The 57099-nt window shown below is 70.9% G+C and carries 46 protein-coding genes and 9 pseudogenes (2 of these 55 running past the window's edge); 32 read left to right on the top strand and 23 right to left on the bottom strand.

Annotated elements, in window-relative coordinates; all coding sequences use genetic code 11:
• The 3 genes and pseudogenes from F1D61_RS07725 to F1D61_RS07715 all read right to left on the bottom strand — a co-directional run.
• Positions 1-189, bottom strand: partial view of an aldo/keto reductase gene (locus F1D61_RS07725; RefSeq protein ID WP_203157341.1) — the 5' portion only. 732 nt of this gene lie to the left of the window's left edge; 189 of the gene's 921 nt are visible here — the first part of the coding sequence; the start codon lies at positions 187-189; its stop codon lies off the left edge, out of view.
• Positions 190-795: 606 nt separating this feature from the next.
• The gene (locus tag F1D61_RS07720; RefSeq protein ID WP_203157339.1) at positions 796-2025 is read right to left on the bottom strand and encodes a cytochrome P450; all 1230 of its coding nucleotides are present in this window, start codon (positions 2023-2025) and stop codon (positions 796-798) included.
• Positions 2026-2031: 6 nt separating this feature from the next.
• Positions 2032-3254, bottom strand: a pseudogene (locus tag F1D61_RS07715) (ABC transporter substrate-binding protein).
• Between the two features lie 355 nt (positions 3255-3609).
• On the opposite strand from F1D61_RS07715, the gene F1D61_RS07710 reads away from it, so the two are divergent.
• A complete protein-coding gene (locus F1D61_RS07710; protein WP_203157337.1) occupies positions 3610-6018 on the top strand; it encodes an EAL domain-containing protein in 2409 nt (802 codons plus the stop codon).
• 50 nt (positions 6019-6068) lie between these two features.
• Positions 6069-7262, top strand: a complete 1194-nt coding sequence (locus F1D61_RS07705) for a DSD1 family PLP-dependent enzyme (RefSeq protein ID WP_203157336.1) — start codon at positions 6069-6071, stop codon at positions 7260-7262.
• Between the two features lie 281 nt (positions 7263-7543).
• Here the strand turns inward: F1D61_RS07705 and F1D61_RS07700 are convergent, their stop codons facing one another.
• Both F1D61_RS07700 and F1D61_RS07695 read right to left on the bottom strand, forming a co-directional pair.
• Positions 7544-8209, bottom strand: coding sequence for a ribonuclease T2 family protein (locus F1D61_RS07700; RefSeq protein WP_203157335.1), 666 nt, complete (start codon positions 8207-8209; stop codon positions 7544-7546).
• Positions 8206-8691 (bottom strand): hypothetical protein, encoded by a 486-nt coding sequence (locus F1D61_RS07695; RefSeq protein WP_203157334.1) that lies wholly within the window; start codon positions 8689-8691, stop codon positions 8206-8208. The genes F1D61_RS07700 and F1D61_RS07695 overlap by 4 nt, the downstream gene beginning before the upstream one ends.
• Positions 8692-8986: 295 nt before the next feature.
• Here F1D61_RS07695 and polA point away from each other — a divergent pair, with 295 nt between their 5' ends.
• On the top strand, positions 8987-12046 hold the full coding sequence (gene polA / locus F1D61_RS07690; RefSeq protein WP_203157333.1) for a DNA polymerase I: 3060 nt from the start codon (positions 8987-8989) through the stop codon (positions 12044-12046).
• Between the two features lie 57 nt (positions 12047-12103).
• Here the strand turns inward: polA and F1D61_RS07685 are convergent, their stop codons facing one another.
• From F1D61_RS07685 to F1D61_RS07670, 4 genes and pseudogenes are all read right to left on the bottom strand, one after another.
• Positions 12104-13312: a glycosyltransferase family 87 protein gene (locus tag F1D61_RS07685; RefSeq protein ID WP_203157332.1), complete on the bottom strand. Its 1209-nt coding sequence runs from the start codon at positions 13310-13312 to the stop codon at positions 12104-12106.
• Positions 13313-13419: 107 nt separating this feature from the next.
• Positions 13420-14789 (bottom strand): annotated as a pseudogene (locus F1D61_RS07680) (ATP-binding protein).
• Positions 14790-14793: 4 nt separating this feature from the next.
• Positions 14794-15526: pseudogene (locus tag F1D61_RS07675) on the bottom strand (response regulator).
• Between the two features lie 58 nt (positions 15527-15584).
• Positions 15585-16163: pseudogene (locus F1D61_RS07670) on the bottom strand (MarR family winged helix-turn-helix transcriptional regulator); the annotation flags it as partial.
• A gap of 282 nt (positions 16164-16445) precedes the next feature.
• Here F1D61_RS07670 and F1D61_RS07665 point away from each other — a divergent pair.
• The 3 genes and pseudogenes from F1D61_RS07665 to F1D61_RS07655 all read left to right on the top strand — a co-directional run bounded on the left by F1D61_RS07665 (position 16446) and on the right by F1D61_RS07655 (position 18134).
• Positions 16446-17332: pseudogene (locus F1D61_RS07665) on the top strand (branched-chain amino acid aminotransferase).
• Between the two features lie 173 nt (positions 17333-17505).
• The gene (locus F1D61_RS07660) at positions 17506-17766 is read left to right on the top strand and encodes a DUF3072 domain-containing protein (RefSeq protein ID WP_203157331.1); all 261 of its coding nucleotides are present in this window, start codon (positions 17506-17508) and stop codon (positions 17764-17766) included.
• 173 nt (positions 17767-17939) lie between these two features.
• A complete protein-coding gene (locus F1D61_RS07655) occupies positions 17940-18134 on the top strand; it encodes a Flp family type IVb pilin (RefSeq protein ID WP_246775770.1) in 195 nt (64 codons plus the stop codon).
• A gap of 16 nt (positions 18135-18150) precedes the next feature.
• Here the strand turns inward: F1D61_RS07655 and F1D61_RS07650 are convergent, their stop codons facing one another.
• The gene (locus F1D61_RS07650) at positions 18151-19023 is read right to left on the bottom strand and encodes a LysR substrate-binding domain-containing protein (protein WP_203157328.1); all 873 of its coding nucleotides are present in this window, start codon (positions 19021-19023) and stop codon (positions 18151-18153) included.
• A gap of 137 nt (positions 19024-19160) precedes the next feature.
• On the opposite strand from F1D61_RS07650, the gene F1D61_RS07645 reads away from it, so the two are divergent.
• Positions 19161-19511, top strand: a complete 351-nt coding sequence (locus F1D61_RS07645; RefSeq protein ID WP_246775769.1) for a DUF1127 domain-containing protein — start codon at positions 19161-19163, stop codon at positions 19509-19511.
• 300 nt (positions 19512-19811) lie between these two features.
• A pseudogene (locus tag F1D61_RS07640) lies at positions 19812-21055 on the top strand (NAD(P)/FAD-dependent oxidoreductase).
• 52 nt (positions 21056-21107) lie between these two features.
• Here F1D61_RS07640 and F1D61_RS07635 read toward each other — a convergent pair.
• On the bottom strand, positions 21108-21653 hold the full coding sequence (locus F1D61_RS07635; RefSeq protein ID WP_203157326.1) for a MarR family winged helix-turn-helix transcriptional regulator: 546 nt from the start codon (positions 21651-21653) through the stop codon (positions 21108-21110).
• 146 nt (positions 21654-21799) lie between these two features.
• Here F1D61_RS07635 and F1D61_RS07630 point away from each other — a divergent pair, with 146 nt between their 5' ends.
• From F1D61_RS07630 to F1D61_RS07620, 3 genes are read left to right on the top strand one after another with little or no spacing between them, the layout of a single operon-like run.
• The gene (locus tag F1D61_RS07630) at positions 21800-23026 is read left to right on the top strand and encodes a cytochrome P450 (RefSeq protein ID WP_203157324.1); all 1227 of its coding nucleotides are present in this window, start codon (positions 21800-21802) and stop codon (positions 23024-23026) included.
• A gap of 13 nt (positions 23027-23039) precedes the next feature.
• On the top strand, positions 23040-23363 hold the full coding sequence (locus F1D61_RS07625; protein ID WP_203157322.1) for a 2Fe-2S iron-sulfur cluster-binding protein: 324 nt from the start codon (positions 23040-23042) through the stop codon (positions 23361-23363).
• Between the two features lie 41 nt (positions 23364-23404).
• Positions 23405-24619 (top strand): ABC transporter substrate-binding protein, encoded by a 1215-nt coding sequence (locus tag F1D61_RS07620; RefSeq protein ID WP_203157320.1) that lies wholly within the window; start codon positions 23405-23407, stop codon positions 24617-24619.
• Positions 24620-24860: 241 nt separating this feature from the next.
• Here F1D61_RS07620 and F1D61_RS07615 read toward each other — a convergent pair whose 3' ends face one another.
• Together F1D61_RS07615 and F1D61_RS07610 are read right to left on the bottom strand one after the other, a co-directional pair.
• Positions 24861-26393, bottom strand: a complete 1533-nt coding sequence (locus tag F1D61_RS07615; RefSeq protein ID WP_432443224.1) for an MATE family efflux transporter — start codon at positions 26391-26393, stop codon at positions 24861-24863.
• A complete protein-coding gene (locus tag F1D61_RS07610; RefSeq protein ID WP_203157318.1) occupies positions 26386-28245 on the bottom strand; it encodes a monovalent cation:proton antiporter-2 (CPA2) family protein in 1860 nt (619 codons plus the stop codon). Before F1D61_RS07610 ends, F1D61_RS07615 begins: the two co-directional genes overlap by 8 nt.
• 206 nt (positions 28246-28451) lie before the next feature.
• On the opposite strand from F1D61_RS07610, the pseudogene ispH reads away from it, so the two are divergent.
• Both ispH and F1D61_RS07600 read left to right on the top strand, forming a co-directional pair.
• A pseudogene (gene ispH / locus F1D61_RS07605) lies at positions 28452-29452 on the top strand (4-hydroxy-3-methylbut-2-enyl diphosphate reductase).
• 268 nt (positions 29453-29720) lie between these two features.
• A pseudogene (locus F1D61_RS07600) lies at positions 29721-30697 on the top strand (homoserine kinase).
• A 30-nt stretch (positions 30698-30727) separates the two neighbouring features.
• On the opposite strand, the gene F1D61_RS07595 reads toward F1D61_RS07600, so the two are convergent.
• The 7 genes from F1D61_RS07595 to F1D61_RS07565 all read right to left on the bottom strand — a co-directional run bounded on the left by F1D61_RS07595 (position 30728) and on the right by F1D61_RS07565 (position 36091).
• Complete coding sequence (locus F1D61_RS07595; protein ID WP_203157316.1) at positions 30728-31057, bottom strand: helix-turn-helix domain-containing protein; 330 nt, start codon at positions 31055-31057, stop codon at positions 30728-30730.
• Entirely contained in the window at positions 31044-31403 is a 360-nt protein-coding gene (locus F1D61_RS07590) for a type II toxin-antitoxin system RelE/ParE family toxin (protein WP_203157313.1), read from the bottom strand. Before F1D61_RS07590 ends, F1D61_RS07595 begins: the two co-directional genes overlap by 14 nt.
• A gap of 53 nt (positions 31404-31456) precedes the next feature.
• Positions 31457-32248, bottom strand: coding sequence for an SHOCT domain-containing protein (locus tag F1D61_RS07585; protein ID WP_203157311.1), 792 nt, complete (start codon positions 32246-32248; stop codon positions 31457-31459).
• Between the two features lie 67 nt (positions 32249-32315).
• Positions 32316-33473, bottom strand: coding sequence for a glycosyltransferase family 61 protein (locus F1D61_RS07580; protein WP_203157309.1), 1158 nt, complete (start codon positions 33471-33473; stop codon positions 32316-32318).
• A gap of 36 nt (positions 33474-33509) precedes the next feature.
• Entirely contained in the window at positions 33510-35003 is a 1494-nt protein-coding gene (locus F1D61_RS07575; RefSeq protein ID WP_203157307.1) for a sensor histidine kinase, read from the bottom strand.
• Positions 35000-35677, bottom strand: coding sequence for a response regulator transcription factor (locus F1D61_RS07570; protein WP_203157306.1), 678 nt, complete (start codon positions 35675-35677; stop codon positions 35000-35002). The genes F1D61_RS07575 and F1D61_RS07570 overlap by 4 nt, the downstream gene beginning before the upstream one ends.
• Before the next feature lie 36 nt (positions 35678-35713).
• Entirely contained in the window at positions 35714-36091 is a 378-nt protein-coding gene (locus tag F1D61_RS07565; RefSeq protein WP_203157304.1) for a PepSY domain-containing protein, read from the bottom strand.
• A 236-nt stretch (positions 36092-36327) separates the two neighbouring features.
• On the opposite strand from F1D61_RS07565, the gene F1D61_RS07560 reads away from it, so the two are divergent.
• The 16 genes and pseudogenes from F1D61_RS07560 to F1D61_RS07485 all read left to right on the top strand — a co-directional run bounded on the left by F1D61_RS07560 (position 36328) and on the right by F1D61_RS07485 (position 51617).
• Positions 36328-36741, top strand: coding sequence for a hypothetical protein (locus F1D61_RS07560; RefSeq protein WP_203157302.1), 414 nt, complete (start codon positions 36328-36330; stop codon positions 36739-36741).
• A gap of 103 nt (positions 36742-36844) precedes the next feature.
• Positions 36845-37492 (top strand): HAD family hydrolase, encoded by a 648-nt coding sequence (locus F1D61_RS07555; RefSeq protein WP_246775768.1) that lies wholly within the window; start codon positions 36845-36847, stop codon positions 37490-37492.
• 608 nt (positions 37493-38100) lie between these two features.
• Positions 38101-39081 carry an IS110 family transposase gene (locus tag F1D61_RS07550; protein ID WP_203153548.1) on the top strand — a complete coding sequence of 327 codons (981 nt, stop codon included), beginning with the start codon at positions 38101-38103 and terminating at the stop codon, positions 39079-39081.
• 223 nt (positions 39082-39304) lie between these two features.
• Positions 39305-40045, top strand: coding sequence for a S1 family peptidase (locus tag F1D61_RS07545; RefSeq protein WP_246775767.1), 741 nt, complete (start codon positions 39305-39307; stop codon positions 40043-40045).
• Positions 40046-40168: 123 nt separating this feature from the next.
• Positions 40169-41104 (top strand): S1 family peptidase, encoded by a 936-nt coding sequence (locus F1D61_RS07540; protein ID WP_203157296.1) that lies wholly within the window; start codon positions 40169-40171, stop codon positions 41102-41104.
• Entirely contained in the window at positions 41101-41490 is a 390-nt protein-coding gene (locus tag F1D61_RS07535; RefSeq protein WP_203157294.1) for a DoxX family protein, read from the top strand. Before F1D61_RS07540 ends, F1D61_RS07535 begins: the two co-directional genes overlap by 4 nt.
• A gap of 103 nt (positions 41491-41593) precedes the next feature.
• On the top strand, positions 41594-42598 hold the full coding sequence (locus F1D61_RS07530; protein WP_203157292.1) for a sensor histidine kinase: 1005 nt from the start codon (positions 41594-41596) through the stop codon (positions 42596-42598).
• 98 nt (positions 42599-42696) lie between these two features.
• Entirely contained in the window at positions 42697-43125 is a 429-nt protein-coding gene (locus F1D61_RS07525; protein ID WP_203157290.1) for a SufE family protein, read from the top strand.
• A 73-nt stretch (positions 43126-43198) separates the two neighbouring features.
• Positions 43199-45348: pseudogene (locus F1D61_RS07520) on the top strand (S9 family peptidase).
• Between the two features lie 309 nt (positions 45349-45657).
• Complete coding sequence (locus tag F1D61_RS07515) at positions 45658-46335, top strand: DUF1045 domain-containing protein (RefSeq protein WP_203157288.1); 678 nt, start codon at positions 45658-45660, stop codon at positions 46333-46335.
• A gap of 4 nt (positions 46336-46339) precedes the next feature.
• Entirely contained in the window at positions 46340-46957 is a 618-nt protein-coding gene (locus tag F1D61_RS07510; protein WP_203157286.1) for a chloramphenicol acetyltransferase, read from the top strand.
• Positions 46958-47031: 74 nt separating this feature from the next.
• Entirely contained in the window at positions 47032-47853 is an 822-nt protein-coding gene (gene phnC / locus F1D61_RS07505) for a phosphonate ABC transporter ATP-binding protein (protein ID WP_203157284.1), read from the top strand.
• Between the two features lie 30 nt (positions 47854-47883).
• Positions 47884-48807 (top strand): phosphonate ABC transporter substrate-binding protein, encoded by a 924-nt coding sequence (gene phnD, locus F1D61_RS07500; protein WP_203157282.1) that lies wholly within the window; start codon positions 47884-47886, stop codon positions 48805-48807.
• Between the two features lie 117 nt (positions 48808-48924).
• Positions 48925-49809 carry a phosphonate ABC transporter, permease protein PhnE gene (gene phnE / locus F1D61_RS07495; protein ID WP_246775766.1) on the top strand — a complete coding sequence of 295 codons (885 nt, stop codon included), beginning with the start codon at positions 48925-48927 and terminating at the stop codon, positions 49807-49809.
• Positions 49806-50675, top strand: a complete 870-nt coding sequence (phnE, locus tag F1D61_RS07490; protein ID WP_203157276.1) for a phosphonate ABC transporter, permease protein PhnE — start codon at positions 49806-49808, stop codon at positions 50673-50675. The genes phnE (F1D61_RS07495) and phnE (F1D61_RS07490) overlap by 4 nt, the downstream gene beginning before the upstream one ends.
• Positions 50676-50870: 195 nt before the next feature.
• Positions 50871-51617, top strand: coding sequence for a YebC/PmpR family DNA-binding transcriptional regulator (locus F1D61_RS07485; protein ID WP_203157273.1), 747 nt, complete (start codon positions 50871-50873; stop codon positions 51615-51617).
• Between the two features lie 269 nt (positions 51618-51886).
• On the opposite strand, the gene F1D61_RS07480 is transcribed toward F1D61_RS07485, so the two are convergent.
• Together F1D61_RS07480 and F1D61_RS07475 are read right to left on the bottom strand one after the other, a co-directional pair.
• A complete protein-coding gene (locus F1D61_RS07480; protein ID WP_246775765.1) occupies positions 51887-53209 on the bottom strand; it encodes a sensor histidine kinase in 1323 nt (440 codons plus the stop codon).
• A complete protein-coding gene (locus tag F1D61_RS07475; RefSeq protein WP_203157272.1) occupies positions 53206-53874 on the bottom strand; it encodes a response regulator in 669 nt (222 codons plus the stop codon). The genes F1D61_RS07480 and F1D61_RS07475 overlap by 4 nt, the downstream gene beginning before the upstream one ends.
• 278 nt (positions 53875-54152) lie before the next feature.
• Between F1D61_RS07475 and F1D61_RS07470 the strand changes: the two genes are divergently transcribed.
• Positions 54153-54707 carry a DNA-binding protein gene (locus F1D61_RS07470; RefSeq protein ID WP_246775764.1) on the top strand — a complete coding sequence of 185 codons (555 nt, stop codon included), beginning with the start codon at positions 54153-54155 and terminating at the stop codon, positions 54705-54707.
• Positions 54708-54995: 288 nt separating this feature from the next.
• Here the strand turns inward: F1D61_RS07470 and F1D61_RS07465 are convergent, their stop codons facing one another.
• Entirely contained in the window at positions 54996-55763 is a 768-nt protein-coding gene (locus F1D61_RS07465; protein ID WP_203157270.1) for an SDR family oxidoreductase, read from the bottom strand.
• A gap of 163 nt (positions 55764-55926) precedes the next feature.
• On the opposite strand from F1D61_RS07465, the gene F1D61_RS07460 reads away from it, so the two are divergent.
• Positions 55927-56967 carry an L-idonate 5-dehydrogenase gene (locus F1D61_RS07460; RefSeq protein WP_203157268.1) on the top strand — a complete coding sequence of 347 codons (1041 nt, stop codon included), beginning with the start codon at positions 55927-55929 and terminating at the stop codon, positions 56965-56967.
• 47 nt (positions 56968-57014) lie between these two features.
• Positions 57015-57099: the start of a LacI family DNA-binding transcriptional regulator gene (locus F1D61_RS07455; RefSeq protein WP_203158964.1), read on the top strand. 917 nt of this gene lie beyond the right edge of the window; the window shows 85 of its 1002 coding nt (coding positions 1-85); the start codon lies at positions 57015-57017; the stop codon falls past the right edge of the window.

Below are 57099 nucleotides of genomic sequence, written 5' to 3'. Positions count from 1 at the left end.
GTCCGAATCCGGCGCCACGTCGTAGCGCCGCGAGGTGCCGATGCCGATCGCCGGCACCGTCTCGCCGCTGGACGGGATCGGTCGGCGGATCAAGCCGGATTCTTGCGCCAGGAGCCGGCCGGGGAAGAGGCCGGCCGCCAGGGTGCCCGCGGCGGAGCCGGCCAGCACGGCGCGGCGGTGGAGCTTCATGCGAAAGTCCCTTCGGCTCGTCGATCGCCGGCGGGAGAGTAGGGCGCGGCGGGTGGCCTGCCCACGCCGACGCTGCACACAAGCGCTTGAGGGAAAGCGGCGGGGAATGCCTCTCGGCGCAGGCGCGATCCGCGAGGATGCCGCGACGCTCCTTGTTCTCCCGATCGCGACCTCATCCTGAGGTGTCAGTCGATCTCCGATCGACTGACACCTCAGAGCCTGTTTGAGCAGGACTTCTACCCAAGACTTGAGGCGGGCGGGATCATCCTACCCTCTAACCTCATCCTGAGGTGCGAACGAAGTGAGCCTCGAAGGAGGGCTCCAGGGATCGCCGAGGCTTCTGGAGCCCTCCTTCGAGGTCAGCCGATCTGCGATCGGGTGCGATCTCTGATCGCCAACACCTCAGGATGAGGTTAGAGAGTAGGATATCTCCTGATTTTTCTCAGTTCTTGTCAAATCAAGATGCTCAAACAGGCTCTCGGGATGAGGTGAATGAGTAACATATCCCCCAGTTGCTCTCGATTTTTATTAGATGAATCCGCTTCGCCAGGCTCCCAGTATGAGGTCTCGGGTGGGAGGGAAGCTGCCGGCACATCGGAGCGATCCTCACCCCAGCCGTGCCGGCAGCCGCAAAAATCCCCGGAAGCGCACCCGTTGCGAGCGCTCCGGCACCCCGTCGAGCCGGTAATCCGGGAAGCGGGCGAGGAAGCGCGACAGGGCGATCCGGCCCTCCAGCCGGGCCACCGCCATGCCGACGCAGTGGTGGATGCCGCTCGCGAAGGCGAGGTGGCGGTTGGGGTCGCGGGCGACGTCGAAGGTGTCGGGATCGGGGAATTGCGCCGGATCGCGGTTGGCGGCGCCGATGCAGAGCGTGATCTGGGTGCCGGCGGGAAATTCCCGGCCGTCGATCGCGAAGGGCGTGGCGGCGACCCGGTTGCCGAGCTGGTTCGAGCTCTCGAACCGCAGCACCTCCTCCACGGCCTTTCGCATCAGGTCCGGCTCGGCGAGGAGCCGCGCCCGCGCGTCCCGCCGCTCGTCGAGCAGGTGCAGCCCGTTGCCGATCAGGTTGGTGGTGGTCTCGTGCCCGGCATTGAGGATGAAGATGCAGTTCTGCAGCAATTCCTCGGGCGTGAGCCGCTCGCCGCCGACCTCGCCCTGGATCAGCCGGGTGAGGATGTCCTTGTCCGGGTCGCCCGGATGCCGGCGGCGCTCCGCCACGAGGTCGTCGAGATAGGCGAGGAACGCCGTCACCGCGCGGTTGCCGGCCTCCTCGACCTCCGGCGACAGGACGGGTTCGAGGGCGCCGAGGATCGCCAGCGACCAGTCGCGGAGCGGCCCGCGCTCCTCCCGCGGCACGCCGAGCAGGTTGCCGATCACCTCGACGGGGATCGCGGCGGCGAAATCCTCGATCAGGTCGATGCTGCCCCGCGCCTGCGCCCGGTCGAGGAGGCCGTCCACCAGGGCGACGATGCCCGCCTCCATCGCGGTGACCGCCCGGGGCGTCAGCGCGCCCGCGATGATGCGCCGGACCCGGGTGTGGCGCGGCGGATCGTTGAAGACGAGGCTCGTCGTGTGGTGGCGGTAGAGCGGGGAGGCCCCCGCCTCCGACCCACGGAACTTCGCCCCGAACTCGACGGTCTTGTCCGAGCTGAAGGTCGCGGCGTCCTTGTAGACGCGCTCCAGGTCGGCGTAGCGCGTGAGCAGGATCTGCCCGTTGCCGAAGGCGTGGACCGGGGCGTGCGCGCGGAGCGCCGCGTAGACCGGGTAGGGGTTCGCGATGAACCCCTCCGGCAGGCGCCGCAGGTCGAAGCCCGCGGCGAGGGCTGCGTCACCCATCCTCGTCTACCCGCGCCCGTTGGGCGCGCAGGCCTGGTTCATCGGCAGGAACGCCTCCTCCTTCGGGATGGTGCGCAGCACCTCGTAGAGGTCCCACGGGCCCTTGGAGGCGGCGGGCTCCTTCGCCCGGTAGAGCACGGGGTCGTAGAGCAGCCGCCCGTCGGCCCGCAAGGATGCGGGGTGGTCGAAGAACGCCACCGGCAGGCTCCGCATGGCGGCGTTGGCCGCCACCGCCTCGTCGGTGCCGGCCTTGTCGACCGCCTTCAGGTAGTGGCTGACCGCCGTGTAGATCAGTGCCTGGTTCTTCGTCGGCATCGCGCCGGTGCGCTCCTGGAAGCGCTTGGCGAAGCTGCGGGCGGCGTCGTTCTGGTCCCAGTAGAAGGCCGAGGAGAAGGTCAGGCCCCGCGCCACCGGCAGGCCGAGGCCCTTGATGTCGGTGACGTAGACGAGGAAGCCCGTCAGCGTCTGGCGCCCCCGGTCAGGCCGAACTCGTCGGCCTGCTTGATCGCCTTGGTGAAGTCGTCGCCGACGCTGGCAAACGCCACCACGTCCGCGCCCGAGCTCTGGGCCTGGAGCAGGAAGGAGGAATAGTCGGCGGTGTTGATCGGGTGGCGCGAGGTGCCGACCACCTTGCCGCCGAGCGATTCGACGACGGTGGTGGCCTCCTTCTGCAGGGCGTGGCCGAAGGCGTGATCGACGGTGATGAAGTACCAGGATTTGCCGCCGCGCTCGAACACGGCGCGCGCCGTCCCGGCGGTGAGCGCGTGGGTGTCGTCGGTCCAGTGCGAGCTGACGGGGGAACAGGTCTTGGCGGTGAGGTCGGAGGTCGCCGCCGCGGTGATCATCACCGTGCGGTTCTTCTCCTTGGCGACCGCCTGGACGGCGAGCGCGATCGCCGTCACCGGCAGGTCGACGACGGCATCGACCTTGTCGACGTCGTACCAGCGCCGGGCGATTGCGGATGCCACGTCCGGCTTGTTCTGGTGGTCGGCCGAGACGATCTCGACCGGCTTGCCCCGCACCGTCCCGCCGAAATCCTTCGCCGCCATCTCGGCCGCCGCCACCGAGCCGCGCCCGCCGCTATCGGCATAGGGGCCAGAGAGGTCGGTGAGCACGCCGATCCGCACCACGTCGTCGGAGATCTGCGCCGCGGCCGGGCCGGCAAAGGGGCCCACGCAAGCCGCGAGCGTCAGCACGGCCCCGCACAGGCGGGTGGCGAAACGGGTCATCGTCTGTTCCTCCCGGCGCCCGCGTCGTTCCCGCGCGTGGTCGCCCTGTCGTCACTTCCTCCTTCACAGCCGATCCGCGCCGGCCTGGCAAGGGGCTCGCGGCGAGAGGCTCGTGACACGGGTCCGAGGCCGAGGCGATTCCGATCCCGGGACGGATCGCCGGGCCCGGACGTCCCGCGCCGACCTGCCGGGCGGCCGAGGCTCCGGGACGAGATCGATCTATTCGTGGGAGCGAGGTCGCGGCATCTTGGGCGGCGGCGGGAAGCAGGCTACGGTTGTCCCTTGCCGCAGCGTCCGATCCGTCCGGTCGTGTCGGCCGGTGTCGACGCTGACGAGAGCCATCGAGGTCGCCTGTATGCCGAAGCCCAAGCCGAGCCTCGGCCTCCTCGCCGACCTGCTCGACGGCCTCGATATCGGCCTGTGCGTGTTCGATGCCGAAGACCGGACTCTCGCCTGGAACCAGACCTTCCTGTATTTCTTCCCCGAACATGACGGCTTCGTCCATGTCGGCGAGCATTATCGCGAGAACCTGCGGCGGTTCTACCGCAACCGCCTGACCTCCGACGAATTCCGCTACGTCGAGGAGTACATCGCGAGCGGAATCGCCCGCCACCAGGCCCAGACCCGGCCGTTCGAGTTCGAGCATCGCGGCTCCTGGCTCCAGGTCTCGGCCCAGACCGTCCCGGGCCTCGGCCGCCTGCGGCTGTGGCGGCAGATCGCCCGGGAGGCCGGATCGTCCCCCCGGTCCCCCGCCGCCGAGGCCGGCAACGGGGCGCCGGACGGCATCGCGGCGGTGAATGCCGACGGGCGCATCGTCTCGGCCAACTGGCAGTTCGGCCAGCTCTACGGCCTGTCCCCGGGCGAGGCCGCGGGCCTGACCCTGGAGACCCTGGTGGCACGGGCCTGGCAGGAATCCGGCGAGGCGGCGCCGGCCCAGCTCCTGTCGCGCTTGCGCGAATCCCAGCATTTCGCCGGGGCGCCGTTCGAGGTGCCGCTGCCGGGCGAGCGCTGGATCCGGGTGATCGAGCGGGTGCGCGAGGGCGGGGCGCGCACCGGCTTCCACTTCGACATCAGCGCGCTCAAGCGCGAGCAGACGGCGCTCCGGGCCGCCGGGGAAGAGGCCCAGCGCAGCGCCAGCCATTTCCGCGGCATCATCGAGCACGCGCCCTCCGGGATGCTGGTGGTCGATGCCGCCGGCCGGCTGGTCGAGGCGAACCGCGCCTTCCGCTCCGCGCTGGGGGAGGGCGCCGACCCGGTCGGCCGGCCGCTCGCCGCCCTCGTCGAACCGGAGGATGCCGGCGTGCTGGCCGACGTGCTGGCGGCGGTCTCCGCAAAGGCGCCCGAGGATCGCGGGCCGGCGGTGCGCGAGATGCGCTTTTCCCGCCGGGACGGCTGCCCGATCTGGGCGCGGGTCTCGGCGGTGGCCCTGCACCTGCCGCAACACCCGGTCTCGACCCTGCTCCAGGTCGAGGACATCACCGCCCGGCGCGAGGCCGAGCGGCGCATCGCCCACATGGCGCGCCACGACGCGCTGACCGACCTGCCGAACCGCACCCTGTTCCGCGAGCGCCTCGACGCCCTGCTCCGGCAGGGGACCGGCGCGATCCTGTGGCTCGACCTCGACCGGTTCAAGGTGGTCAACGACACCCTCGGCCATGCCGCCGGCGACATGCTCCTGTGCGAGGTCGCCCGGCGGATGCAGGCGGTCCTGGCGCCCGACGACACCATCGCGCGGCTCGGCGGCGACGAATTCGCGGTGCTCCTCTGCGGCGACGATCCGCTGGCGGCGTCGCAGGCCGCGGGCCGCCTGATCGAGGCGATGCAGGCGCCGGTCGTCGTCGCCGGCCGGCCGATGCATGTCGGCGTCAGCATCGGCGTCGTGCTCGCCCCCTGCCACGGCCACGACGCCGACACCCTGATGGCCCGGGCCGACCGGGCGCTCTACAGCGCCAAGGCCGCCGGCCGCAGCACGTTCCGGCTCTACGACCCGGGCATGGATTCGGACGTCGCCGAGCAGCACGGCCTCGAACTCGATCTGCGCCTCGGCCTGGAGCGGGGCGAATTCGCGCTGCACTACCAGCCGATCGTCACGGTGGCCGAGCGCCGCGTCGTCTGCCGCGAGGCCCTGGTGCGCTGGCGCCACCCGACCCGCGGGCTGGTGCCGCCGGCCGCCTTCATCCCGCTCGCCGAGGAGACCGGCCTGATCGACCGCCTCGGCACCTGGATCCTGCACCGGGCCTGCCGCGACGCGGCGACCTGGGCCGACGGCACCCGGGTTGCCGTCAACGTCTCGGCCGCGCAGGTGAAGCACGGACCGCTGATCGCCGCCGTCCAGTCCGCCTTGCGCGAGTCCGGCCTGGAGGCGGACCGGCTCGAGATCGAGATCACCGAGAGCCTGCTGATCGAGGGCGACGCCGCCGACCTGCTCCTGGCGCTCCGCCGCCTCGGGGTGCGCATCGCGCTCGACGATTTCGGCACCGGGTACTCGTCCCTGAGCTACCTGCGCCGCTTCCCCTTCGACGCGATCAAGATCGACCGGTCCTTCATCGCCGACATCGCCGACCCCGACACCGCCGCGATCGTGCGTGCCGTGGTCGGCATCGCGGCCCAGCTCGGCGCCACCGTCACCGCCGAGGGCATCGAGACAGAGGATCAGTTCGCAGCCGTGCGGCAGGCGGGATGCACGGAGGTGCAGGGCTACCTGTTCGGGCGGCCGGTGCCGCTGGACGGGACGCGGGCGGAGGGGCATCACATGCCGGCGTGAGCGGTTCCCCGTCTCGCGGTCGCATCGCCTTTCTGCAGGTCCGCCTCCCGATGAGCACAGCACAGCCGAGCCCGGATCGCGACGGCGTCGCGGCGCCCCCTGCCTGGGAGCCGGGCTACGACATCCCGGCCCGGGTCGGCGATCCCGTCGCGGCGGTCGCGACGCCCGCCCTGATCGTCGATCTCGACGCGTTCGAGCGCAACCTCGACCGGATGCGCCGCCGCGCGGCCGAGCTCGGGGTCGCCCTGCGGGCGCATGCCAAGATGCACAAATCCGCCGATGTGGCGCAGGCCCAGATCGCGCGCGGCGGGGCCGTCGGCATCTGCTGCCAGAAGGTCTCGGAGGCCGAGGCGCTGATGCGGGCGGGCCTCGCCGACGTGCTGGTCTCCAACCAGGTCGTCGGCGAGGCCCGGGTGGCGCGCCTGGTGCGGCTGACCGAGCGCGGCGCGGTCGCCGTCTGCGCCGATCATCCCGACCAGGTCGCCGCCTTCTCCCGCGCCGTGACGGCGCGCCGGGCCGAGACGGGATCCGACCGTCTCACCCTCGACGTGCTGGTGGAGATGGATTGCGGATCGGGGCGCTGCGGGACCGGATCGATCGCCGGGAGCGTGGCCCTGGCCAGCGCGATCGATGCGAGCCCGGGCCTGCGTTTCGCCGGGCTGCAATCCTATTACGGACGTGCCCAGCACATCGTCGATCCCGCCGAGCGGCGCGCCGCGCTGGCGACCTCCCTCGCGCTGACGGCGGCGACCCGCGATGCGATCCGCGCCGCGGGCCTCCCGTGCGACCGGATCACCGGGGCGGGCACCGGCAGCTTCGAGATCGAGGGGGCGTCGGGGGTCTATACCGAGATCCAGGCCGGCAGCTACGCCTTCATGGACGCCGATTACGCCCGGGTGCGGGAGACCACGCCGGACGCCTTCGAGCACGCGCTCTTCGTCCTGGCGACGGTCATCAGCGTGCCGGGACGTGGCCGCGCCGTCTGCGATGCCGGCCTCAAGGCGGTGGCGGCGGATTCGGGCCTGCCCCTCGTCCACGGCCTCTCCGGCATCGCGGCGACCGGCCTTTCCGACGAGCATTGCACCCTGGCCGATCCCGAGGCGCAACTCACCCTCGGCGCGCAGGTCCACCTGATCCCGGGGCATTGCGACCCGACCTGCAACCTCCACGACTGGTATGTCGGGGTCCGTCACGGCCGCGTCGAATGCCTCTGGCCGGTCACGGCGCGCGGCAAGGTGTTTTGATCCGGGCCGGCGTCCCGCGAATGACGATGGAGGATGCCGGAGTGAGCCGAGACCCTGTTTGAGTTGCGAGGCCTGCATCGCAAGGGACTTTTGCATCCCACCCGCGCCCTCATCCTGAGGTGCCGGCGATCGAAGATCGCTGAGCCTCGAAGGAGGGCTCCAGAAGTCTCAGCGCTCTCTGGAGCCCTCCTTCGAGGCCGCTGCGCGGCACCTCAGGATGAGGGCGCGGGTGGGATGGAGCCTGTCGATCAGTCAAACAGGCCCCGACAGGGTGACGCGCGCTACCGCCCCGCGCCCACAATCATCTCCCCGGCGCGGCAGTTCTGGCGCGCCACCTCGGGGCAGGCGGTGAAGCCGCGCAGGTCCTTGGTGAAGCAGATCCGCACCTCCTCGAGCCGGCCCGCCCTGCAGGTGACCGACATCATGTCCGGGCGCAGGCCCGGATTGGCGGCGACGAACTGACGGGCGATGTCGATGGGGGCGGCGCGCAGGTCGTCCTTCGGGCTCGCCAGGGCGGCGGGAATCGTCACCGCCGCGCGGGCCTTGCCGGTCGCACGGAAATAGGCGGCGGGATCCAGCCCCGAGCAGGTGCCGTGCTGGCGCCATTCGTGCCGGGCCAGCCCCTCGCTCGGGAAGACGCCCTCGGCCTCCTGCATCGCCGGGCGGCTCGGGCTGCGGGGAAAGGCGCCGCACTCGCTCGGGAAGCCGCGGTCGTATTGCGGCCACAGGCCGTGGACCACGAAGCCCGGGTTGCGCCCCGTCTCGCATTGCCGGTCGTTCCGGCGCTCGCCGGTCAGCGCGCAATAGGTCGGCGACCAGGACAGGGCCAGGACGTAGAAGTCGAACGAACCCGGCTCGCCCCCGCGCCCCTGCGCGGCGGCGGGACCGGCGGCAAACGCCCCCGCGACGGTCGCGAGCGCGAGGAGGGAGGCGAGCCGGGTCTTCACGGACGGGCCTCGCGGCAGGACGAGGCCGAGGCGTAGGCATAGGCGAGGTTGCGGTCGAGGCCGTGGACGCAGAACTCGACGCCGTAGGTCATGCCGATCATGCCGAGGCTCTCGCGCACCGAGTAATCGACCCGCCGGCGGATCCCGTCCGAGGTGGTCGCCACCGCGGTGCAGAAACGACGGGGAATGAAGTCGAGGCCCCAGGGCCGCCAGGCGGTGCGCTCGATGCTGTCATAGGTCGCGATCGTCAGCGTCGAGTTCCAGAACTTCGCCTCCTTCTCGGCGAACTGGTAGGTGATCTTCTCCAGCACGCCGGCATCCTGGCAGCCGGGAATCTGGGCGTCGAACGGGAATTCGCGCTCCTCGGCCGGGGCGATCTCCTGGCGGGCCGAGCGGGCTTCCGCGTGCGACAGGCCGGCGGCGGTGAGCCCCAGCAGGAGGGCGGCGAGGAGGGGTGTCTTGCGAAGGGGGGTCTTGCGCATGGGCCGGTCCCTGGGCCCGGGCGGCGCCGGCCCGCGAAGGCGGCACCCCATCCCCGGGCGAATGACGGTTGCTCTCTCCCCTGACACCAGGCTTCCGCCCGCGCCAAGTCAAGCTTCCGGGCTAGGTCGACGGCGCTTTCGCGGGTTCCTGGTGTGCCGGGGGCACACCCGAAGCCCCTGCATCCGTGCCGGAGGCGCAGCCATTCCCGGGGAGCGCGCCTCGGCCGCGGTTTGCCTCGCCTACGCGACGCACTAAGACGGGTCTCGTCAGCCCGCCGAAAAGATGTCAGCCCGCATGAGCACCGAGACCGCCCCCGAGACGAAGCCCGTCGGCCCCGGCGATCAGGTGCTCCTGGTCGACGGCTCGTCGTTCATCTTCCGGGCCTATTTCCAGTCGATCAACCAGCCCGAGCGCTACAATTTCCGGCCCTCCGACGGCCTGCCGACCGGGGCGGTGCGGCTGTTCTGCGCCAAGCTCGCCCAGTTCGTGCAGGAGGGCGCGGCCGGCGTGATGCCGACCCATCTCGCCATCGTGTTCGACAAGTCCGAGGGCTCGTTCCGGAAAGAAATCTTCCCGGACTACAAGGGCCACCGGCCCGACGCGCCGGACGACCTCAAGCGCCAGATGCCGCTGATGCGCGACGCGGTCCGCGCCTTCGGCCTGCATCCGATCGAGTTGCAGCGCTACGAGGCCGACGACCTGATCGCGACCTATTCCCGCCAGGCCGAGGCACGGGGCGCCGGCGTCATCATCGTCTCGTCCGACAAGGACCTGATGCAGCTCGTCGGCGAGCTGGTGCGGTTCTACGATTTCGAATCGGGCCAGAAGGGCAAGCCGGGCTACCGGCCCGAGCGCAACCTCGACCGCGCCGCGATCATCGAGCGCTGGGAGGGCCTGAATCCGGAGCAGATCGGCGACGCCCTGGCGCTGATCGGCGACACTTCCGACAACGTGCCGGGCGTGCCGGGCATCGGCCTCAAGACCGCCGCGGCGCTCATCAAGGAGTTCGGCAGCCTGGAGGCGCTCCTGGAGAAGGCCGCCACGATCAAGCAGCCCAAGCGCCGCGAGACCCTGCTGTCCCATATCGACCAGGCGCGTCTGTCGCGCCGCCTCGTCGCCCTCGACGAGCAGGTGCCGGTGCCGGTGCCCCTCGACGCCCTCGCCCTGCCGAAGCCGGACCCGGAGCGCCTCGTCGGCTTCCTCAAGGCGATGGAGTTCAACACCCTGACGCGCCGCATCGCCCAGATGCTGCATGTCGACCCCGAGGCCGTGCGGCCCGATCCCTCCCTGCTGCCGGAGGGCGCCGAGTCCGGCTTCTCGAACGAGAAGGGCGGCAGCGACGTCACCCCGTTCTTCGGCGATACGCCCGACGGCGCGCCCGCCGAGAAGGCGGAGGTCGATCCCTTCGCCGATCTCGCCCTGCCGGATGGGCCGCCCAAGCCCAAGGCGCCGACCGAGGCGACGCCGACGACCCTCGTGGCGGCCCGCGCCGCGGAAGCGGTCAAGCCCTTCGACACGAGTGCCTACGAGACCGTCACCACGGTCGAGAGCCTGGAGGCCTGGATCGCCGACGCGGTCGAGGCGGGCGTCGTCGCGGTCGATACCGAGACGACCGCGCTCGACGCCAACAAGGCCGACCTCGTCGGCGTGTCGCTCGCCACCGCGCCGGGCCGGGCCTGCTACATCCCGCTCAGCCATCGCGGCGGCGAGGACCTGTTCGGCGGCGGCCTGCTGCCGGGGCAATTGCCCTGGGAGGCCGTGCAGACGCGCCTGAAGCGGCTGCTCGAGAATCCGGCGGTGCTCAAGGTCGGCCAGAACGTCAAGTACGACTGGCTGGTGCTCGCCCGCCACGGCATCGAGGTCCGGCCCTTCGACGACACGATGCTGATCTCCTACGTGCTCGATGCCGGCAAGGGCTCGCACGGCATGGACGAGCTGGCGCGCCGCCATCTCGGTCACCAGCCGATCACCTTCGCGGACGTCGCCGGGACCGGGCGCCAGAAGATCACCTTCGACAAGGTCGCCCTCGACAAGGCCACCGCCTACGCGGCCGAGGACGCCGACGTGACGTTGCGGCTGTGGCGGCTGATGAAGCCGCGGCTCGCCGCCGAGCGCCGCGCCTCCGTCTACGAGACCCTGGAGCGGCCGCTCGTGCCGGTGCTGGCGCGGATGGAGCGCCAGGGCATCAAGGTCGACCGCCAGATGCTGAGCCGGCTCTCGGGCGATTTCGCCCAGTCGCTGGCGCGGCTCGAGGACGAGATCCAGGAGATGGCGGGGGAAAAGTTCTCCGTCTCCTCCCCGAAGCAGATCGGCGACATCCTGTTCGGCAAGATGGGCCTGCCCGGCGCCAAGAAGACCCCGTCCGGCCAGTGGGCGACGCCCGCGACGCTCCTGGAGGAACTGGCCGGCCAGGGCCATGAACTCCCCAGGAAAATCCTCGACTGGCGCCAGCTCTCGAAGCTGAAATCGACCTATACCGACAGCCTGCAGGAGCATGCCGACCGGGCGACCGACCGGGTCCACACCTCCTTCGCGCTCGCCGCCACCACGACCGGGCGGCTGTCCTCCTCGGACCCGAACCTGCAGAACATCCCGATCCGCACGGAGGAGGGCCGGCGCATCCGCCAGGCCTTCGTGGCCGATGCCGGGCACAAGCTGATCTCGGCCGATTACAGCCAGATCGAATTGCGGCTGCTCGCCCACATCGCCGACATCCCGCAGCTGCGCCAGGCCTTCGAGGAGGGGATCGACATCCACTCGGCGACCGCCTCGGCGATGTTCGGCGTGCCCCTCGACCAGATGACCCCGGACCTGCGCCGCCGGGCGAAGACCATCAATTTCGGCATCATCTACGGCATCTCGGCCTTCGGCCTCGCCGACCGGCTCGGCATCCCGCAGGGCGAGGCCTCGGCCTTCATCAAGCAGTATTTCGAGCGCTTCCCCGGCATCCGGGCCTATATCGACGACACCAAGAAGATCTGCCGCGACAAGGGCTACGTGACGACGTTGTTCGGCCGGGTCTGCCACTATCCGCAGATCCGCTCCAACAACCCGCAGGAGCGCGCCTCGGTCGAGCGCCAGGCGATCAACGCGCCGATCCAGGGCACGGCGGCCGACATCATCCGTCGGGCGATGGCGCGGATGGAGGGGGCTTTGTCCGAGGCCGGCCTCTCGACCCGGATGCTGCTCCAGGTCCACGACGAACTGGTCTTCGAGTCGCCCGACGAGGAAGTCGAGCGGGCGCTGCCGATCATCGCCCGGGTGATGGAGGAGGCGCCCCATCCGGCGGTCACCCTGAGGGTGCCGCTCGCCGTCGAGGCCAAGGCGGCCCTGAACTGGCAGGAGGCGCATTGAGGCGCAGTCTTCCGCCCGGAGGAAGGCGCCGCCCTGCCTCGGGCGGCGCCTGGCCGCTCACGGCAGGGCGGGAGCCGGCTCTCGGGCCGGTTCGAGCCGCGGCTGCGCGACCTCCCACACCAGGATCCCGAACAGCGCGACCAGCACCACCGGCATGCCGCCGAAATTCATCATCTGCACCGGTATCATCAGGGTCGGGCTGAGCCAGGCCAGGACCGTGACCCAGTCCGGGCGGGAGCCGGGCTCGGCGGCCGAGATCCGCCACACCAGCACGGCGGCCACGAGGGTCAGGTCGTAGTTGAAGGCGTAGGGGGTCAGGAGCGGGACGGCCGTCGCGACGAGGCCCGCGCGCTGCACCCGGTCGCGGGTGCGGCGCACGGCCCAGGCCGTCGCCGCGAGGACCGGGATAGCGACGAGGAGCTGCAAGCCCCAGGCCGCGCCCATCGACAGCCCGAAGGTCCGCGCGCCCGCGAAGACCGATGCCATCATGAACTGGTAGAATCCGTCGAAGGCGTCCAGGAGGCCGTACAGGTAGGCGCTCGTCTCGCCGAGATTGTGCCGCCAGGGATCCGACCCGAAGGCCAGGATCGAGGCGCCGACCAGCGCCAGGGTGGTGGTGCAGGCCGCCGCGATGGTCCGCCAGGCGCCCAGCGCGATCAGGACCGGCGGCAGCACGAGGCCGAGCTGCGGCTTGTAGGTGAGAAGGCCGAACAGGATTCCGGCGAGCACCGGCCGGCGGTCCAGGGCGAGGAGGCCGCCCAGCAGCAGGGTGCCGGTGAGAAAGCCGTTCTGGCCGCCGACGGCGTTGATCAGGCAGGCCGGTGCCAGCGCGAGCATCAGCAGGGCGTGCCGGCGCTGCCCGCGCGGGACGCAGGACAGCGTCACGCCGGCGAAGGCGGCGAACAGGCCGATCGTCCAGACCGCGAGCGCCACGAAATAGGGCAGCTGCCCAAGGGGCCCGAGCAGCAGCAGCGTGAAGGGCGGATAGCTCCAGTTGTGGAACGGCAGGGGCGAGCCGAACAGGGTGCCGATCGCCGCGTGATAGGCCTTGAGGTCGAACAGGGTGTCGAGCTGCCCCGAGAAAGCGAGGCGCGGCCCGGCCCAGGCATTGATGAAGTCGCGCCCGATCGGGTGTCCGGTGACGTCGAGCCCGCCCCCGGCGGGCCGGTAGTAGAACACGAGGACCGGCAGCGTGATCAGGATCCCCAGGGGGATCAGCCACGTGCTCGGCGGGGTCGGCCGCCGGGGTCCGGGACTCGGGGGCATCGCGTGATCTCTCTCGTCGGGGTCCGGCCGGCCGCAGCCCATCCCGGGCCCGCGGCCGCGAGGGTAAGGAGGCCGGCCTTAACGGCGGATTTCGCCGCACCGTCCCGTCACGCCGGCACCCTTACCGTCGCCCGCAGGCCGCCGAGCGGCGAATCGTGCAGGGCCACGTCGCCGCCATGCGCCCGGGCGATGTCGAGGGCGATGGCGAGGCCCAGCCCCGATCCCCCGGCATCCTGGCGGGCGTCGTCGAGGCGCACGAAGGGCTTGAACACCTCCTCGCGCTGCTCAGGGGGATGCCCGGTCCGTCGTCGTCGATCGAGACGGCGAGCCAGCGCGCCTCCTGGCGGGCGGTGATCGCGATCGTGTCGCCGTAGCGGGCGGCGTTCGAGGCGAGGTTGAACAGGCAGCGCCGGAAGGCGTCGGGCCGGACCGTCACGGTCGGCCGGCCCTCCAGCGTCACCTCGGAGACGTGGCCGCCCAGCCGCTCCACGTCGGTGCGCACGTCCTCGAGCAGGGCGTGCAGGTCGATGGCCGCGGCCGGCTCGCCGGAATCGCCCTTGGCAAAGGCGAGGTAGGCCTCGAGCATCCGGCTCATCTCGTCGACGTCGCGTTGCAGGTCGTCGATCTCGGGGGTCTGGGGCAGGAGCACCAGGGAGAGCCGGAACCGCGTGATGATGGTGCGCAGGTCGTGGCTCACCCCGTTGAGCATCGTGGTGCGCTGCTCCATCGCCCGCTCGATGCGCCGCTTCATCTCGATGAAGGCGTGGCCGGCCTTGCGCACCTCGCGGGCGCCGCGGGGGCGGAAATCCAGCTCGCGGCCCTTGCCGAAGCTCTCCGCCACGTCGGCGAGCCGCAGGATCGGCCGGATCTGGTTGCGCAGGAACAGGATCGCGACGCCGAGCAGCACCATCGAGGAGCCGCCCATCCAGAGCAGGAAGATGTGCGAGTTCGAGGCGTAGGCCTGGCTGCGCCGCGCGATCACCCGCATCACCCCGCCGGGGATCTCGACCCGGATCTCGATCAGGCTGGAGCGCCCGACCGTGTCGATCCAGAACGGCCGGGCAATCTGGCGGTGGATCTCGTCGGACAGGGCCTCGTCGAGGAGCGAGAAGAACGGCCGGGGCCCGGGGGCGGGGAGCTTGGCGCCCGCCAGGATGTCGACGTCGAGGTTCAGGCGCTCGCTGGCGATCCGCTCCAGGGTCTCGGAGCCCTTGTCCTGCGGATAGCTCTCGTAGATGTCGATCAAGGCCGCCACGTCGGCGGTGACGGCCGCCGACAGGCGCCGGGTCACGAGCTGCCAGTGCCGCTCCATGAAGGTGTAGGCGATCACCGATTGCAGCAGCACCATCGGGGCGATGATGATGATGAGCGAGCGGGCGTAGAGCCCCTTCGGCAGCCGGTCGCCGATCACGCGGCCGAGCCGGCGCCAGGCCCGCCGGGTCGTCGGCATCGTCCCGGCGAGGGTGGGGCTCGCCATGACGCTAGTCCAGGACCAGCCGGTAGCCGACGCCGCGCACGGTCTGCACGTAGCGCGGATTGGCCGGGTCGTCCTCGATGCGCCGGCGCAGGCGGTTCATCTGCACGTCGACGGTGCGCTCGTTGGCGGCGCCGTTGGTGCCGGTCAGCGCCTCGCGCTCGACGTTGCCGCCACGGGCCAGCGCCAGGATGGTCAGGATCTCGCGCTCGCGCTCGGACAGGCGGATCGCCTCGTCGTCGCGGGTGAGCTCGCCGCGCTCGATGCGGAACTGGAACGGCCCGAAGCGCACCGCGTCGAGGGGGGCGGCCGTGCCGTCGGCGGGCCCGCGGGCGCTGCGGCGCAGGATGTTGTTGAGGCGCAGGATCAGCTCCCGCGGCTCGAAGGGCTTGGGGAGGTAGTCGTCGGCGCCGATCTCGAGCCCGGTGACCCGGTCGTTCGGGTTCGAGCGGGCGGTGAGCATCAGGATCGGCACGCTCGAGGTCAGGCGGATCTGGCGGGCGTAGTCGAACCCGGTCTCGCCCGGCATCATCACGTCGAGCACCACCGCGTCGAAGACGAGGCTGCGGCCCCGCGCCCGCGCCTCGGCGGCGCTGGCCGCCGCCGTGACCCGGTAGCCGTTCTCGCCGAGGAAGCGGGCGAGCAGGTCGCGCAGGCGGCGGTCGTCGTCGACCACCAGGATGTGTGGGGGCGTGGTCGGGCAGTTCCGCCCGGGGGCTGAGGACGGGGCCGGCGCTCACGGGCGCGCCCCGTACCGGTGGACGTGCCGGCCGGAATCTCGGCCGGCGGGTCGCCCCCGGCGATGAGCCGGCTTACCGCCGCGCGCTCCTCCGGCTCGATCATGGCGAGCAGGAACCGGCCCGCCGGCTCGCGCAAGGCGGGGCCCATCTCGGCGAGCGCCCGGCGGACCCGCCGGCCCTGGACCCCGGCGAGGCGCTGGGCGAGCCGCCGGCCTTCCGGCGTGCAGGTGAGGAGGCGGTGGCGGCGGTCGCTCGTGCCCGTCCGCTGCGCGATGTAGCCCTGCTCGATCAATTCCTTCAGCACCCGGTTCAGGCTCTGCTTGGTGATCCGCAGGATATCCAGGAGTTCGGCGATGGTGAGGCCGGGATGGCGGTCGACGAAGTGCAGCACCCGGTGGTGGGCCCGGCCGAAGCCGTACTCGGCCAGGATGCGGTCCGGATCGGCGACGAAGTCGCGATAGGCGAAGAACAGGAGCTCGATCAGGTCGTAATGCGGCTGCCCGTCGTCGGACGGGACGGACTCTTGGGAGGCGGGCTCTTGCGGGGCGGGGTCTCGCGGAGCCGATCCTCGCGCCCCGGAGTCTTGTGCCCCGAAGTCTTGCGCCTCTCGCGCGGGGGAGTAGCCTGCCTCCGGCAGGTCCTCGAGGGCGATGGCCTCGTTGGCGACCTCCGGGATGGGGGCCGGACGGGTCCGGGCGGCCTGGGTCACGGGTCGCACCTCTGTTGCGGGACACTTCGACGGAATTTGCGGCCTCCGAAGGGCCCTCGTCATTTATGTCAGTCTTGTTGACATATCTCAGCCCCATTGATACCCGTCAACCCCGCCGGCGAAACGAACGTACGCCCCGCGCCCCGCTCGAGCACGAACGTTGCGCGAGAACCAGCCTGGCGGAAACGAACGCATACGAGGATCATCGTCATGTCCGTCATTCCCTTCGACCAGCGTGAAGGCCACATCTGGTTCGACGGCCGCATGGTGCCGTGGGCGGACGCGAAGATTCACGTACTCAGCCACGGCCTGCACTACGGCTCCAGCGTGTTCGAGGGCGAGCGCGCCTATGGCGGCCAGATCTTCAAGTGCACCGAGCATTCGCAGCGCCTGCGCCGCTCGGCCGAGCTCCTCGACTTCGAGGTCCCGTACACGGTGGCCGAGATCGACGCCGCCAAGAAGCTGGTGCTGAAGGAGAGCGGCCTCCAGGACGCCTACCTGCGCCCGGTCGCCTGGCGCGGCTCGGAGATGATGGGCGTCTCGGCGCAGCACAACACCATCCATCTCGCCATCGCGGCGTGGGAGTGGCCGAGCTACTTCGACCCGGCGACCAAGATGAAGGGCATCCGCCTCGACCTCGCCGATTACCGCCGGCCCGATCCGCGCACCGCGCCGTCGGCCTCGAAGGCGGCCGGCCTCTACATGATCTGCACGATCTCCAAGCACCGGGCCGAGAACAAGGGCTATGCCGACGCCCTGATGCTCGACTGGGAGGACAACGTCGCCGAGTGCACCGGCGCCAACGTGTTCTTCATCCAGGACGGGGTGATCCACACGCCGATGGCCGACCGCTTCCTCAACGGCATCACCCGCCAGACCGTGATCGATCTGGCGAAGCGCCGCGGCTACGAAGTGGTCGAGCGGCGCATCCGCCCCGAGGAGATGGCGGGCTTCTCCGAGTGCTTCATCACCGGCTCGGCCGCCGAGGTCACCCGGTCTCGGAGATCGCCCAGTACCGCTTCACCCCGGCGGCGATGACCCAGACCCTGATGGACGACTACACCGCCGAGGTGCAGCCGCGGGCCAAGGCGGCCTGAGCCTCGCGACCAGCGCGTGAACCGAAGGCCCCGGGCGGGAGACCGCCCGGGGCCTTCGCGCGTCCGGGTCCGTAATTTCCGGGGACAAGGCGCCGCGGCCGTGGTCGGACCGGGAACGCGGGCCGGGGCGTCGCCGTTATCTGGGCGGAACATTCGGAGAACATGAGGCTCTCATGACCGCCAAGACCGCCACCAAGAAGGCCGACGCCCGAGAGACCGAGAATCCGAAGCAGGACCCGAAGGACACCTCGAACCGCATCAAGGACCCGAAGGACTGGACCACCGGCTCCGAGCCGATGACCGGCGCGCAGGCCTCCTACCTCAAGACCCTGGCCGAGCAGGCGAAGGACGACGACGCCTTCGACCCCGACCTCGACAAGGCCGAGGCCTCGCAGCGCATCGACGCCCTGCGCAAGGAGACCGGCAAGGACTGAACGAGGCCTCGGCGCGCGCCTGGAACAGGGTTCGGCGCGCGCCCCCTGCCGGAACGCGGAACGGCGCCTGCCGCAAGGGCAGGGCACCGCCCCGATCGGATTATCCCGTCGGATTAACCCTCGGTGAGGGGATGCGCCCTAATGTCGGGCGCGACGGACCGGGAGTGGACGACGTGCGTGGCAGATCACGGGGGACGGGGGCGCCGCGGTGCTTCCGGCGTGACCAATCCGGCGCGACGGCGATCGAGTACGCATTGATCGCGGGCCTGATCTTCCTCGCCCTGACGTCGGCGCTCGCGGTCTACGGCGATTCGGCCGGCGGCCTGTTCGGCAACCTCAGCAACCGGTTCGTCGCGGCCCTGCGCTGAGGCCGGTTCCGGATCGTCATTCCGCCGCAAGCCCGAGATTGTCGAGGCATTGCCGGATCTGCCCGGCCAGGATGTCGGCCAGGGGGTTGGGCTCCTCCGCGCGGTGGCGCAGGAGCCCGATGCGGCAGGCCGGCAGGGCCGAAAAGCCGTCCTGCGGCCCGAGCACCCGCATCCCGGGGCGCACCGCGCTCTCGGGCAGGACCGAGACGGCGAGCCCCGCCAGGACCGCGGCGCCGACCGCGGTGGAATTCCAGCTGACGAACAGGATCCGGCTCTGGCGCCCGCCGCGCTCCAGCGCCTCGATGGCGACCCGGCGCCAGTTGCAGGCCGGCCGCCCCAGGGCGAGGGGCACCGGCTGCTCTGTATGGACCGCGTGGCGGCTCGACGTGACCCAGAGCAGGGCCTCGGTGCGGATCGTCTCGACGGTCCGCCGTCCTCTCGCCTCGGTGACGATGGCGAGGTCGATGTCGCCGTCGGCGATCCGCTCGGCCAGCATGTCGGTGGGTTCGCAGATCACCGTGACCTCGGCCCGGGGATGGGTCCGGGCGAAGCGCCCGAGGATTTCCGGCAGGTAGCGGTCGACGTAGTCGTCCGGCAGGCCCAGCCGCACCCGCCCGGCGAGGTCGCCCTCGTCGAAGGTCGCCAGGCACTCGCTCTGCAGCCGCACGATGCGCCTGGCATAATCGAGCAGGCGCTCGCCGTCGTCGGTCAGCCGCACGCCGCGGCCGGCCTTGGCGAAGATCTCGCGCCCGATCCGCTCCTCGAGCCGCTTCATCTGCATCGAGACGGCGGACTGGGTCTTGTGGACGTGGTCCGCCGCCCGGGTGAACGAGCCGCTCTCGGCGATCGCCACCAGGGTCCGGAGCTGGTCGATGTCGAGGGGATGCACCGGGCCGCTCCGTCGTCGATACCCACATCAATTCCTGTGATGTGACACATCTCAATCATTCGCTCAACGCATCGGCCAAGCGCGGCTATGAGTGACGCAGCGGAACGAGCGAGGCCGGCGCAAACGAGGTTCGCCGCATGCTCTTTTCGCGGGAGACCACGATGACGATCAGCTACGCCCCCCTCTACGGTGCCCTCACGTTCGCCCTCGGCTTCGGCCGCAAGGCCGTGCAGATCGTGGCCCGGATCGTCACCCTGTGGATCAACCGCCGCGCCGCCTACCGCCTGGCCGAGCTCGACGACCGCGGTCTGAAAGACATCGGGCTGACCCGCAACGACGTGATGGGCGCCCTCGACCTGCCGTTCATGCAGGACCCGACCCTGCCCCTGGTGCATCGACGCCGCGCGCGACGCCAGCCCCCGCCGCCGGCCGTGACCGTGCGGCTGGCCGCCCGGGACGGGCGGGCGGTGGAGGGGCGGGGGCCGTGATCGCTCCGTGCGATCTCTGATCCAGGCCCTGTGCCGGTGAGAGCAGGCGATCCCCCTTCCTGACGGAAGAGGGGATCGCGGCCGTTCGGGATCTGCCGGTCTCTCGGCCGGGGACGGCGCCTGCCCTTCCGCAACCCTGATGTCCGCTGCCGCGGTGACCGCGGGAGGTGCAGGGGTCCGACGCAGGCATATGGTTGCCTTGGCAACTTATAAGTTGCCAAGGCAACAGGAACGTGCGAGCTTTCGACTCGAGAGCGAACGATCGCCCACCGAGGAGGAAACGATGCCCGAGGCTCGGCCATGAGCGGTGGGAACGACGTCGTCATCGTCGGGGCCGGCCAGGCCGGCTTCCAGGCCGCCGCCTCGTTGCGCGAGGCGGGCTTCGGCGGAACGCTGACGGTCGTCGGGGACGAGGCCGTCGCACCCTACCAGCGCCCGCCGCTCTCCAAGGCCTATCTGACCGGCAAGGCGACGGGCGAGACCCTGGCGCTGCGCCCCCCGGCTACTACGCCGACCACCGCATCGCGCTCCGTCTCGGCACCCGTGCCGTCGCGCTGGACCGGGCCGTCAGGCAGGTCGCGCTCGCATCGGGCGAGCGACTGCCCTACGACCATCTCATTCTGGCGACGGGGGCCCGCAACCGCACCCTGCCGGTGCCGGGGGCCGATCTTGCCGGTGTCCTCCAGCTCCGCACCCTGGCGGATGCCGACGACATCCGGCGCCGCCTTGCCGGCGTCGAGCGCGTCGTCATCGTGGGCGCGGGCTTCATCGGCCTCGAATTCGCGGCCGTCGCCGCGGCGCGGGCGATCGCCGTCACGGTCGTCGAGGCCGCCGGGCGGGTGATGTCCCGGGCGGTCTCCGAGCCGGTTTCGGCCTTCTTCCGGGCCGCGCACGAGGCCGCCGGGATCCGGTTCGCCTTCGGCGCCGGCGTCGGGCGCATCGCGGGGACGGACGGTCGTGTCGCCGCGGTCGTGACCGCGGACGGTCGTGTCGTCCCGGCCGATCTGGTCCTCGTCGGCATCGGCGTCGTGCCGAACGTCGACCTCGCGGTCGCGGCGGGCCTGTCGGTCGCCGACGGCATCCTCGTCGACCACGCCCTCCTCACGTCCGACCCCTCCATCTCGGCGATCGGCGACTGCGCCGAGTTCCCGAGCGCCTTCGCGGGGGACGCACCGACGCGGATCGAGTCGGTGCAGAACGCCGTCGACCAGGCCCGCTGCGTCGCGGCCCGGCTCACCGGCCGGGCGGCCCCCTACGCCGCCCTGCCCTGGTTCTGGAGCGACCAGGGCCGCTGGAAGCTGCAGATCGCCGGCCTTGCCCGGCCGCACGACCGGACCGTGACGCGCGGCGACCCGGCGAACGGGCCGTTCTCGGTCTTCTGCTACCGGGAGGGGCACCTCGTCGGGGTCGAATCGGTTAACCGGCCGGCCGACCACATGATCGCCCGGCGGCTGCTCGCCGCGCGCGCCGCGCTGGCGCCCGACCAGGCGGGCGACCCCTCCTTCGACTTGCGGGCGGCGATCGGAACCGCCGCGGCCGCGTGAGGCGGGGTTCGTCCGCCCCGTGATCGCTCCCCCCTCGATCGCTCCCCTGCGATCACTCCCGGCGCCTGCGCCCGGAGGTCCCCGACGTCGTGACGGCAGGCAGGTTCGCGTGCAGGCGGTTGAGAAGGTCGATCAGGGTGTCGCGCTGCTCGGGCGTCAGGCAGGCCGTGAGGCGCCGCTCCCGATCCAGCGCCACGACGATGATCTCGTCGTGCAGCGCCTCGCCCCGCGCCGTGAGGCGGGTGAGGCGCCGGCGCGCGTCGTCCGGATCCTCGTCCGTCGCCACGAGGTCCCGCTTCTCCATCGCGGCCAGGGTCCGGCTCACCGGCCCCTTGTCGAAGCCGATCACCTGGCAGATGCGCGTGGCCGGGATGCCGGGCTCGATGGCGAGCAGGGACATGATCCGCCACTCGGTGACGTTCACGCCGAAGCGCCGCTGATAGGTGGCGCTCGCGCTGTGCGAGAGCTTGTTGGCGACGAAGGTCAGGAGCGCCGGCACGTACCGCTCGAGGTCGAGCCGCGGCCCGGGCGTCGCGCCCGCCGTCGTCGCCCGGTCGTCCGCCCGACCCGCGGCGCGTCCTGCTCGACCCGTTGCCATCTCCACCCCGGCGCGCCGTCCGTGCCCGCCCTTATGTCGCGTCGGAGGCAGCCCGTCGAGGCTCGCCCGGCCGATCCGTGTGGAGAGCCGGGAGTCGGCCGCGCCCGTTACATCGCGCCATCACGACAGGACATGGGAGGACCAGGATGATCGCCGCATCACATGCATCCGCGCCCGCGCTTCACGGCTCGGGCGCCCCGGCCGTCGACGTCGATCCGTTCTCGACCGAGTTCTTCGAGGATCCGCACCGCATCCACGAGGCCCTGCGGGAGGCCGGACCGGTGGTGTGGCTGCCGCGCTGGAACGTGCACGCGGTCGCCCGCTACGAGGAGGTGCGGACCGTGCTGCACGATCCGGCGACCTTCTGCTCCGGCCGCGGCGTGGGCTTGAGCGACTTCGCCAGGGAGAAGCCCTGGCGGCCCCAGAGCCTGATCCTGGAGGCCGATCCGCCGGCGCATGGACGCACCCGTGCGGTCCTGAACCGCGTCCTGTCGCCGGCCGTGATGAAGACCCTGCGCGACCGGTTCCAGGCCGCCGCGCACCGCCTCGTGGACGAGCTCCTGGCCCGCCGCGAGATCGACGCCGTCGCCGACCTCGCCGAGGCGTTCCCGCTCTCGGTCTTTCCGGACGCGGTCGGGCTGGCCCGAGAGGGGCGCGAGCACCTGCTGCCCTATGCCGGCCTCGCCTTCAACGCCTTCGGACCGCCCAACGCGCTGCGCCGGCACGCCTTCGAGACCGCGGCGCCCCATGTCGCCTGGGTCATGGAGCAGTGCCGGCGCGAGAACCTCGCGCCCGGCGGCTTCGGCGCGGCGATCCACGCGGCGGCCGATGCCGGCGCCATCACCCACGAGGAGGCGCCCCTCCTCGTGCGCTCGCTCCTGACGGCGGGCCTCGACACGACGGTGAACAGCATCGGGGCCGCCCTGTACTGCCTCGCCCGCTATCCCGCGGCCTGGGCGTCCCTGCGCGCCGATCCGGGACTCGCCCGCGCGGCGTTCGAGGAGGCGGTGCGGTACGAGAGCCCGGTCCAGACCTTCTTCCGCACCACGACCCGGCCGGTCGAGATCGGCGGGGCCCGCCTCGACGAGGGTTCCAAGGTGCTGATGTTCCTCGGCGCCGCCAACCGCGACCCGCGCCGCTGGGAGGAGCCCGACCGTTACGACCCGACCCGCGCGACGGTCGGCCATGTCGGCTTCGGGTCCGGCATCCACATGTGCGTCGGCCAGCTCCTCGGCCGCCTCGAGGGCGAGGTGATGCTCTCGGCGCTCGCCGCCAGGGTCGGCGCGATCGCGATCACCGGCCCGGTCGTCCGCCGCTACAACAACACCCTGCGCGGGCTCGAGCGCCTGCCCGTCACGCTGACGGCCGCCTGAAGGACGACCCTCCATGCCGATCATCACCTTCATCCGCCCGGACGGCGCGCGGCGGGATCTCGACGTCGCCGAGGGCACGAGCCTGATGCAGGGCGCCGTCGCCCGCGGCCTCGACGGGATCGTGGCCGAGTGCGGCGGCAGCGCGATGTGCGCGACCTGCCACGTCTACGTCGACGAGGCCTGGGCCGGCCGTCTGCCGCCGGTCTCGGAGGACGAGGACGCCCTGCTCGACGGCGCCGCCGCCGAGCGCCGGCCGACGAGCCGGCTGTCCTGCCAGGTCGTCGCCACCGCCGACCTCGACGGGCTCGTGGTGCGTCTGCCCGACCGTCAGGTCTGAGCCATCGACACGCGTAGAGCAAAGCCAAGGGGAGAAAGACGATGCGGACGGTGATGCGGGCGCTGCTGCTGGCGACGACCCTGCTCGGAGCCGGTGCGGCCAGGGCCGAGATCTCGGACGGCGTGGTGCGGATCGGCGTGCTGACCGACATGTCCGGGCCGTTCCAGGATACCAACGGCCAGGGCTCGGTCGAGGCCGCCCGCATGGCGGCCGAGGATTTCGCCGCCGGCCGCAAGGACATCCGGGTCGAGATCGTCGCAGCCGACCATCAGAACAAGGCGGATGTCGGCTCGTCGATCGCCCGCAAGTGGCTCGACGTGGAGAAGGTCGACGCAGTGGTGGACGTGCCGAATTCCTCGGTCGGCCTCGCCGTCAACGCGCTCCTGCGCGACACCCGGATGGCGCTGCTCGCCTCGGCCACCGCCACCTCGGACCTCACCGGCAAGGCCTGCTCGCCCAACACGGTGCAGTGGGTCAACGACGCCTGGGCCACCGGCAACACGACCGCCGCCGCCATGATGAAGCGCGGCGGCACCTCCTGGTACTTCCTGACCGTGAACTACGCGCTCGGCCAGGGGATCGAGGCCGAGGCGAGCGCCTACGTCACCCGCCACGGCGGCGCCGTGAGGGGAGCGAGCCGCCACCCGCTCGGCACAGCCGACTTCTCGTCCCTGCTGCTCCAGGCGCAGGGCTCCGGCGCGAAGGTGGTCGGGCTCGCCAATGCGGGCGCCGACGCGATCAACATCGTGAAGCAGGCCAACGAGTTCGGGCTGACGCAGGGAGGGCAGTCGCTGGTCGCCTTCCTGGTCTTCATCAACGACGTGCACGCGATGGGCCTGAAGGACGCGCAGGGCCTGCTGCTGACCGAGTCGTTCTACTGGGACATGAGCGACGAGACCCGGGCCTTCGCCCGGCGCTTCGCCGCCCGGCCCGGCCAGGCCGGCAAGGTGCCGAGCGGCAACCAGGCCGGCGTCTACTCGGCGACGCTCGCCTATCTCGACGCGGTCGCGCGCGCCGGCAGCGACGACGCCCGGACCGCCGTGGCGGAGATGAAGCGCAAGGGCCCGCGCGACCGGCTGTTCGGCGACCTGACCGTGCGCCCGGACGGCAGGGCGATCCACCCGATCTATCTCTTCGAGGTGAAGAAGCCGTCCGACTCGAAGGGGGCGTACGATTACTACACGCTCGTCGACACGGTCCCGGCGGACCAGGCCTTCCGGCCCCTGGCGGAGGGCGGCTGTCCCATGCTGAAATGAGACGGCCGGCCTCGCGCACCGCCGGGCGGGGCGTGAGGCAAGGATTTCCTCAGAGCCTGTTTGAGCAGCGTGATTTGACAAAAACTGAGAAAAATCAGGAGATATCCTACCATTCCACCTCATCCTGAGGTGTTGGCGATCAGAGATCGCACCCGATCGCAGATCGACTGACCTCGAAGGAGGGCTCCAGAAGCCTCTGCGATCCCTGGAGCCCTCCTTCGAGGCTCACTTCGTTCGCACCTCAGGATGAGGTTAGCGGGTAGGATGATCCCGTCTGCCTCAAATATTGGGTAGAAATCCTGCTCAAACAGGCTCTCAGGGGGGCGATCCTCTCCGAGCCGGCCGATCCCGAAACGCGACGGCAGCCGTTCCACGACCCGGGCGCGCTCACTCCGCCCGGGATTCGCGACCTCCCGCCGCTCCAGCACCCCCACCGTCCGGAACGCCAGCGCCAGCCCCACCACCCCGAACAACGCCGACCCGATCCCCATCCCGGCCATCGCCCCCTCTGCCCGGCGAGATGCGCGCCGAGCCAGGCCGTCGGCATCGTGCCGAGGGTCGCCCGGCCCCAGTTGAGGGCGCTCGCGGCGAGCGGGAAGCCGAGATTGTTGAACGAGGCGTTGCCGAGGAAGAGCAGTCCGTTGAAGAACCAGATCGCCCCGCCGGCGAGGCAGAAGAAGGCCAGGAGGTCGGCGCCCGCGCCCGAAAGGCCGAACAGGGCGGTGAGCGGCCCGCGGGCGAAGACGAGCGCGAGCCAGACCGCCGCGACGTAGAGGCCGGTGACCAGGGCGGCATCGCGCAGGGTCGCGCGCATCCGGTCGAAGCGGCCGGCGCCCCAGTTCTGGCCGAGGATCGGGCCGACAGCGCCCGACAGCGCGAACAGGCCGCCGAAGGCCACCGGGACCACCCGGTCGACCACCGCATTGCCGGCGACCGTCGCGGTGCCGAACCCGGCCATGACGTGGGCGAGGAAGGCGCTCGCCACCGGCGGGGCGAGGTTGGTGAGCACGGTGGGCAGGGCCACGCGCAGGATCGGCCCGGCATCGGCGAGCACCGCCGCGAGGGTCGGCCGCGCCACCATCCGGTGGACGCGCACGGCGCCCGCATAGCCCACCCAGGCGAAGGCGAGGCGGGCGATCACGATGGTGATCGCCGCCCCCTCGATCCCGAGATTCAGGCCGAAGATCAGCAGCGGGTCGAGCAGGACCGTGACCGCGGCCCCGGCGAGCGTGACGTTCATGCCCCGCCGCGCGTCGCCGACCGCCCGCAGCACGCCGGAGAACCCCATGCCGAGCGCCATCAGGAGGGACGAGGGCAGGGCGATCCACAGGAAGGTCCGGGCCGCCGGCACGGTTTCGGGACCGGCGCCGATCAGCGTCAGGAACGGCGTCAGCAGCGGCAGCATCAGCGCCGTCACGAGGCCGGAGGCGACGACCGCCAGAACCAGGGACGAGGCGGCGAGGCGGCGTGCCAGCGCGACGTCGCCGCCGCCCAGCGCCCGCGAGACCAGGGCGCCGACGGCGATCATCATCCCGATGTTGATCGAGACCGCGAAGATCTGGACGATGGTGGCGAAGCCCACCGCCGCCGTGAGCACGGGATCGCCGAGGCGCGCGATGTAGAGCAGCGACAGGAGGTCGACGACGAAGATCGCCATCAGGCCGACCGAGCCGGTCGCCCCCATCACCACGACGTGGCGCAGCGTCGAGCCGGTGACGAAGCGGGCGGCCGGGGCGTCGGCGATGTCCCGTCCGGGCGGGCGGGCCTCACCCATCGGCGCCGGCCCGCTCGCGGGCGATGATGTCCTCGGTCTCGGGGTTGAGGCCGTGCGAGGCGTGGAGCGGCGCGGTCAGGGGCTCGGGCTTGATCCGCACCAGGCTGCGCAGGGGATCGGTCCGGTCGAGGGGGTCGCCGGCCTGCTGCAGCACCAGCCGGGCGAGGTCGCGCTTGCGCACGTCGTCGACCGTGCGGGCCGCCTCCTCGGGCGAGAGGCCCAAGGCCTCCAGGGTCGCCCGCCCGAAGGCGAGGGCCGATTCGAAGGTCTCGCGGATCTGGTAATCGACGTCGCGGCCCATCGCCTCGATCGCCTGGACCCGGTCGAACACCCGGACATAGGTGCGGGCGGCCGGGAACTCGGCATGGACGAGGTCGACGATCTTGAGGGTCGCCTCCGGGTCGTCGATGCAGATGCAGACCACCTCGGCCTTGCCGGCGCCGGACGAGCGCAGCACGTCGAGGCGGGTGCCGTCGCCGTAATAGACCCGGAAGCCGAAGCGGGCGGCGCTGCGGATCTGCTCCACGTCCTTGTCGATCACCGTGACGCTGAGGCCCTGCGCCAGCAGCACCTGGTTGAGGATGTGGCCGAAGCGGCCGAAGCCGATCACCAGGACGCGGGCCTCGGCGCCCTCGATCGCCTCGGGCTCGGGTTCGAGCGGGGCGGTGGTGCGCCGCGCCAGCACCCCGTCGAGGACCTTGGCGCCGATCGGCCCGATCAGCATGGTGATGGCGGCGAGTGCGATGGCGAGCCGCCCGGACGGGCCGTCGACGAGGCCGAGTTCCTGGCCCACCGGCAGGAGCACGAAGGCGAACTCGCCCGCCGGCGCCAGCACGGCGGCGCCGCGCAGGCCGTCGAGCCAGGACGAGCCGAACAGCCGGAACAGCCCGGCCACCAGCGCGACCTTGATGAGGATCGCCCCGACGGTGGCGACGGTGAGGCCGAGCCAGTTCTGGCCGACGAGGCCGAGGTCGATCGACATGCCGACGCTCATGAAGAACAGGCCGAGCAGCATGCCGCGGAACGGCTCGATATCGGCCTCGAGCTGGTGGCGGAAGTTCGATTCGGCGAGCAGCAGCCCGGCGAGGAACGCCCCCATCGCCATCGACAGCCCGACCTCCTCCATGATGAGCGCGGTGCCGAGCACGACGAGGAGGGCGGCCGCGGTCATCACCTCGCGGGCGCCGCTGGCGGCGAGCAGCCGGAAGAACGGGTTGAGGCCGTAGCGGCCGACCAGCACCACCCCGATCACCGCCGCGACCGCGGTCCCGGCCGATTGCAGGGCGGTGCCGAGCCAGGCCTCGCCGCCCTGGCCGGTGCCGGTCTGGGCGACGAGCGGCAGCAGCGCCAGGATGCCGACGATCGACAGGTCCTGGAACAGCAGCACCGCGAAGGCGCGCTGGCCGTAAGGGGAGGCGAGGTCGCGCCGTTCCTCGAGGAGCTGGAGCGCGACCGCGGTCGCCGAGAGGGCGAGCGCGATGCCGATCACCGTCGCGGCGCCCCCCGACAGGCCGGAGAGGACGCCGAGGCCGCCGAGCGCCAGGGCGCAGAGCCCGAGCTGGAGCGTGCCGAGCCCCAGGATGTCGCGCCGGAGCGAGATCAGGCGCGAGATCTCCAGCTCCAGCCCGACGATGAACAGCAGCAGCACCACCCCGAGTTCCGAGACGCTGCGGGCGGTCTCCGGCTCGGTGATGAGCGAGAGGCCCGAGGGGCCGATCACGACGCCGGCCACGAGGTAGCCCAGCACCGCGCTCTGCCCGAGCAGGCGGAAGATCGGCACCCCGATCACCGCGGCGGACAGGAAGGTCAGGACCGGCGGCAGGAAGCTGGCGTGGTCGGCGGCGGTCGCCATCGCGCGGGATTCTCCCGGGTTCGAGGTCGGCTCAAGCCTCCCCTTACCCCGAACCGGGCCGCCGGGCTAACCCGGTCTTCGCCGGTTCGCGAGGGCCGTCGCGCGCGTGCCGCAGGGGACCTGTCGCCCGCGCGTGCTTTGGATTGCCACGATTGCATGGCACAAGAGGTTGACAGGGACCGTCCCCCCTCGCCACATCCCGGATCATGAGCGCCTCCGTGAACCAGACCGACGCCGGTGCCGCCGCGCCCGCGAAGCCGCCCCTCGAGATCCTCCTCTGCGCGCCGCGCGGGTTCTGCGCCGGCGTGGTGCGGGCCATCGACGTGGTCGAGCGCGCGCTCGCCCTCTACGGCCCGCCCGTCTACGTGCGGCACGAGATCGTGCACAACAAGTACGTGGTCGAGAGCCTGAAGCGCAAAGGCGCGGTCTTCGTCGCCGAGCTCGACGAGGTGCCGGACGGCAAGGCGCCGGTGATCTTCTCCGCCCACGGCGTGGCCAAGACCGTGCCGCAGAACGCGAATTCCCGCGGGCTGACCACCATCGACGCGACCTGCCCGCTGGTGACCAAGGTCCACCGCGAGGCCGAGATCCACCACAAGCGCGGCCGCCACGTGCTGCTGGTCGGCCATTCCGGCCACCCGGAGGTCGTCGGCACCATGGGCCAGCTGCCCAAGGGCTCGATCACCCTGGTCGAGGATATCGAGCAGATCGAGGCGCTGGAGCCCGAGAGCCGCGACAACCTCGCCTGGGTGACCCAGACCACCCTCTCGGTCGACGATACCCACCACATCGTCGAGGCGCTCAAGCAGAAGTTCCCCAAGATCGTCGGCCCGCACAAGGACGACATCTGCTACGCCACCACCAACCGCCAGGAGGCGGTGAAGCAGGTCGCCCCCCTCGTCGACGCGCTGATCGTCGTCGGCTCGTCCAACTCCTCGAACTCGCAGCGCCTGCGCGAGGTCGCCGAGCGGGTCGGCTGCCCGATCACCCGGCTCGTCAACCGCGCCGAGGATCTGGACTGGGACGCCTTCTCCAACATCCGCCGCCTCGGCCTCACCGCCGGCGCCTCGCCCCCGAGGTGCTGGTGGAGGAGATCATCGACGCCTTCGCGACCCGCTACGAGGTCACGGTCGATACCGTCTCGACCACGACCGAGGACATGGTCTTCCCGTTGCCGCGCGAGCTGCGCAGCGAGGCGGCGGAGTAAAGTCAAATCCAGCCTGCTGGTCTGGCGTTTGTAGGATAGAGCGCGGTCCCCCTCTCCCGTGTGGGAGAGGGGTTAGGGGTGAGGGTGCTACGGTCCTGAGTGAGACTCTGACCGTCCCGCTACCAACACCATGGTCAATGCTTCAAACTGAAGCGTGTCACCCTCACCCCTACCCCTCTCCCACACGGGAGAGGGGATCCCGCGCCATTTTTTGAGCGCCTACCATTCGATTCCTTCATCCATTTTTCCAGAGCAAAGCAGAACGGCCGTGGCGGTCTACACCGAGGTTCCGGACGAGGCGCTCGCCGCCTTCCTTGCCGCCTACGAGATCGGCGATCTCCTGTCCTACAAGGGCATCGCCGAGGGGGTGGAGAACACCAACTTCATCCTGCACACCACCACGGGCTCCTACATCCTGACTCTCTACGAGAAGCGGGTGAAGGAGGGGGACCTGCCGTTCTTCCTCGGGCTGATGCAGCACCTGGCCGCTAACGGCCTCGCCTGCCCGCAGCCGATTCGCACCCGCGACGGCGCCACCCTGGGGCGGCTCTGCGGCCGGCCCGCGGTACTCGTGTCGTTCCTGGAGGGCGTCTCGGTGCGCCGGCCGGGGTGAGGCATTGCCGGGCGCTCGGCGCCGCGCTCGCCGGCCTGCACGCGGCCGGGGCTGACTTCCCGATGCAGCGGCCGAACGCCCTCTCGGTCGCGGGCTGGCGCCCGCTCTTCGAGGCCGCCGAGCCGCAGGCCGACAGCGTCGCCCCGGGGCTGGCCGCCCGCACCCGCGAGGACCTCGCGCTCCTCGAGCAATCCTGGCCGCAGGACCTGCCCGGCGGCGTCATCCATGCGGACCTCTTCACCGACAACGTGTTCTTCCTCGGCGACGAGGTGTCGGGCCTGATCGACTTCTACTTCGCCTGCACCGATTCCTTCGCCTACGACCTGGCGATCTGCCTCAACGCCTGGTGCTTCGAGGCGGACTACTCGTACAACCGCACCAAAGGCCAGGCGATGATCGCCGCCTACCAGGCCGTGCGCCCGCTCGACCCGCGCGAGGTTGCGGCCCTGCCGCTGCTCGCCCGCGGCGCCGCGCTCCGCTTCATGCTGACCCGCCTCGTCGACTGGCTCAACGTGCCCCCCGGCGCCCTGGTGAAGCCGAAGGACCCGCTCGAATACGACCGCAGGCTCGCCTTCCACCGCAAGGTCGCGGCGGCGGAGGAGTATGGGTGGAGCGCGGTTCCCTCGGCGTGACCCGCGTGATCAATCAACGTTGATTGATGGTCAGGCGCGTTCGAGAGGGCGGCTCGGCGGCGTTGAAACGTCCCGCCGCTCGAACGTGATCCTGACTTCCACCTCCCCATCGAGTGCGTGGAGCATGCGGATCATCCGATCCAGCGTGAAGCGCCCGTAATCGGCGTTGCGCACCCGCGAGAAGTCGGCCGCGGCGAAGCCGGTCAACGCCTGCGCCTTGCGGGTCGTGAGCCGGCGCTGATCGAGGGCGGCGATGATGCGCGCCGCCAGTTGACCTTTCGCCTGACGCATGTCCGCATCGGCGTAGCCGAAATCCTTCCAGACGTTGCCGCTGCCATGCACGACTTCATCGCTGTCCATCGCTCACCTGCTCCATGAGCAATTTGATTCGCTGACGGATGAGATCGAGGTCCGCCTGCGAGGTCTTGATGCCTGATGTCGATTTCTTCTGGAATGCGTGGACAACCCAGACTGCATCACCGATCTGTACCGCATAGACGACGCGGAACGCGTCCGTCCGAAATTTGAGCGCAACTTCGAAGACCCCGGAGCCGAACCCTTTCAAAGGCTTCGCGATCCCCGCCATGCTTCCCGCCGCAGCAATGTCCAATGCCTGGAGCGTGCGCTCACGCGCGCCTGCCGGGAACGCCTCGAATTCCTTCCTGGCTGATTTCAGCCAGGATATCGGTCTTGACCGACCCAGCATCTGCTTATGGTGTCATATTCGACAACATTTCGCTAGAGAGCGACGGGGTCGCATCACAACCGCGCCAGCAGCTCCGTCTTCTTCGCGGCGAACTCGGCCTCGGTCAGCACACCCTTGCGGTGCAGCTCCGACAGGCGTTCGATCATCCCGAACACGTCGCCGGTCGGGGCGGCCGGGACATCGACCGTTTGTGAGGGGGCCGGCGGCGAATAAGCCTCCGGCGCAGGCGCGTAGGACGCGGCCTGGGGAGCGGGGGCCGGCTCCTGCTCGCCCTGGTTCTGCGCAGGGTCCCCCACCACCGGCAGCTCCTCCAGCCGCACCGGGCCGTACTGGCTGGTGAAGCTCAGGGAGTACGAAGAGCCCTGCTGCTGCGAGACGCCGCCGATCTGGTGGTCGCCGGTGTCGTAGAGGGTCACCCGGCCGCCGGTCTCGATCGCCAGGCGGCGGGACTCGGGGAAGAAGGCGTAGCGCGTGTCGTTCTGCGAGCCGGAGGTCGCCGGCTGGCCCAGGCCGTCCGGCCACCAGGAGCCGCCCCAGGACTGGTTCCAGGACCCGCCCGAACCGGACCCCTGGCTCTGGCTCGATCCCCAGCCCGATCCTTGGGCTCCCCCCGTGGCGAGCGGCGCCAGCTCGTCGCAGAGCGCGACGACCCGGGCCTTGAGGCCCGAGTTGAACATGTCGCCGATCATCGTCATCCCGCCGGCGGACCACTGGCCCATGCCGCCGAGATCGGGATGGTTGAACTGCGCCATCCGGCCGTGGCCGCGGGCCAGCGCGTCGAGGAGGTGGCGGACGGCATCCAGGCCGACGCCGTGGCGGGCGGCGATCGCGTCGAGGTCGGGCATCGGTCAGGTCGCTCCGGGGCAGGAGCCGGGCTTAGCCCAGTCCCTGCCCGAGGGGAACGCCCTGCGATCAGTCTAGCCCGGGCAGCATGCCGCGCAGGCGTCCCAGCAGCCCGCCGGGCCGGGGCGGCAGGGGCGGGATCGTCGGCGAGAGATGCCAGGCGCCCGGATCCCTGCGCATGTCGTCCTCCCGCAATGTGTCGATCCGGGCGATCTTGCCGAGGAGTTCCGCCGCCACGGCTTCCGGATCCGGCAGCACGAAATTCACCGTGAAGCCGTCCCCGGCATAGCTGCCGGTGCCGGTCGGATAGTAGTAATGGCCCTGCGTGCCGGTGATGAGGTCGATCAGCCGGTAGGTCCCGCCGAGCTTGAGCCGGTCGGTGAGCACGATCACCCGCCGGCCCGGGGGCGCGAAGAGCAGGCTGTGGAAGGCCGAGCCGTTGGCCCCGAGGATCACCCTGTGGCGGGCGAAGAGGCGGACCTGCTCGGGAAAGCTCAGGAGCTCCGGGTGGACGATCCGCACCCCCTCGCGCTCCAGCACCCGCGTCACCGCCTCCTCGTTGGCAAAGCGCCGCACGCCCGCCCGCAGGCGGGTCTTCGAGAGGTAGACCGGCTGCGGATCGGCATCGACCTCGTCCGGCGCGTAGTAGCCGCGCCCGATCTCCCGGCACAGATCGGCCATGACCGGGAAGGCGTAGTCGTCCTGCTGCAACGCGGCCTGGGGCACCAGGAGGGTCGGGATCCGCACCGGCCGGTCGAAGCTGGCGAGGTCCATCACGGAGAGGCCTAAGCGCCCCAGGATCTCCGGGATGAACGGGGTCCCGCTCCAGTCGGCGCCGAGCCCCGGCCCGTGGCAGAGCAGGGTCGGGCGCAGGGTCCCCTGGTCGAGGTCGAGGAGCGGCCAGAACCGCGCCAGGGTGTTGATGATGAAATGGCCGTAATGCGGGTGGATCGCCCCGAGATAGAGGGTCGGCCCCTCCGGCGCCGCGTCGGTCACCGGGCCCTGTCCCTCCGGCCATTCGGTGGTCTGCCAGGTCGGCGTGCGCTCGCCGCTGTGGTGGTCGAGGGATTCTGGCACCATCTGGCCCGCGGCGTCGAAGATCACCGGGATCCTGTCGAGATGGGACGCCCGCACGAGGTAGTGGGCATCCTCGACCACGCGCAGGGCCGGCCGGCCCGGCCGCAGGTCGGCCCGGCCGTAGATCGCTTCGCTCCGCTGCAGGATCATGCCGCTCAGAAAGGTCCCGTCATGCCCGCGGGCCCGTCAGGCCTGCGCCGCCGGGCTCGCATCCCCCGGCACCTCGATCACTGCCCTTAAGCCGCCGAGGGTGGCCGCGTCGAGGCGAAGGCGCCCGCGATAGAGCGCGGCGAGGTCGGAGACGATGGAGAGGCCGAGGCCCGAACCGGGCTTGGTCTCGTCGAGGCGCCGGCCGCGCTCCAGCACGGCGATGCGGGCCTCCGGCGGCAGGCCGGGCCCGTCATCCTCCACCGTGACGATGAGGTGCGGGTACTCGCCCTGGCCGATCACCTCGGCGCGGATCGAGACGCGGGAATGCGCCCACTTGGCGGCGTTGTCGACGAGGTTGCCGATCATCTCCTCGAAATCCTGGCGCTCGCCGCGGAAGCGCAGGCCCGGGGTGACGCTGGTGTCGAAGGTCAGGTCCTTGTCGTAGAAGATCTTGCCAAAGGTGCGCACCAGCGCCGCCACCACCGGCTCGACGTCGGTGAAGGTGCCCAGCGCACCCGCCAGCGCCGCGGCCCGGGCCCGGTCGAGGTGGTAGTTCACCTGGTCGCGCATCACCGCGGCCTGCTCGCGCACCTTCACGGCGAGCTCGCTGTTGGCATCCCCCGCCGAGGCCTCGTTGACGATGATGCTCAAGGGGGTCTTGAGCGCATGCGCCAGGTTGCCGACCTGGGTGCGGGCCCGCTCGAGGATCTCGCGGTTGGTCTCGAGGAGCAGGTTCACCTCGCCGGCGAGCGGCGCGATGTCCTGCGGGTACTCGCCCGAGATGCGGTCGGCCTCGCCCCGGCGGATCGCGCCGAGGGCCGCCCGCAGCTTGATGAGGGGGGCGAGGCCGAAGCGGATCTGCAACAGGGTGGTGAGGCCGAGCGAGAGCCCGAGCAGCGAGAAGGTGGTGGTGAGCGCCAGCGTGAAGCGCCGCATGTCGGTGGCGATCTCGTCGGAGGGGCCGGCGACCCGCACGAGGTAGCGGCCCTCCTCGCCGAGATCGACGGTGCGCTCGATGATGCGCAGGGGCCGGTCGTCCTGGGCCTTGCCGTAGCCCTTGCGCAGCTGCCCGGCGCCTGCCTCGCCGACCGCGTCGGCGGGGGGCTGGAGCGGCACGCCGACCAGCGAGCGCGAGGTGCGCAGGTCGCGCGGCCGGGCATTGGGCCGGCCGACCTGCCAGTACCAGCCCGACAGGGGCAGGTCGAAGCGCGGATCGCCCAGCGCCCCGAAGCTGCGTGCCTCGGAATCGGAGGGCGAGACGAGGTTGGTGGCGAGATCGTTGGCGTAGACGAGGAGCCGGCTGTCGAAGGCCCGCTCGGTGGTCTCGCGGTAGAGGGTCGAGAGGATCAGCCCGGCGATCAGCAGGATCAGCGCGCTCGAGATCAGCGACGACACCGCCAGGCGCACCGCGATCGAGCGCTTGCGCCACGGCCGCCAGCCGAACCACCGTCGCGGCGAGGCAGGCGCGACGCCGCCGGCGAGCCCCGTCTCCGGCTTTGCCTCGGCCGCGGCCCGGCCGGGGCCGGTCACGGCTGCGTTCCGCCGGCGCCCGCGTCGATCAGGTAGCCGAGGCCGCGCACGGTCTGGATCAGGTCGACCGCGAGCTTCTTGCGCAGGCGACCGACGAAGACCTCGATGGTGTTCGAGTCGCGGTCGAAATCCTGGTCGTAGAGATGCTCGGTCAGCTCGGCCCGGGAGACGACCCGGCCGGTATGATGCATCAGGTAGGAGAGCAGCCGGTACTCGTGCGAGGTGAGCTTGACCGGGCTGCCGTCGACGAAGACGCGGCCCGAGCGCGTATCGAGCACCACGGGGCCGGCGCTGATCTGGCTCGTGGCGTGGCCGGCGGTCCGGCGCAGCAGCGCGCGGACCCGGGCCAGCAGCTCCTCCATGTGGAAGGGCTTGGTCACGTAGTCGTCGGCGCCGGCATCGAAGCCGTTGACCTTGTCGCTCCAGCGGTCGCGGGCGGTGAGGATGATGACCGGGGTCTTCACCTGCGCCCGGCGCCAGCCCGACAGGACCGAGACGCCGTCGGCCTTCGGCAGGCCCATGTCGAGGATGATGCAGTCGTAGGGCTCGGTCTCGCCGAGGAAGGCACCCTCCTCGCCGTCGAACGCCTTGTCGACGGCGTAGCCCGCCTCTTCCAGGGCGCTCACGACCTGGCGGTTGAGATCCCGGTCATCCTCGACCACGAGCAGACGCACGACCCGAACCCCCTCACGCTCAGAACAGACCCTGGATCACCATTGCCCGGCCACCTTGCCGGACCGGGCATCCACCATCACGTGTACGAACTGCCCGTCCTTGCGCAAGGCCGTCAGCATGTAGACCAGCGCCTCGTCGCGGCGGCAGAGATTGGCCCGCACGATGTCGGCCCGCGGGACGGCGGCCCGCGCGGCGCGGATCGCCGCCACCGGCTCGACCACCCGTTTCTCCGCCACCGCCTCGCGCAGGTCGCCGGAGGAGAGGCAGGTCTGGGCGGTCTCGGCGGCCTTGACCGGCCGGGCCGGCACCGCCCCGGTGGCGGTCTCGTCCCGCTCCTCCGCGGCCGCGAGCCAGCCCGAAGCGCCGGCGAGGCCGACGGCGGCGGGGAGCAGGAGAAGAACGAGCTGGCGCATGCCGGGGACCATCGTCGCCAGGCACTGAATGCACCCTGAATGCGAAAGGTGCCGGCGTCCGGGGCGCCGGGGCGGTCACATCCTCGTGTGCCGCCGGGTCCGGCTTTCGGGCCTACCGTGGCTTCGCCGTGTGGCTTTCCTGACGTGGATGAACCGATCCGGCGGCGTGTCGGTTATGGTTAAGGCTGTGTTCACCGCGCCGGCCGACCCTGCCGGCCACCAACCAGGGAGAGGCCATGCGCTCCGCCGCTGTCCCGTTCCTCGTCGCCGCATGGTGCTGCGGCGGCGTGGCTTTCGCCCAGGAGGCGGCGCCCGGGGTGATGCCGGCGGCCGCCGTCGCCGAGATGGGGAGCGCGCCCCTGCTGCTGCGCATCCGCCCGCGGGACGAGGCGCCGGAGGACGGTACGGGCGCCGACGCGGCCGGGGCCGCCCGGGAGGCCGAGGCCGCGCGGCAAGCCGCCGTCGCCCGTGCCGCGGCGGCCCGGGAAGCGTTCGAGGCGCGGATCACCGCCCGGGCCAACCGGGCGATCGCCTCGGTCTGCACCGGCTGCCTGGGGCCGCTGCCGCCCTCGGTGGCGCTGGCGCCGCCGGATGCCGTGCCTGCGCCGCCGCGGCTGGTTCCGGCTTCGGTCGCCATGACGGAGCCGTGATCGGCGAGGTTGACCGGCGGTTCGACTTCGCCCTCGATGGTCGCCGATGACCGGTCGGAGCCGCTCCGATCCGGTCGGCTCGGAGCAAGGGACATCGGCGAGCATGGCCGCGGACATCGAACTCGTGTTGTTCGACCTCGACAACGTCCTGTACCACTACGACCGCGCCCGCCGCGTCAACTATCTGTCGGGCATGACCGGCATCCCGGCCGACGTCATCCATGCGGCGATCTGGGATAGCGGCCTGGAGTTCCAGGGCGATAGCGGCGCTCTCTCGCCCCAGGCCTATCTCCAGGCCTTCGGCGAGCGGATCGGGTATCCGGTCAGCCTGACGGAGTGGCTGGCGGCGCGCCGCGCCGCGATGGCGCCCGACACGGAGGTCCTCGCCCTGGTAGAGCGGCTGCGGGCCACGACGGCGGTCGCCATCCTGACGAACAACTCGGAATTGCTGACCGGGCACATCGATGTGTTGTGCCCGGAGCTGCGGCCCCTGTTCGGGGATCGGATCTACGCTTCCGCCTCGTTCCGCACGGCCAAGCCCGATGTCGTTTGCTACCAGCGCTGCCTCGCAGGTCTCGGGGTGAGGCCGTCGGCGGTGCTGTTCACCGACGACCTGCCCGAGAACGTCGCGGGCGCGCGGGAAGCGGGGCTCCACGCCCACCATTTCACGTCGGTCGACGCCTTGCGCCGGGACCTCGCGGGGCGGGGAATGGATGTGGAGGGCGGCGCGTCAGGGCCGCGTAGAGCGTAGGCGGCAGCGCCTCGGCGGCGGGGCGCATCCGGGCAAATTGCTCCATCGTGATCTCCGGATTGTCGGAATCCTGTGCAATGCCAGCCTGGATCTCCGCTTCTTCTGCGTCGGTGAGGGGAGGGAGGCTCGCCCGACGTCTGGTCATGGTGGCCCTTTTGCCGCTGTTGCTCCAACGTTCTGGATCATCCCGGAGTTTTCCATTCATTCAAGATATGTTCGAGTTGGCCGACCGCATTGACACACTCGATGTCATCCTGGGGCCGCGCAGCGGAACCCGGGATCCATAACCGCCAACGATGCAGGATGAAGCGGAATGCTGGCCGCCCTCTCCTTCACTGTCAGCGGTTATGGATCCCGGGTTCTCGTCTTCGACGAGCCCCGGGATTGTCTGTTGGTTCGGTTGTAGAGTGATCCCGTTCCGCCTCGGCGGGATGCCCGGTCCGGATGGCCATCCGGACCGGGCGCGGATCGGTCGAGCGTCCCGGGATGGGGCTCGCGCCCGTCGTCATCTGGCTCGCCGGTCCGCATTCCTCGCCACGCTTGATGAGTTGCCTGGGCCTCTCCTCGACGCCCGCAGACAATCCCAAGCGGCCTCAGGATAGACCCGGATGACCCAACCCGCCACCTCACCCACCCGCTTCATCGGAGCCGATGTCGGCAAAGCCGAGATCGTCCTCCACGACAGCCGCGGCAACGCTCGTCACACCATCCCCAACAAGCCCAAGGACCTCGCCGCCTTCGCCGCCAAAGCGGACCTCGATGCGACCTGCCTCGTCATCTGCGAAGCCACCGGCGGCTACGAGGATGCTCTGCTGGCCGCTCTCCTCGCCGTCGGATGCCCCGCCCACCGCGCCGACGCCCGCAAGGTCAAGGCGTTCATCCACTCCTACGGCACCCTCGCCAAGACCGACGCCCTCGACGCCAAGGCCCTGGCGGCTTACGGCCGGGAGCGCCACACCTCCCTGGCCCGCTGGCAAGCCCCTGATCCCGATCAGGAAAACCTCCAGAGCCTGGTGCTCACCCGCGCCGACTTCGTGGCTCAGCGCACCGCCAACCGCAATCGTCTGGCCGCGCCGGGATCTGGACCCGTCCAGGCTTATCTGGAAACCCTCATCACCGCCCTGTCCGAGCAGATCGAGGCGATCGAGGAGGCGATGGCCGAGACCCTGCGCAAGGCCGCCGCGCTCAGCCGGGCCAAGAAGGCGCTGACCTCGATCAAGGGCATCGGCGACACCTCTGCCATCATCCTGCTCGCCCTGATGCCCGAGCTCGGCCGTATCGACCGGCGCCAGGCGACGTCCCTGGCCGGACTCGCCCCGCATCCCAACCAGAGCGGGACCACCGAGCGCTACCGACGCACAAAGGGCGGACGGCCCGAGATCAAGCAGGCTCTGTTCCTCCCCGCCCTGACCGCTACCCGCTTCAACCCCGTGCTCAAAGACACCTACCAGCGCCTCATCGCAGCGGGCAAAAAGCCCATCGTGGCGATCGTCGCCATCATGCGACGCCTCCTCGTCATCGCCAACGCACGCCTGCGCGATGCCTACGCCGAGGAGCAAAAAATCGCGCTCGCAACCGAAGCCAACTGAGTTGATGACGCCGAGGATGTCAAACCTGTGAAAGACCATCGAACAGGCTTCCAGATAACCCTTGCCTGTCATCTCGCCATGTGAAAGCCCGCTTGCAAGATTTTTCATGCAGACAAGAATGTCGAGCCTCCATCCTGTCGTCGCCCCACCGGTCCCACCACCCTGGACCTCCCGCGCCCGATCGGGCAGGGCAGAGCCATCCCCCCGCCGACCCGAGAGCGACGTGATCCGCCTCCCCATCCCGTTCCTCGCCGCCCTCCTCACCCTCGCCACCCCCGCCCAGGCGATCGTCGGCGGGAGCGAGGCGCCCGACGCCGCCCTCGCGCGCTCCAGCGTGATGGTTTTGTCATCCCGCGGCGGGGTCTGTACCGGCATCGTGCTCGCCCGCGACGTGGTGCTCACCGCCGCCCATTGCGCCGCCCCCGGGGCCGAGCACCGGGTGCATTTTCGCGACGAAGCCGGCTCGCCGGTGCTCCTCGGCGTCGCCGCCCGGGCGGTGCATCCGGGCTACGATGCCGGCGCCATCGCCGGGCGGCGGCGCTCGATCGACCTTGCGCTCCTGCGCACCGACGCCCCCCTGCCGGCCCGCTTCGTCCCGGCCGCCCTCGCCGGGGCGCCGGTCGCCGCCGGCACGCCGCTGACGCTCGGGGGCTACGGCGTGGCGCGGCCCGGCGACCACCGCAGCACCGGCACCTTCCGCACCGCGACCCTGCCGCTGGTCGAGCCCTACGGCCCGAGCCGCATCCTGGTCTGGCTGAAGGGCGCGACCGCCTCCGGCGCCTGCGAGGGCGATTCGGGCGGGCCGATCGCCGGCGCCGGCGGCGTGCTCGCGGTGACCACCTGGGCCAGCGGTTCGGGTAAAGCCGCGTGCGGCGGCGTCTCGCAGGGCGTGCTGGTCGGGCCGCAGCGGGCCTGGATCGACCGCACGCTGGCGGGCTGGGGCGCCGTGCCGCGCTGGGAGTGAGCCGCCCGGGAGGCCCCGGGCTCACGGTTTCGTTCCCGCCCCGGGCAGGTGTCGGTGCGGAACCGCACCCCTCTTGCCAGACTTCACTTGTCGAGCGTGGCCGCACGCTTCTAGGGTGGTTCCATGCGCGTCTCTCCCTTTCGCCTCCGCACCGCTCTGGCCGCCCTCGCGGTGGCTGCGCCCCTCGGCCTGTGGAGCGGCGCCGCCGGCGCCGTGGTCCGGGGCGAGGTGACCCGCGACCCCGACGGCCTGCGCGGCTCGGTGGTGCGGATCGAGAGCACCACCGGCGAGATGTGCTCGGGCTCGCTCATCGCGCCCGACCTCGTGCTGACGGCCGCCCATTGCGTGATGCGCAAGGCCGGCTACTGGGTCGTGGCCGTCGACCGCAACTTCCGCCAGCGCCGCCTGCGGGCGATCGCGGCGGCGATGCATCCGGATTTCGTGCCCGGCACCACGCCCGAGACCCAGCCCGGCACCGACCTCGCCATCCTGAAGCTCGACCAGCGCCTCGGCCCCGATTTCCGCCCCCTCGACACCCGCGCCGGCGGCGAGATCCCGCAGGGCGATTCCGTGGCGATCGCCGGCTACGGCGTGGTGGCGGAGAACCGCCGCGGCTCCGCCCGGGTGCTGCGCCAGGCCCGCCTCGTCTCCCTGGGCGAGCTTCAGGTCGCCAACACCGTCACGGTGGTGGCCGACCGCCACACCCTGGCCGAGACCGCCGGCGCCGGCGCGTGCCTCGGCGATTCCGGCGGGCCGATCCTGCGCGCCGGCCCCGGCGGCTACCAGCTCGTCGGGGTGGTGAGCTGGTCGAGCGGCGCCGCCCAGCAGGGCCGGGTCCGCACCGCCTGCGGCGGCTTCACCGCCGTCACGCCGATCGGCCTGCATGCCGGCTGGATCAACGCGCGGGCCGCCGAACTCTCCCGCTTCGAGCCCGGCGAGGCGATGCCGGCAGGAAGCCGCCCCCATCCGGCGGACTGGACCGGGGGCGGTGACGACAGCTTGACTGTGGCGCGGCCAGGTCTTCCAACGAGCTCCATCAAGTCCTGGAGTTCTCGATGAACCAAGCCGTCTTCAGCCTCGCCCGCATCCTCGTCGTCGTGCTGTTCTGCGTCTCCGGCGCCCAGAAGCTGATGAACCCGGCCGGCGTCGTGGCGGCGGTGTCGGGCAAGGGGCTGCCCTATCCGCAGGTGCTGGCCTGGCTCACCATCGCGGCCGAACTCGGCCTCGGGCTGCTGATCGCGCTGGGCTTCTACGCCCGGACGGCCGCGGTGCTGCTCGCGCTCTTCACCCTCACGACCATCGTGTTTTTCCATAATTTCTGGTCGATGTCGGGCGATGCGTTCCGGATGAACCAGATCCAGGCGATGAAGAACCTCTCGATCATCGGCGGCCTCCTGATGATCGCCGCCGCCGGTCCGGGCCGCTTCGCCCTCAACCGTCGCTGAGCATGGGGCTTTTCGCCTGAAGGCCGGCGCCGGAACGGCGCCGCCCCCGGCACGTTGACCGGCCCTGAAGGGGCGCGATCGGCGGCTGGAGCGGGCGAGGGACATGGCGAGGGACAGGGCCGCGGACACGACACTGCCGGACGCGGCCTTCCGCAGCTTCGCCGAAGGCGCCGGGCTCATGATCTGGCGCGCCGACCGCCAAGCGCAGCTCATCTACGTCAACCCGGCCTGGACCGAGTTCCGCGGCAGGAGCGCCGAGGACGAGCTGGGCCACGGCTGGAAGGACGGTCTCCACCCCGAGGACAGGGCCGGGCACGAGGCGGCGCTCGCCGCGGCCTATGCCAAGCGCCGGCCGCACAGCGCCGAGTACCGCCTGCGCCGCCACGACGGCGCCTTCCGGTGGGTCCACGGCCACGCCTACCCGCTGCACGAGGGTGACGATTTCGCGGGCTTTGCCGGCTCCTGCTTCGACATCACCGAGCGCAAGGAAGCCGAGGAGCACGCTGCCCGGGCGATGGCCGAGCAGGACGCGCTGCTCGCCGAGATCTATCACCGGGTGCGCAACAACCTGCAGGTCACGGTCAGCCTGATCGGCCTCTACGGCCGCGCCGCCGCCGGCCCCTGCCGCCCGGCCTTCGATGCCCTTGGCCAGCGGGTGCGGGCGATCGCCCTGGTGCAGCAGCACCTGCACGAGGCGCCGCAGATCGCCAGCGTCGACCTCGCCGAGTACCTGACCCGCCTCGCGGAAGGGTTGGGTCAGCTGCGCCGGGCCGGGCGGGTTGCCGTGACGGTCCGGGCCGGGCGCACGGCGCTCCTGGAGCCGCGCCGGGTCAACGCGCTGGGCATGATCCTGGCCGAGATCGTCGCCGAATGCCTCGACGGCACCGACGAGGGCTCTGCCTGCGTCACCCGGGTCGAGGTGCCGGCAGGAGAACCGTCCGATCCGGTGCGGGTGCGGATCACCTCGGGCGGCGTCGCCGGCAAGCCGCCGGAGGGCGTGCCGCAGATCGGGCCCCGGCTGATCGCAGCTTACGCGGCCCAGGCCGAGATCGCGGTCTCGGGCAAAGGCACCCCGGAGGCGCCGCTGGAACTGACGCTGCCGGCGTGACACGGTGGCGGCCCGCCCGCCTGGCCTGAGACGGTGGCGGGCGGCGGCCCGCCCGCCTATATGCCGGGTCTTCAGCCCTCATCATCCCTTCGGGTCCCATGCTGCCGCCCATCGACGAGATCGTCTCCAACTTCGAGTTCCTGGACGAGTGGGACGACCGCCATCACTACCTGATGGAGCTCGGCCGCAAGCTGCCGCCCCTGCCCGAGGAAGCCCACAGCGAGGCGAACCGGGTGCGCGGCTGCGTCAGCCAGGTCTGGCTGGAGACGCAGGTCGACCGCTCCGGCCCCGAGCCGCGGCTGCATTTCCGCGGCGACAGCGACGCCCACATCACCAAGGGCGTGGTGGCGGTGTTGATCGCGTTCTTCGACGGCCGCACGGCCTCGGACGCGGCCCGGGCCGACGCCCTCGGCCTGTTCCAGACGCTCGGCCTCTCCGAGCACCTGACGGCGCAGCGCTCGAACGGCGCCCGGGCGATGATGGACCGCATCCGGGCCGACGCCCAAGGAGTCGCGGCGGCGGCGTAAGCGTCGTCGCGCCCTTGCGGCGGCGCCCCCGGGACGGCACATCCCTGTGATCCGCCATTGTCCGGGGAGCCGCATGACCCTTCGCCTGAGCCCGCCCGCCGCCGCGCCGACGGCGCCCGTCCGGCCCGTCACCGTCACGGTCCATGGCCGCGCGGTGACCGACCCCTATGCCTGGCTCAAGGCGGAGAACTGGAAGGACGTGCTGAAGGACCCCGCCGCCCTGCCGGCGGAGATCCGCACCCTCCTGGAGGCCGAGAACACCTACGCGGACGCCGCGCTCGCCGGCACCAAGGCTCTGCGCGAGACGCTGGTCGCCGAGATGCGCGGGCGCATCCGCGAGGATGACGGCAGCGTGCCGGACCTCGATGGGCCGTTTGCCTACTACACCCGCTACCGCGAGGGCGGGCAGCACCCGCTGGTCTGCCGCCGCCCGGCGGCCACGGTCGCCCCCGGCCTCGTCGGCGATCTCGCCGGAGACGGCGAGGAAATCCTGATCGACGGCGACAAGGAAGGGGAGGGGCACGCCTTCTTCAGCCTGGAGGACGCCACCCATTCCGACGACCACCGGCTCGTCGCCTGGAGCGCCGACACCAAGGGCTCCGAACTCTATACGATCCGGGTCCGCGACCTCGCCACGGGCAAGGATCGGGAGGACCAGGTTCTCGCCACCACCGGCGACGTGGTGTGGAGCGGCGACGGCCGCGCCTTCTGGTACGTCGCGGTCGACGAGAACCACCGCCCCGCGACCGTGATGCTGCACCGTCTCGGCACGCCGCAGAGCGACGACGAGACGGTCTACGAGGAGAGCGATGCCGGCTTCTTCGTCGGCATCGGCGAGACCCAGTCCGGCGCCTACCTGGTGGTGACGGCGAACGACCACGAGACCTCGGAGGTCCACCTCGCCGAGCGCGCTACGCCCTTCGCGCCGTTGCGGGTCGTGGCGACGCGCGAGCCCAAGCTGATCTACTCGGTCGAGCATCGCGGCGACGAGTTGTTCGTGCTCACCAATGCCGACGGCGCCGAGGACTTCAAGATCGCGGTGGCGCCCCTCGACGATCCGGCCAAGGCAAACTGGCGCGACCTGATCCCGCATCGCGCCGGGGTCATGATCCGCTTCCAGCACGTGCTGGCCCGCCACCTCGTGCGGTTGGAACTGGAGAATGCCCGGCCGCGGCTGATCGTCCGCGACGCGGAGAGCGGCGCCGAGCATACCGTGGCCTTCGCCGAGGAGGCCTATTCGCTCGGTCTCTCGCCGGGCCACGCCTTCGATACCGATCTGATCCGCTTCACCTACTCGTCGATGACGACGCCGGCGGAGACCTACGATTACCACGCCACCACCCGCGACCGGACCTTGCGCAAGCGCCAGGACGTGCCGAGCGGCCACGACCCGGCGGCCTACGTCACCCGCCGCCTGTTCGCGACCGCGCCGGACGGGGAGCAGGTGCCGGTCTCGCTGCTGCATCGCCGGGACATGCCCCTCGACGGCACTGCGCCGCTGCTGCTCTACGGCTACGGCTCCTACGGCTCGCTGATGTCGGCGGCCTTCCGCACCAACCCGCTCTCGCTCGTCGATCGCGGCTTCGTCTACGCCATCGCGCATGTCCGCGGCGGCACCGAGAAGGGCTGGCGCTGGTACCTCGACGGCAAGCGCGAGAAGAAGCCCAACACCTTCTCGGACTTCGTCGCCTGCGCCCGCGCGCTGATCGAGGCGCGTTATACGGGCGCCGGCCGCATCGTCGCTCATGGCGGCAGCGCCGGTGGCATGCTGATGGGGGCGGTGGCGAACCTCGCGCCCGAGCTGTTTGCCGGCATCGTCGCCGACGTGCCCTTCGTCGACGTGCTCAACACCATGCTCGACGGCGAACTGCCGCTGACCCCGCCGGAATGGCCCGAATGGGGCAATCCGGGCGCCGACCTCCAGGCTTTCGAGACCATCCTGTCGTATTCGCCCTACGACAACGTCGCGGCCAAGGCCTATCCGGCGATCCTGGCGCTCGGCGGCCTCACCGACCCGCGGGTGACCTATTGGGAGCCGGCGAAGTGGGTCGCGCGCCTGCGCGCCACCATGACCGGGGCGGGCCGGTGCTGCTGCGCACCAACATGGAGGCGGGGCACGGCGGCGCGGCCGGCCGCTTCGACCGGCTGGAGGAGGTGGCGCTGATCTATGCCTTCGCGCTGGCGGCGGTGGGGGCGGAGGTGGTGGTTCGGGAGGCTGTTTGAGGCGCAATCCCGTGATCTGGCACCGACTTCGACAACTCTCCTCGTCATCCCGGGGCTCGTCGAAGACGAGAACCCGGGATCCATAACCGCCGACGCGCCAGGATATTGCGATCAGCGTTCCGCTCCATTCGGCATCGTCAGCGGTTATGGATCCCGGGTTCCGCTTTCGCGGCCCCGGGATGACATCGAGGGCTTCACTTCGGTTAGCCAACTCGAACAAACTCCAAGGCCGGTAGAGGATGATGTTCCCTCCGCCGTCACCATCCGGTCACGCCCGCGTGCTGAATCGAGCAGCCCAAGGAGAACCGCGTGACCGGCACCCCCCGCTACGCCCTCTACTTCACGCCGAAGCCCGGCTCGGCCCTCGCCCGCTTCGGCAACGCCGTCCTCGGTTATGACAACCACACCGGCGCGGAGATCTCCCGGCCGGAGGGCCTCGCCGACCTCGCAGGCGTGACGGAATCCCCCAGCGTCTACGGCTTCCACGCCACCCTGAAGGCGCCGATGCGCTTGAGAGCCGGCGTCACCGAGGCCGATCTTCTGGACGCCGCCGCTTCCCTGGCGAAGGATCATCCGCCGGTCTCGGTCGGTCTCTTGCGGGTCGCGACCCTCGGCGCCTTCACGGCCCTGGTCCCGGTAGCCGCCCCCCCGGAACTCGGCCTGTTCGCCGCCGAATGCGTCGCTGCCTTCGAGCCGTTCCGCGCACCCCTGACCGAGGCCGAGACCGCGCGCCGCCGGCCCGAGCGCCTGAGCCCCCGCGGCCGGGCGCTGCTGGCGCGATGGGGCTACCCGCACGTCTTCGAGGAGTTCCGCTTCCACATGACGCTCACCGACGCCCTGCCGGAGGAGGCCCGCGCCCCCTGGCGCGAGCGCCTGGCAGCGGCCTATGGCGAGACTGAACCCCTTACCCTCGACGCCCTGTCGGTGCTGCGACAGGACGGCACCGCGCCGTTCCGGGTCGTGCAGCGTATCGCCTTCGGAGGATGACGCCATGGCCGAACAACTCGGGCTGGACCCCGCCATCGACCCGACCGCCACGGTCCGGGATTGCCGCCTCGGCCGCTATACCGAGGTCGGTCCCCGCACCCGGCTCACCGAGACAACCCTCGACGACTATTCCTACATCGGCAACGATGGCGAGGTGATCTATACGACGATCGGCAAGTTCTGCTCGATCGCCGCGATGGTGCGGATCAATCCGGGCAACCACCCGATGGAGCGGGCCTCGCAGAGCCACTTCACCTACCGCGCCGCGTCCTATTGGCCGGAGGAGTCGAACGAGCCGGCCTTCTTCGACCGGCGCCGGGCCTTGCCCGTCACCATCGGGCACGACGTCTGGATCGGCCACGGTGTCGTCGTGCTGCCCGGGCGCAGCATCGGCACCGGGGCGGTGGTCGGCGCGGGCGCCATCGTCACCCGGGACGTCGCGCCCTACACCATCGTGGTCGGCAACCCGGCTCGGCCCGTGCGCCGCCGCTTCGACGAGGCGGTCTCCGCGCGCCTGATGCGCCTGGCCTGGTGGGATTGGGACCATGACAGGTTGCGCGCCGCACTTCCCGACTTCCGTCAGCTTCCGATCGAGTCCTTCCTTGATAAGTACGCCGGCTAAGCACTGACGATCTGTCATCCGATTGTCGTTGAACGGGCGTTTACGTTCGCCGAACAGGGAAATCGGGCGAGCGGATGCTGGTTGTCGAAAATCTCACGCGTCAATACGGGGCCCGCCGAGCGGTGGACGGGGTCAGCCTGTCGATCGAGCGCGGCAGCTTCGTCGGCGTGATCGGGCGCTCGGGCGCCGGCAAGTCGACCCTGCTGCGCATGCTCAACCGCCTCGCCGACCCGACGGCCGGGCGCATCCTCTACGACGGCACCGACGTGACGGCCTTGCGCGGCGGCGCCCTTCGCGCCTGGCGCGCCCGCTGCGCGATGATCTTCCAGCAATTCAACCTCGTCGGCCGCCTCGACGTGATGACGAACGTGCTGATGGGCCGGCTCAACCAGGTCCCGCCCCACCGCTCGCTCCTGAAATGGTGGAGCGAGGAGGACCGGGCGCTGGCGCTGGCCGCCCTTGAGAATTTCGACATGGGGGCGTTCGCCGCCAACCGGGCCGACCAGCTCTCGGGCGGCCAGCAGCAGCGCGTCGCCATCGCCCGCGCCCTGGTGCAGGAGCCGGAGATCATCCTGGCCGACGAGCCGGTCGCCTCCCTCGACCCGCGCAACACCCGCCTAGTGATGGATGCGCTGGCCGACGCCAACAGGCGCTACGGCATCACCGTCTTGTGCAACCTGCACTCCCTCGACCTCGCCCGCGCCTATTGCGACCGGCTGATCGGCCTCTCCGCCGGCCGGGTGGTGTTCGACGGACGCGGCTTCGACCTCACCGAGGATGTCGCCCGCACCCTCTACGGGCTCGAGGCCGGCGAGGTGATGGACCGCGGCGAGCCCGAGGCGCCGCCGGTGCCGGTGCGCGCGCCCGTCCGCCACGCGGAGGCGCTGAGCGCCTGAGACTTTTTGTTCCGAGAAGGACTTGGATCGATGTTGAACCGTCGCACCCTCGTGGGCGCCGCCGCCCTGATGCTCGCCGCCGGCCCCGCTTTCGCGCAGGACTGGAAGGCGAAGTACCCCGAGCTGACGCTGGGCGTGATCCCGGCCGAGAACGCCTCGGGCACCGTCGACCGCTGGACCCCGCTCACCGCCTATCTCACCAAGGAACTCGGCGTTCCGGTGAAGCTGCGGGTCGCCAACGACTACGCCGCGGTGATCGAGGGCCAGCGCGCCGGCAACATCCAGATCGCCTTCTACGGCCCGGCCTCCTTCGCCCGCGCGGTGATGACCGGCGTGAAGCTCGAGCCGCTGGTCAACCAGAAGCACGAGACCGGTGCCTCGGGTTATTACTCGGTAATCTACGTCCGGTCCGACAGCCCGTACAAGTCGATCGAGGATTTGAAGGGCAAGAACCTCGCCTTCGTCGATCCGAATTCCACTTCCGGCAACCAGGCCCCGCGCTTCTTCCTGCACAAGGCCGGACACGACGTCGACAAGTTCTTCGGCAAGACCTTCTATGCCGGCAGCCACGAGAACGCCGTGCTGGCGCTGGCCCAGGGCACGGCCGATGCCGCCGCCAATCTCTGGAACTCCGAGACCGACACGACCGTCACCCGCATGGCCGCCAAGGGCATGAAGAACCCCGACGGCTCGCCGCTGAAGCAGTCGGATTTCCGCGTCGTCTTCAAGTCCGAGTTCCTGCCCGAGGGCCCGTTCGCGGTCCTCGCCAGCCTACCGGACGACCTGAAGCAGACGATCCGCCAGGCTTTCGTCGACTTCCCGACCAAGGACAAGGCCGCCTTCGACAAGCTCTCGGACGGCAAGGATCTCGGTCTCACTCCGGTGACGCTGAAGGACTACCAGCCGATCATCGACATGCTCCGCCACAACGACGACCAGCGCAAGCGGTCGTAACGCACGGGTCTTCTCCTCTCCCCGCGGGCGGGGAGAGGGGACGCCCGCGCTCGATTGTCTCGCTGGATGCCCTCCCGACGTGCGGGCGCCGATCCGGCTCCGGAGACCCAGAACCCCGTGACCGTCCGCATCGAGACCTTGCCGCCCGAGCGCGAGAGGACGCTGCTCGCCGCCTATTCCGGCGCCGTCGCCTCGACGCGCCGGCGCAACCTGGCGGTCGTCGTCGTCATCGTGGCGCTCTACCTCCTCGCCGGCTGGATGGCCGAGGTGCGGCCGCTCACCTTCGTCGACAACATCCAGAACTTCACCGCCTATCTCGGCCAGATCCTGCCGGTCCTGACCCTCGACAACCTGCCGGCGGATGTCGCGGCCTGGTACTGGGGCCTGCCGAAATGGCTGTCGCTGCTGGGCGAGACCATCCTGATGGCCTATCTCGGCACGCTGTTCGGCGGCATCGCGGCGTTCGGCCTGTGCTTCCTCGCCTCGGCCAACCTGGTGCGTTCCCCGGCCATCCGCTTCTGCGCCCGGCGCTTCCTGGAAGTCTGCCGCACGGTGCCGGAGGTGGTGTTCGCGCTGATCTTCGTCATCGCCTTCGGGCTCGGGCCGATGGTCGGCGTGCTGGCGCTCGCCATCCACACCACGGGAGCGCTCGGCAAGCTCTTCTCCGAGGTGGTCGAGAACATCGACATGAAGCCGGTCGAGGGGCTGACCGGCACCGGCGCGGGCCTCCTCGAGACCGTGCGCTTCGCGGTGGTGCCGCAGGTGCTCTCGAGCTTCGCCTCCTACGCGCTGCTCCGTTTCGAGATCAACGTGCGGGGGGCCGGCGTGATGGGCTTCGTCGGGGCCGGCGGCATCGGCCAGGAATTCCTAGTGGCGATTCGCAACTTCTACTACTCGGATGTGAGCGCGATCCTCGTCCTCATCATCCTCACCGTGGTGGCGATCGATCTGGCCACCGAGGCCTTGCGCCACCGCCTCCTCGGCCGGGAGGCCCACCCGTGAGCCGCCGACCACCTTCCGCCCTGCGCCGGGCCGCGCTCGCCGACCTCGACGGGTTGCGCGCCCGCCACCCGGCGGTCTTCCGGCCTTCGTGGTCCCGCCGCGCCGCCGTGATCGGCAGCCTTGCCGCAATCCTCGGCCTCGCGGCCGTCGCGATGGTCCGGCTCGATTTCTCGCTGCTGCGCATCGTCCACGGCCTGCACCGTCTCGGCGAGTTCGCCGGCATGATGCTGCCGCCCTCCGCGGAGGGTCGCTTCGGCCTGTTCCTGACCGCGTTGGGCGAGACCCTGGCGATCGCCTTCCTCGGCACGCTGACGGCGGCCTGCCTCGCCTTCCCGGTGGCGTTCCTCGCCGCCCGCAACGTGGTGAGAAACCCCTTCCTGCGCTTCGGGGTGCGCCGCGGCTTCGACGTGATCCGCTCCGTCGACGTGCTGATCTGGGCGCTGATCTGGATCAACGTCGTCGGCCTCGGGCCGTTCGCCGGTGCTCTCGCCATCGCCTGCTCGGATTTCGGCGCGCTCGGAAAACTCTTCTCCGAGGCGGTCGAGACCGCCGACCGCAAGGCGCAGGAGGGCGTGACCGCGTCCGGCGGCTCCCGGCTGCACCGGGTGCGGTTCGGCCTGGTGCCGGCGGTGCTGCCGGTGCTCGCAAGCCAGGTGCTGTACTTCTTCGAGTCGAACACCCGCTCGGCCACCATCATCGGCATCGTCGGGGCCGGCGGCATCGGCCAGTACCTCACCGAGCTGATCCGGGTGCTGGAGATGCAGCAGGTCGCCTTCCTGGTGCTGATGATCCTCGTCACCGTGGCGCTGATCGACCTCGTCTCGGGCCGCCTGCGCCGGGCGATCATCGGGGGTGCGGCGCACTGATCCCGACCTGCGTAGGGGCCTGATTCCACCGGGTTTTCGCACCCGCGAAGGGCTGCGAAAACCTCGCGCGGCGCGATTGTCTTACCCGGGGACGCGCGCCTATAAGCCGGCTGTCTCACGAAAGGCCTTGCGGCGTCGAGAGCCCCGCCGGGCGCTCTCCGGGCGCAAGGATCGATCCATCCGCCGGGGAGCACCATGGCCGGGCATTCACAGTTCAAGAACATCATGCACCGCAAGGGCCGCGTCGACGCGGTCCGCTCGAAGGTGTTCTCCAAGCTCGCCCGAGAGATCACCGTCGCGGCCAAGCTCGGCACGCCCGACCCGTCGATGAACCCGCGCCTGCGCGCTGCGATCCTCGCGGCCCGCGCCGAGAACATGCCCAAGGACAACATCGAGCGCGCCATCAAGAAGGCGGCCGGGGGCGACGCGGAGAACTACGAGGAGGTCCGCTACGAGGGCTACGGCCCCGGCGGCGCCGCGCTCATCGTCGAGGCGCAGACCGACAACCGCAACCGCACGGCGAGCGACGTGCGCTCGGCCTTCACCAAGTCCGGCGGCAGCCTCGCCGAGACCGGCGCCGTGTCGTTCATGTTCGACCATGTCGGCCTCGTCGCCTTCGATGCCAAGGTGGCGGACGCCGACACGATGCTGGAAGCCGCCATCGAGGCCGGCGCCGACGACGTGAAGTCCGACGAGAGCGGCCACGAGGTCACCTGCGAGCAGGGATCTCTCGGCGAGGTCGCCAAGACCCTGGAGGCCCGCTTCGGCGAGCCGCGCCGCACCGCCCTGATCTGGCGCGCCCAGAACACCGTCGACGTCGACGACGAGACCGCCGAGAAGCTGATCCGCCTCGTCGAGACCATCGAGGACCAGGACGACGTGCAGAACGTCTTCGTGAACTTCGCGGTCTCGGAGGCGATGCTGGCGAAGATGCAGGGGTGAGACGAGGGGCGGTCGTCGGTGGCCGCCTCGTTCCCGCCTCGCAGGGTCATCCCTGCCTCTTATGACAGTAGTTTTTCGCAAGATTGTTCTGACCCACCCGCGACCTCATCCTGAGGTGCGACCGGAGGGAGCCTCGAAGGAGGGCTCCAGGGATCGCGGAGATTTCTGGAACCCTCCTTCGAGGTCAGTCGATCTTTGATCGACTAACACCTCAGGATGAGGTGGGAGGGTGGGACCTGTCGCCTGCTTCGGCTTTCGCCTGAGCCCGCTCACCCCGGCAGCCGCAGCCTTGCCCGCAAGCCTCCCATCGCCGACCGGTCGAGCGCCAGCCCGCCGCCATACAGCTCCGCCAGTTCCGTCGTGATGGCGAGGCCGAAGCCGTGGCCCGGCACGGTCTCGTCGAGGCGCCGGCCGCGCTGCGCCACCGCCGCCAGCGCCTCCGGCCCGAGGCCCGGGCCGTCATCCTCGATCGCCACCACCACCTCGCCGCCCGAGCCTTCGGCCGATACACGCACCGCCCGCACACACCAGGTGCAGGCATTGTCGATCAGGTTGCCCAGCATCTCGTCGAGGTCCTGGGGGTCGCAGGCCGCGGCGAGGCCGGGCGGGACCGTGCAGGTCACCCGCACGCCCTTCTCGGCGTGCAGCCGCTCCAGGGCCGCCGCGAGGTCGGTGACCGGGCCGGCCAGTTCCGTGCGGGTCCGCGTCGCCCCGGTCAGCGCCGCGCTGCGGGCCCGGCGCAGGTGATGGCGCACGGAGCGGTCGAGATGGGCCACGAGCCGAGACAGCCGCCCGTCCGGGTCGCGGCCCGGCTCGGACAGGGCGAGCGACAGCGTGGCGAGCGGCGTCTTCAAGCCATGGGCGAGGTTCGCCACATGGGTGCGGGCCTGGGCGAGCTGCGCCGCGTTCTGGTCGAGGAGGGCGTTGATCTCGGCGGCGAGGGGCCGGACCTCCGTCGGCTGGGACGCGGGCACCCGCTCGCGCTGCCCCGCCCGCACGGCTTCGAGTTCCTGCCGCAACCGGTCGAGGGGACGAAGCCCCAGGCGCACCTGCGCCACGCCCGCGGCAGCCAGGACCAATCCCAGGACCGCCAGGCAGGCGGCGAGGCTCAGGCCCGCCTCCCGCAGCGGGCCGTTCAGCGCCGCGCGCGGGGCGCTCGCCGCCACCACCGTCCCGTCCGGCAGCGTCAGGATGCGCAGGATCACGGCCTGTCCGTGCGGGCCGGTGCCCTCCGCCGGGCGGGGCCTGTCCTCGTCCTCCGGCACCGCCGGGACGGCGAGGGTGCGCTCCCCGAGGGAGGCCGAGCGCAGGACCGTGGGGCCGCGCTGCACCTGCCAGGTCCAGCCCGAGCCCGGCCGGTCGAAGGGCGGCGCGTCGAGGTCGCGGGAGAGGCGTAAAGCGGGGCCCGGCTCCAGCCCCGAGACCAGGGCGACGATCTGCGCATCGAGCCGGGAATCGATCTGGCCGCGCACGAAGCGGGCGAGGATCAGCGCGATGGCGATCCCCGCCACCACGAGCGCGGTCGCGCCCAGCGCCAGCGCCCCGACGAGCAGGCGGCGCCGCAGGGAGCCGATCTGGCCGAGCCCGATCACGCCGCCTCGCCCGCGGTGAGCCGGTAGCCGTGGCCGCGCACGGTCTCGATCCGGGCCGGGGCGATCTTGCGGCGCAACCGCGTGATGATGACCTCGACCGAGTTCGAATCGACCTCCGCGTCGCCCTCGTAGACCCGCTCCAGCAGCTCGCCCCGGGGCACCACGCCGTCCCGGCGCAGGATCAGGCAGGACAGGACCCGCCATTCGAGCCCGGTGAGCTTGAGCGGCAGCCCGTCGCGGGTGAAGGCGCCGAGGCCGGGATCGAAGGTGACGGGACCGCAGGTCACGGTGGTCGCTCCGTGGGCGGCGGCGCGGCGGACCAGGGCGCGCAGGCGGATCACCAGCTCCTCGACCCGGAACGGCTTCACCAGGTAGTCGTCGGCTCCGGCCTTGAAGCCCGCCACCTTGTCGCTCCAGGCGTCGCGCGCGGTGAGGATCAGCACCGGCAGGGTGCGGCCGGCCGCGCGCCAGCCCTGGAGCACCGCGATCCCGTCGCGCTTCGGCAGGCCGAGATCGAGCACCGCCGCGTCGTAGGTCTCGGTGTCGCCGAGATGCCCGCCGTCCTCGCCGTTATCGGCATGGTCGACGGCGCAGTTCTCGGCGCGCAGGACCCGCAGGATCTCGGCGGCGAGCGCCGCATCGTCCTCGACGAGCAGGAGCTTCATGAGCGGTCGAACCCGGGTGGCAAAGGCGGATTCCGCCGTAGTCCCGGCGGTTTAACCGAACCTGAACGGCCGGGTTCAGGCCCGGTTCCCGGGGCCTGACGTAGAAGAGCGCCAACCCGGACAGGGCCTCATCACACAGGGACGACAGACATGACCGACCGCACCACCATCGAGGGCAAGGCCACCGAGATCGGGAGCAACACGAGCGGTGCCCCGAAGACCGACGCCGTCACCCCCGCGCCAAGCCCCGCCGCGGCCTCCTCGTCGGCGCCGTCGCGGTGCCGCTGGCGCTCGGCGCCGTCGGGTTTTCCCTCGCCCAGCCGGCCCAGACCCCGCTCACCCCCGTCGCCCCGGTCGCGGTGAGCGCGCTCCAGCCCTCCGGCGCCATCGCCGCCAAGGGTGAGGTCGCCGAAATCTTCGGCAACAAGTTCATCCTCCAGGACGGCACCGGCCGGGCGCTGGTCGAGACCGGCCGGGCCGGGGAGGGCGGCACCCTGGTGGCCAAGGGCGAGAGCGTGACGGTGCAGGGCCGGTTCGAGAACGGCTTCCTCCACGCCAGCGTGCTCACCCGGGCCGACGGCAAGACCGAACCCTTGCGCCCGGTGGGCCCGCCCCCCGGCGGCCTCGACTGGGCGAAGGACAAGGCCGGTCTGGGGCCGACCATCGACGTCCCGGCCCTCACCAGGGCGGTCACGGATGCCGGCTACACGGACGTGCGCGTCGCCGGTCGCGGCCCCCGCCACCTCGACGTGGCGGCCAAGGGGCAGGACGGCAAGGAGCGGATGCTCCATGTCGGCTTCGACGGGCAGATCCGGGAGAAGCGGGTGTTCTGAGTATTGACAGATTTCGGGCACGATTGTGCCTGACATATAATTGGTTGTCCCGGGTCTCATCCATGGCGAGGACCTGGGACTACGACACAGGACAAGAGCGCGAAGCCTCTCGACATTGGGATTTTCCATCCACGACCTCATCCTGAGGTGTCAGCCGATCGAAGATCGGCTGACCTCGAAGGAGGGTTCCAGGGATCGCGTGGTATCTGGAGCCCTCCTTCGAGGTCAGTCCATCTTCGATGGACTGACACCTCAGGATGAGGTCGCGGGTGGGAAGGGGGTGAAACCTCACAACGTCGCCAGCACGCCCCCATCCACGTACAGGATCTGCCCGTTGACGAAGTCCGACGCCGCCGAGGCGAGGAAGATCGCCGCGCCCTGCAATTCCTCCACCCGGCCCCAGCGCCCGGCCGGGGTCCGGTTCTTCAGCCAGGCGTCGAACTCGGGATTCTCGATCAGCGCCTGGTTCAACGGCGTCGCGAAGTAGCCCGGGCCGATGCCGTTCACCTGGAGGCCGTGGCGGGCCCAGTCGGTGCACATGCCCTTGGTCAGGTTCTTCACCGCGCCCTTCGAGGCGGTGTAGGGGGCGATCGAGTAGCGCGCCGCCTCGCTCTGGAGGCTGGCGATGTTGATGATCTTGCCGCGCTTGCGCGGGATCATGTGCCGGGCCACCGCCTGGCCGACATAGAACACGCTGTCGAGGTTGACCCGCATCAGCTCGTGCCAGGTCTCGACCGGATAATCCTCCAGCGGCGCGCGGCGCTGGATGCCGGCATTGTTGACCAGGATGTCGAGGGGGCCGATCTCGGCCTCGATCCGGTCGACGCCGGCCTTCACGGCGACCGCGTCGGACACGTCGAAGGCCGCGGCCTCCGCCGCGATGCCCTCGTTCCGCAATTCCGCCACGGCGCCGTCGAGCTTGCCTGCGTCGCGCCCGTTCAGCACGATCGCCGCCCCGGCCCGACCGAGGCCGAGCGCCAGCGACAGGCCGATGCCCTGGCTGGAGCCGGTCACCAGGGCGCGGCGGCCCGACAGATCGAACAAGGCGGTCGACACCGGCGATTCCCTCCCAGATGCATCTCGCGTCCGGCGGGCTTTCGGGCCCGCTCCCGCGGTTGCGCTTATGCCGGAAGGGAAGCATGGTACCGATACCAACGCAAGCGGCATCGCGGCGCCGGAGGATCGGCAGCCAGGGCCCACCGGGAGGAGACTTGTTGCCATGACGCTCGCCGCGCGCATCCACGCCGCCAAGGACCTGCGGGTCGAGCCGATCTCGCTGCGCGAGCCGGAGGCCGACGAGGTCGTGGTGGCGCTCGGCGCCGGCGGCATCTGCGGCTCCGACCTGTCCTATTACGGCAAGGGCCGGGTCGGGGATTTCTCGCTCCGCGAGCCGATGGTGCTCGGCCACGAGGTCGCCGGCACGGTGACGCGGGTGGGTGCCGCGGTCACGAGCGTCAAGCCCGGTGACCGGGTCGCGGTCGATCCGAGCCGGCCGTGCCTGTCCTGCGACTATTGCCGCGCCGGCCGCTCGAACCTGTGCCGCAACATGCGCTTCTTCGGCTCGGCGGCGATCTTCCCGCATGTCCAGGGCGGCTTCAGCGAGCTCTTCCTCGCCCGGGCCGACCAATGCGTGCCGATCCCCGATTCGATGTCGATGCGGGTCGCGGCCTGCGGCGAGCCGCTGGCGGTGGCGCTGCACGGCATCCGGCGGGCGGGCGAGCTGCTCGGCCGCCACGTCCTCATCGCCGGGGCCGGGCCGATCGGCCTCCTGTGCCTGATGGCGGCGAAGCTCGCCGGCGCCCGCCGGATCGTCTGCACCGATCTGTCCGACGCGCCGCTCAGGCTCGCCCGGGAGATCGGCGCCGCGGAGACCATCAACGTCGGGACCGAGCCCGAGCGGCTGGCCGCCTACGAGGCCGACAAGGGCACCTTCGACGTGGCGCTCGAGGCGACCGGCTCGCCCGCGGCGCTGGCCTCGCTGTTTCGGGTCGTGCGGCCCGGCGGCCGGGTGGTGCAGCTCGGCATGATGCCGCCGGGCGACGTGCCGGTGCCGGCCAACCTGCTGATGGCCCGCGAGATCGACTTCGTCGGCGCCTTCCGCTTCCACGAGGAGTACCGCACGGCCATCGCGCTGCTCGCCGCCGGCCGGATCGACGTCGCGCCGATCCTGTCCGCCGAGATGCTGATGTCTCGGGCCGACGAGGCCTTCGCGCTCGCCGCCGACCGGACCAGGGCGATCAAGGTCCATCTGGCCTTCTAGGCTCTGCCATGGCCGAGGGCCGGTCGCCCTCGCGCCGGGCGCCGACGATGCGCGACGTGTCGCGCCTCGCCGGCGTCTCGCCGATGACGGTCTCGCGCACCCTCAGCCAGGCCGGCCTCGTCTCCGGGGAGA

It is taken from the genome of Methylobacterium aquaticum, assembly GCF_016804325.1.
In the GTDB taxonomy this organism is placed as follows: domain Bacteria; phylum Pseudomonadota; class Alphaproteobacteria; order Rhizobiales; family Beijerinckiaceae; genus Methylobacterium; species Methylobacterium aquaticum_C.
The sequence above is the reverse complement of the archived record's forward strand: the minus strand, read 5'-3'. Positions and strand labels throughout refer to the sequence as shown.

Bases quoted from the DNA above. Each gene is read 5' to 3' on its own strand.
- F1D61_RS07720 (WP_203157339.1), bottom strand. From the start codon at position 2,025: ATGGGTGACGCAGCCCTCGCCGCGGGCTTCGACCTGCGGCGCCTGCCG.
- F1D61_RS07710 (WP_203157337.1), top strand. From the start codon at position 3,610: ATGCCGAAGCCCAAGCCGAGCCTCGGCCTCCTCGCCGACCTGCTCGAC.
- F1D61_RS07705 (WP_203157336.1), top strand. From the start codon at position 6,069: ATGAGCACAGCACAGCCGAGCCCGGATCGCGACGGCGTCGCGGCGCCC.
- F1D61_RS07695 (WP_203157334.1), bottom strand. From the start codon at position 8,691: ATGCGCAAGACCCCCCTTCGCAAGACACCCCTCCTCGCCGCCCTCCTG.
- polA (WP_203157333.1), top strand. From the start codon at position 8,987: ATGAGCACCGAGACCGCCCCCGAGACGAAGCCCGTCGGCCCCGGCGAT.
- F1D61_RS07685 (WP_203157332.1), bottom strand. From the start codon at position 13,312: ATGCCCCCGAGTCCCGGACCCCGGCGGCCGACCCCGCCGAGCACGTGG.
- F1D61_RS07660 (WP_203157331.1), top strand. From the start codon at position 17,506: ATGACCGCCAAGACCGCCACCAAGAAGGCCGACGCCCGAGAGACCGAG.
- F1D61_RS07645 (WP_246775769.1), top strand. From the start codon at position 19,161: ATGCTCTTTTCGCGGGAGACCACGATGACGATCAGCTACGCCCCCCTC.
- F1D61_RS07635 (WP_203157326.1), bottom strand. From the start codon at position 21,653: ATGGCAACGGGTCGAGCAGGACGCGCCGCGGGTCGGGCGGACGACCGG.
- F1D61_RS07630 (WP_203157324.1), top strand. From the start codon at position 21,800: ATGATCGCCGCATCACATGCATCCGCGCCCGCGCTTCACGGCTCGGGC.
- F1D61_RS07625 (WP_203157322.1), top strand. From the start codon at position 23,040: ATGCCGATCATCACCTTCATCCGCCCGGACGGCGCGCGGCGGGATCTC.
- F1D61_RS07620 (WP_203157320.1), top strand. From the start codon at position 23,405: ATGCGGACGGTGATGCGGGCGCTGCTGCTGGCGACGACCCTGCTCGGA.
- F1D61_RS07615 (WP_432443224.1), bottom strand. From the start codon at position 26,393: ATGGGTGAGGCCCGCCCGCCCGGACGGGACATCGCCGACGCCCCGGCC.
- F1D61_RS07610 (WP_203157318.1), bottom strand. From the start codon at position 28,245: ATGGCGACCGCCGCCGACCACGCCAGCTTCCTGCCGCCGGTCCTGACC.
- F1D61_RS07595 (WP_203157316.1), bottom strand. From the start codon at position 31,057: ATGGACAGCGATGAAGTCGTGCATGGCAGCGGCAACGTCTGGAAGGAT.
- F1D61_RS07590 (WP_203157313.1), bottom strand. From the start codon at position 31,403: ATGCTGGGTCGGTCAAGACCGATATCCTGGCTGAAATCAGCCAGGAAG.
- F1D61_RS07585 (WP_203157311.1), bottom strand. From the start codon at position 32,248: ATGCCCGACCTCGACGCGATCGCCGCCCGCCACGGCGTCGGCCTGGAT.
- F1D61_RS07580 (WP_203157309.1), bottom strand. From the start codon at position 33,473: ATGATCCTGCAGCGGAGCGAAGCGATCTACGGCCGGGCCGACCTGCGG.
- F1D61_RS07565 (WP_203157304.1), bottom strand. From the start codon at position 36,091: ATGCGCCAGCTCGTTCTTCTCCTGCTCCCCGCCGCCGTCGGCCTCGCC.
- F1D61_RS07560 (WP_203157302.1), top strand. From the start codon at position 36,328: ATGCGCTCCGCCGCTGTCCCGTTCCTCGTCGCCGCATGGTGCTGCGGC.
- F1D61_RS07555 (WP_246775768.1), top strand. From the start codon at position 36,845: ATGGCCGCGGACATCGAACTCGTGTTGTTCGACCTCGACAACGTCCTG.
- F1D61_RS07550 (WP_203153548.1), top strand. From the start codon at position 38,101: ATGACCCAACCCGCCACCTCACCCACCCGCTTCATCGGAGCCGATGTC.
- F1D61_RS07540 (WP_203157296.1), top strand. From the start codon at position 40,169: ATGCGCGTCTCTCCCTTTCGCCTCCGCACCGCTCTGGCCGCCCTCGCG.
- F1D61_RS07535 (WP_203157294.1), top strand. From the start codon at position 41,101: ATGAACCAAGCCGTCTTCAGCCTCGCCCGCATCCTCGTCGTCGTGCTG.
- F1D61_RS07530 (WP_203157292.1), top strand. From the start codon at position 41,594: ATGGCGAGGGACAGGGCCGCGGACACGACACTGCCGGACGCGGCCTTC.
- F1D61_RS07525 (WP_203157290.1), top strand. From the start codon at position 42,697: ATGCTGCCGCCCATCGACGAGATCGTCTCCAACTTCGAGTTCCTGGAC.
- F1D61_RS07510 (WP_203157286.1), top strand. From the start codon at position 46,340: ATGGCCGAACAACTCGGGCTGGACCCCGCCATCGACCCGACCGCCACG.
- phnC (WP_203157284.1), top strand. From the start codon at position 47,032: ATGCTGGTTGTCGAAAATCTCACGCGTCAATACGGGGCCCGCCGAGCG.
- phnD (WP_203157282.1), top strand. From the start codon at position 47,884: ATGTTGAACCGTCGCACCCTCGTGGGCGCCGCCGCCCTGATGCTCGCC.
- F1D61_RS07485 (WP_203157273.1), top strand. From the start codon at position 50,871: ATGGCCGGGCATTCACAGTTCAAGAACATCATGCACCGCAAGGGCCGC.
- F1D61_RS07475 (WP_203157272.1), bottom strand. From the start codon at position 53,874: ATGAAGCTCCTGCTCGTCGAGGACGATGCGGCGCTCGCCGCCGAGATC.
- F1D61_RS07460 (WP_203157268.1), top strand. From the start codon at position 55,927: ATGACGCTCGCCGCGCGCATCCACGCCGCCAAGGACCTGCGGGTCGAG.